Genomic DNA, 57671 nt, shown 5'->3' on the forward strand with positions numbered 1-57671 from the left:
GAGATATGGTCTGGAATGATTTTAGCATAAAATTGCCGCAAATCAATTACAGGTAAAATGGCGATTCAGCAATCCCTACCATTTTTTTCCGGTACCAGCGGTCTCGTTCTGCCCGTGCCGAACAAGCAATTTTACCCGCCGGAATTCCAGGGCAAAAGTCGGCTGACTTATTATGCCTCCATGTTTAACAGCATTGAGATCAACAGTTCATTCTACAAGGTGCCGCTGGCGAGTACTGTGAAGAACTGGGCGACGCAGGTGCCGGAAGATTTCCGGTTTACTTTCAAGCTTTGGCGTGATATTACGCATCAAAAAGGGCTGGTTTTCAATCCCGAAGATGTGAAACGTTTTATAGGAGTTATCAATCAGGCCGGAGATAAGAAGGGCAGCCTGCTCATTCAGTTTCCACCCTCCCTGAAAGCAATCATGCGCCCGCAGCTGGAAAAGCTGGTGTTGACCATTTCGGAGGAAGATCCTGACAAAGAGTGGGATACGGCATTAGAATTTCGCCACGATTCGTGGTACGAGGAAGAAACATTTGAACTGCTCGAACATTTCGGTTTTGGTATCGTCCTGCACGACAAGCCCGGATCGGCGCCGGATGTCGTCGACTCTGACCTCAATTTCAGGTACCTCCGGTTTCACGGCCCCAAAGGTGATTACCGCGGACAATACGAGGACGATTTTCTCTACGAATACGGAGAAAAGATCCAGGATTGGCTGAGCGAGGGCAAAACGGTTTATGCCTATTTCAACAATACGATGGGCGAGGCAATGAAAAACCTGAAATTGCTTAACGCTGTCACCACAGCTTCTCCTCTTTCATAAATCCGGTGGCGGTAAGTACCTGCATGAGGATACTCGTCACCAGCATCGCGCGTACCACGATAAAAAGCGCCCGATAATCCACCTGCGGTTCAAGCACAATCACCAGATAATAAAGGAGAATGTTGGACATCGCCAACACGAGGAATGTAAAAAATTTACTGAACATGTGATTTGGGTTTGTTACACGAAGATAATCACACGACAGCTTTTTGGCATAATTAAATTTTTATTACGTGGCTCAGCCAAGCCGCTTATCTGTAGGCAAATCTTCCACCCTTAATATTCTAACCAGCGAAGCAAAATCCGGAAAATTGGGGTTTATGATAACATTATGCTCAGAGGGAACCACGGCGCTTTTGACTTTGAATGCAACAAAATTTCTTTCTGAAATAATTTTATCGCCCATTTGCCGGAGTTCGAGGTTATCGGGTTCCCGCCAATTATGGGGCAGGTCGGTGATGTTAATCTCTAAAACGGGAGCACTTTCGTTTATTTCAATAACTATGACAATCATGTTGTCTGGCAAATCTTCGAGATCGACATGAACGAGAATTTCGAGTAGCGCAAGTGCCCTCGATTCGCTGGTGTAAACTGCGTGGACGCCCTGACTATTCCACCGGCCGCCCTCATTTGCCGCTCCCTGACCGGACAAATCATTACTCCTGGACTTTTTCTTGACGATGCGATAAACGATCATGAATACACTCCTTCGTCAATTCGCCCAAGGATTTGGTTAACCATTCTGATCCCGGTCGGGGTTTTTAACAAATCAAAAGGACGCTTGCCCCTTAACGCCCTGTTTTCCTTGTGCAGCCAGCGCCTAAACTTGTATTCATCTTCAAAAACCTTGATCCCATGTGCCACCGTATTGGCAATTTCGATGGACTGCGAGGATACTACGCTGTCAAACGGGTCTGACTCGTTTTTTCTCGAAAGCGTTTTATAGGAAAGATTTAGAAGCCCCGCCATGTCTTTCATGGGTATTTCCATAACATCCGCGAGCGAAAGCAAGGCAAGCTTATTGACACCTAAAAGTGAAGCTTCCAGTAGATCAAGACTGGAAGTAGGTTCGGAAGGGATGAATGTTTCAGCACCTAAAATTTGCCACACAAATTTTTCCAGTGAAATATCGCTGCGAACCTCTCCTGCGTCATCATTCCAAACCCGCTTTTGCTGAATAGCTTTCATAGTGGACATTTTTCCAAATATACGATAAAAATGTCCGCTTTTATCTGATACAATATCTTCACTTCACATCCAAATCCAAAATCTGCTGCAAATACTTCCCAGGCAGAATCATGTCCCGCAGCATATTCTGCAACCTGAAAATCCGCAGCAGTTTGTAAGCCGGTAATAGGAATGTCAGAATGGATTTGTCTCCCAGGCGTAGCAGCGAGGTAACCTGGCTCGGGCAGATTTGAGCTTGAACTTGTTTCAATAATGTGTATCTCCCCCAGCCCAAATGTTTTCGGTACTGTTTATAGAGGTCAATGGAGTAGCGGCTTTCGATGAGGTTTTCCTGTAAATGTGCGTCCCGCATTGTTTCCCAGGCTGGAAATGTGACAGGCAGGCCGGAGATGCCCATCCCCGCTCCTACCTGGTGGAAAACTTTGAAAATTTCTTCTTTTTCAAGGTCCGTAAGCTTTCTTTCCAATAGTTCAAATGACCGGATCGAGTAGTCGATGAGCATGAATAATACGTCCCGGTAAGCCCAATCCGGGATCTTTGCGCCGCGCTTGTTTTCTACTTCCCGGTGGATCGCTGCGATCTGCTCGATCGCCCGCATTGCGCCGGTGTAATCTGAAAATACGATTTTCCGGGCATAAGTAACTGTGGAAAATAACCTTCCCAGCGGATCAGCAGGCAATTTTCCTGTGAAGTAAAGCCAGTCGACCGATTTGTTCAATGCAAATTCTGCCGAAGCCCCGGCAAAAATAAAAAGTATCGTATCTGCTTTGCCCCAGATTTCCCGCACAATCGACCCTTCTTCAACAAACCATTTTACTGTCGAAAATTCTTTTTCCAATTCCTGAACCTGAGCTTCCATAATTTTAATATTAAAAAGTACTTTGAGTTGCAAAGTAATCTATTTATCGTTTCTCTGTCAAGCGTATATAAATGTTTGAGTCCAATTTTTCTCCCATACCTCCGGCGCAGTTCAGATCATAATATGTGCAGTTGATCCCGCCGATTTTGCAATGTGGCAATTCAGTCATAGCATAAAAACCTGTCGCGAATGAATTTTGAACCAGCATTTAACAATCAGCCAAAATGAAAAATAAGATGAACAACTTTTCCCACAACAAATTTCTGCGCCAAATTGGTCGCCAGGTCACCAAGCAGGCATTCTTGATCACACTCGCCGCCTCCTGCATTTTTTCCTGCGAAACGAAGGACGACATGCAGCCTGGCGGTGGCGACGGTGCGGGAAAATCGGGTTACCTGGTGGGTAAAGTGACGGATCAAAACGGCCAGGGCGTGGCCGGAGCAACGATTTATACTGCCAATACCGTTTTCAAAGACCGCGGCGCGGAGGTTACTTCTTCTTCAAATGGTGCATACAAAATCGCGATGGTGGAAGGCCTGGGGCAGTGGATTGCGAAGGCGTATACTTTGGCCGAATATAACGGCCGGGTTTATAAAATGCCGCTGCATCCGGAAAATTCGGATTCGTTTACGGCCGAAGAAAAACCGGTGCGAAATTTCGAGTGGCGGATCCAGGGACACATGCCGGACAAAGGCCTGAATCTCTATTATGGTGGCTCGGCCGAGCTTTACCGCGATCTAAATTCGAATCTGTATGATTCAGAAAATGTGGAATTTACATTTACGCCAGTCGGTCCGCTGATTGATGGTTCCGCAGGCAAAACATTAAAACTAAGCGGCGGAAAAAGTGGCTCCAACAACTATAACCGCATCGACGACATTCCCATCGGCCGCTACAAAGTTTCAGCAATTTACAAACCGACCGGGGAAACATTGGGCGTACGGGACGCCTGGAATGATTACGATTATTATACAACAATCACCGTGGATTTCATGGGAACAGAAAACTCCTACCGCGCCAATCAAATGGGCATCGGGTTTACGGACCTTTGACCTCACTTTCGCTGCTGCGCGAAAAGCCAATCCATCAAACCTGGCGTATTTCGCACATCAGACCAGATATCATGGCCGGCCTGGGAAAATTCGGAGTAGCGGGGATTTCCACCGGCCTTTTTGATAGCCGCGATCATATCACGCGTGCCGCTCACCGGCGCCAGCCGGTCGCGGGCGCCATGAAATGCCCATACCGGCATATCGACTAATTTCGAAGCATACTTCACATCGCCGCCTCCGCAAATAGGAATAGCCGCAGCAAACAAGACAAACAATCAGCGGATAACGTTTAGTCGAATCGTAATCAATCGGGGTCACAAACTTGTATCGCAATGTGTCGCCAGAATCGTTAACATAGTTTTTGGCTCCAAATTTCTTTGCCTGCCTGATCGCCTCCGGGGTTAGTCTGAAAGGCGCTATGGCCCTCGCACTTTCACTGGCAAATCCAAAACCAGCCAGTATCAAGGCGAAAATAGCCACCACTTTCAAAAGCTCTCTCAGAACTCGCGGAGGGGCTTGCTGCTGATCGGCCACCAGCCTAGACTCTTCTATTAAATTAATCAAAAAGAAAACCGGTACAAGAATGCTGACCAAACCTGTCGCCCGATGAATATTTTCAAGTACCGACCTCAGCCCGACATCGGCGGTTTTAACAGCCCATATCAATGTAACCAGCAAAACAGGCCCTGCTATCAAAGCGAGCAGGCCGCCACGCTTCAACCAGGGACGTGCGCGTGCAGGAGAAATGACCAGGCTCGCGGCATACAAAATGCCGATGCTGATTGTGATTACCGAAAACGGCACATACATCTTTTGTAAATCTCGATACAGCAGCAAGTTAAATACGAGCACATATTGACAAAAGGTCGCCACCGTTGCCGCCGTGCCCGCAAAAAATGCAAAAATCGATAGCCTTTCCTGAAAAAATAGTGGAGTATCGAAAAAGAAGATATCAGAAAAATGAATGTTAAAACCAATAGCCAGGGATAAAACGAGCCGAAAACTACTCTCTGTCAAGCCCTTACATACATCATCAGTTTATTGCGTATTTAAACGGTTAGCTTCGCTGCCTGGCAACCTTTTAGCGCTAACCGACTGTCTATGTAACCGGATACTTAACGCCCGATCCTGCTATGAAAAATTGGTTTCCCTTACTTCTCTCAATGCTCATTCTTCCGGCAGCCGCGCAGGCGCAGTGGACGAGGCAGATCGGTATCAATGTTGTCCCGCTCATTGCCAGGACTTTGGAAGTGAACAGCGAGTTCAGCGACCATCCCGGATACGGCCTGACTTTAAGTGCAGGGCATACATTCAGAACACCGCATACCGGCCTGATCAATTATGATGTTTACGACGGGATCGACGACCGGAAAACGTCCGGAACATTTGTCAAAGCCGGTATCAAACTCAACCTGAACAGCATTACGGGAACCGTGCAGCGCACCAACTTTTACATTGGCACGGCGCTGATTTTATCACAATACCGCCAAACCGCCATGAAAAGAGAGTTGGACGATGTCGACAGAGTAACTTTTCCTGTTTCGACAAGTGGGGTTACACTTTGCCCGGCCGTTTCCATGGGATTTACAACAAAAATTGGCAAGCATTTAATCTTCGATTGGGGTGTCCAGAAAGCCTTTGTGTACCGGGAAGATGATTTTATAGGCACACGGGCCAGAAATTACCAGCCTGGGGCTGGCGCAGAGCAGGCCACTCCCTTTGTTTCTTACGTTCAGGGAATGTTATCGCTGAGATACCGATTTTGAAATCCGGGTTTCAATTCAATCCCAAAAATTCCAGCACCATCGTCGCCGTCGCCTCGGGCATTTTGCTGCCTTTTGTATATGAAATTTCTTCTCCGATAAACGAGCCGTGCGTGCCGGGAATGACGGCCAGCCGGGCATCGGGGATGAGCTGAGACATCGCGACGACGTGCGGTACCGTAATCACATCTTTATCTGCGACCATCAGCAGCGCCGGTGCTTTTATGGAACGCAGGTCATTGTCGGTCCAATCCTTGAATGCGATGCGCCGCGCCCGGTCTTTTTCAAACATTGCCTGCAATCCTTTCGGATCGGGATTGACGCGCATATAACCGGTTTTTAGCAGCTCGGGCATGCTTTCGATCGTCGCGGTTTCCATAAAATCAAAGAAACCTTCCATCATTCCGGCCCGCGTATAGTTGGAAGAAACAACAACAATTTTATTCAAAATCTCAGGATAACTCATCGCGATTTGCATCGTGGTGCAGCCACCGTCGCTAAAACCCAGAATGTTGGCCTTTTCGACTTTTAAATGCTTCAATAAGGCAACCACATCACTGGCATCTTGCTGGTAGGATTCCGGCGCGGCGCGGTCGCTGGTGCGGCCGTGGGCTTGTAATTCTACTGCAATCAGCTGGCTGTGAGGGGCAAGCAGTGGTATCAGGTTTGCAAAACTCGTTTCGATCGTCGAGCCGCCGCCATGGATGAGTACCAGCGGCACGCTGCCCGATGGTAAATCCGACGCTCCGCTCTCGCCGTGGATTTCGTAGTACATTTTCAGCCCGTTGACCGGGGCGTAGCCGGATGATTTTAATGTGACCATTTTTCTGGATTGTGCATTTGATAAAATGCTGGTTCCAAAGAGCAGCAAGGCCAGCAGGAACCAGTTTTTGAGTTGGAACAACATATTATAAACCCGCTTTCCGGTTTTGCAGATAAGCATCGAGCTTCGCGACATTCTGCTTCAATCCTTCGGCCGCATTGTGAGCCTTCACCACGCCGCGAAGTAGCTCCGCAGATTCGAAAAGCATTTGCCATTTAAGGAAAGTCTGTTCACCAAGCGCCTCAAACTCAACCGTAGCCGTAAAATGCGGATGCGAAATATGGTCGTAAACCAGCTTTTTAAAAGGGATCACTTCCCGAAATACGCTGCGATTGGGATAAACGGTCCCATCCGGACTGAGCATCACCAGATCCCACGCGCCGCCGGCTTCCACATCCATGACCGAAATGTCCGTCGAAAATCCGTTTGGCCCCCACCATTTCGAAATGTGCTCGGGTTGCGTCCACACCTCCCACACCAGCTCGATGGGCGCATTAATGGTCCTGGTAATGAGCAGCTCACGGTCACTCGTACTGCTTTGTTCATTTGCCATACCGCTCTTTTTTTAGTTGTTCCAAATACTTTTCCATTTCGTCCAGCTTGCTTTCCCAATGTTGGCGGTACTGGTCCACCCACACCGACACTTCACTCAGCTGCTGCAACTGCGCCTCACAAACCCGGTCACGCCCCTCCTGCCGCACCCGGATCAAACCGCAATCTGTCAGAATCTTCACGTGCAGTGAAATCGCCTGCCTTGTCACATCAAACTGCTCGGCAATCGCATTTACATTCAGCGGCTTGGTTGAGATCATATTAATGATCGCGCGTCGCGTCGGGTCTGCGATGGCCTGATATACATCACGTCTCATTTCCATAATATGCAAGTAAGTACTTGCGAATTTAAAGGCAAGCATTTACTTGCACAAACATTTCCGAGACTTTATTTTGTGAGCATTACTTGTTTAAAAAGGAATGTTGGATTTTCTGCCTGGCTAATCAACCCGCCGCCTCGTCAGGCTCCTTGATTTTCAGGTTTTTGATAAAAAGAAAAGCTACCAGAGCGCCCAGGAGCCCGAGCGCCGCCGAGATCCGCATGATGATGGCGTAAGCGTGGATAAAAGATTCGTGGTAAGCTGTCCGGATCTCCTTTTTTTGTGAAGTAGAAACTGATTGTGGCACTTTTGCATTACCCAGGTTTTCAGCTTGTTGCAGCATTTCAGTCTGCACATTTGGCGCTACCGGAATGTTTCTGGTCTGCTCTTTTAATTCTCCCGAAAAAAATAAAACCGCCAGCGCACCGAAAATGGCATTGGCAAAAACATTGGCGACCCGGGTCATCGCATTGTTAACCCCCGAAGCCGTTCCCGACAAATGTTCGCTGACCGAACCCATCACAGCCGTAGTCAGCGGCGAAACCGTAAAAGACATTCCTAAACCAAAAACCAGAATGCCCGGAAAAAATGTCGTCCAGTAATCGGCGGGGCCGCTGGTTTGTTTTACAAAAGACAAGATCAGCAGCCCTAGTCCTGCCGTAGCCGGGCCAAAAATCAGAAAAAGCCGGGGGCCGTGCTGATCAGAAAGTCTGCCAGCAAAACGTGCCAGCAAGATCATTAAAATAGTAAAAGGCAAAAAAGTCAGCCCCGATTGCAGCTGACTGTACCCCTGGACCTGAACCAGATTGAGCGAAAGAAAGAGCATACCGCCGCCTAGTCCGGCGTAAAGAAAAAACGTAAGCAAATTGGCGCCGCTGAATGTTGGGTTCTTGAATAACGTCAGCGGCATCATCGGGTGGGCACTTTTATATTCCAGAAAAATAAACGCGATCAGCAACAATACTCCGCCGCCCAGCGCCGCGTAAGTCTGGATATGGTCAAAACCAATGTCGGGTATCCGCAAAAACCCGAGCGTCAATGCTGCGAGTGATAACGCGATGAGAATTGATCCGGCAATGTCCAGCGGCTGGGCAGAAGGCTGCTCCTCAGTCACTTTGGCTTTGAACCACAAAACTAGCAGCGCGGCGATGCCGATCGGCACATTGATGAAAAAGATATAGCGCCACAAACCGGCATCGGCCAGCGCGCCGCCCAGCAAAGGCCCGCCCAAAGTGACGATTGTTGTAAATGAAGACCACGTCCCGATCGCCCGGCCCCGCTCCTTTTCGTGAATCGACGAAGAAATGACGGACAGACTGCCGGGAATCATAAATGCGCCGCCGATCCCCTGCAACAATCTGAAAATGACCAACATGTTCACATTCGCCGCAAATCCACAGGCCACGGAGCCGCAGATAAACAAGGCTATCCCGGCCATAAAAACCTTTTTTCGCCCGAGTTTATCACCCAGCGTCCCGCCGATCAGGATCAGCGCCGCGAGCATGAGCAGGTACGCATTCAAAATCCAGAACAAACCACTGCTGGTGGCGTGAAGGTCCTGCTGCAAGGCCGGGAGGATCACATTCAATGCGGTACCGTCGATAAATGCCATCGCGGATGCCAGGATCGAGGACGTCATGATCCATTTGCCTTCACTACTTCCCAGCGAAACTGTTGGCATATTGTCGGGTGGTTTTTAAGTGTGCATATTACCTTAAAATTAAATATGATCCACATTTACTGTCGGCCTGAGTAAGTCCATGGCTGGGTGTAGCTTATCTTTTAAAATTTGTCCCGACTACCCCCCTAAGATGTCCCTTGCAGGGACGATGCGGCTCGTGGAGACAGGCTACATTTGATCATTCTTTCACATTAACCTTTTAAACACTTTATCCATGCCCAAACTGAACACTTACCTCAACTTCGACGGACAGGCGGAGGAGGCTTTCACTTTTTACAAATCCGTTTTCGGCGGAGAATTCAGGATGATCAATAGAATGTCCGACATGCCGGGCGTCGAGAATCTTCCTGAAAATGAGCGCAACCGGATCATGCACATTTCACTTCCGATCGGAAATGACGTCCTCATGGCGTCGGACATTGTGCCTTCTATGGGCCATGTGCTCAACAAAGGCAACTACGCGTACGTGTCTGTTTTTGTGGAAAGCCGCGAGGAAGCCGACCGTATTTTTGCCGGTTTGTCCGTAGGCGGTGACATTGAAATGCCGATGGAAGATGCGTTTTGGGGAGATTATTTCGGAAGCTTTAAAGATAAATATGGCGTAGGCTGGATGATCAACCTGCCGAATCAGCATTAACATTTGATTTTATCCAAAACAAAAAACGGGCTGTTCCTTCATGAGGGGCAGCCTGTTTTTTATTAGCAATGCCAACTGCTTTTTACGTAAAAGTAATTTGTCAGAGCGTATAGAAGGCAGCGTTCAATTTTCCTGAATTTTTTTTTTCTCAGCTTGGAACCGGGTTTTTTGTGCATTTATACCGCTTTGTAAATCGCTGGTTTAGTTTAGGTTAATCAAAAAATTAAACCGTATATTGCTTTATACTACAATCCTCTATAACCTATGCCCAAAGTTGTTATTCTCGGAGGGGGGGTCGCCGGCATGAGCGCGGCGCATGAATTGATCGAGCGCGGATTTGAAGTGGATGTTTATGAAAAAAAGCCGGTATACCTGGGCGGAAAAGCCCGGAGTGTGGCGGTCCCGGGTTCCAATCTGCAAAGTCCCGACGGTTATCTGCCCGGAGAGCATGGTTTTCGCTTTTTTCCTGGATTTTACCAGCACATTACCGACACCATGAAACGCATTCCGTTCACTGATTCGAAGGGACGGAAGAACAGGAATGGCGTTTTTGATAATCTGGTGGATGTAACCCGCGTGGGGATCTTACGAAATGGTAAAAAACCGATTATTACGATTGTCAGTTTTCCAAAATCGCTGGCCGACATTGAAGCCGCGATCTCGGTGCTGCATACCCATGATACCGGCCTGCTGCCCGGCGAAGCGAAATTCTTTGGTACCAAGGTTTTACAATTGATGACTTCCTGCCAGCGCCGGCGGGATCTGGAATATGAGAAAATCGGCTGGTGGGAATTTATGGATGCCGATAACCACAGCCAGGGTTACCAGCATTTACTCGTCGAAGGTTTGACAAGAACATTGGTAGCGGCTAATGCCAAATTTGCCAGTACCAAAACCGGCGGCGACATTTTTATCCAGCTATTATTTAACATTGCCAACCCCGGCATGCACACCGACCGTGTTTTAAACGGCCCGACCAATGATGTGTGGCTGAAACCCTGGGAAGATTATCTGACAAAAAAAGGCGTGCGGTTTTTCAAAGGTGCACTCGTCGAAAAGCTGATTTGTAATAATAAAAATAATGTTACTGGCGTGCAGATCCAGAATTGGGAAAAATCTACGGACAATAACTATGTACCGTACGATCCACCTGCTGCCGGCGACTACTACCTGCTCGCCACGCCCGTGGAAGTAGCCGCGGTGGTGATACCCGATGAAGTGAAGCAAAATAATGGCAGCCTCGAACACATTACTGAGCTGGCCAAGGATGTGGCGTGGATGAACGGTATCCAGTTTTATCTCAACAAGACGCTCGATGTAGTGCAGGGACATTGCATTTACGTGGACAGCCAGTGGGCGATTACGTCGATTTCTCAGCTGCCTTTCTGGGGAGATTATGATATCCGTACCAAAGGCGACGGGCATGTGAAGGCAATTTTGTCGGTGGATGTGTCGGATTGGGATGAATATTTTCCGCCGCTGGGCGCTGCAGATCCGTCGGGTTTGACGCCGATGAAGGCCAAGGATTGCAAGACTTATGATGAAATAGAGGCGCGGGTGTGGGAGCAGCTCAAACGCAGCCTGAATGTGAACGGTGCCGAAATACTGACAGATGATATGAAGCAGGGCACTTATACCGACAACAGCCAGACATTCAAAGGTTACTACCTCGACCATTCTTTGAACGAAGAAAATACGCCGGCTGCCAAAGATCCCAGTGCGTCTGATCCGGGCAAATCGTCATTTAAGATCGAGTTGGTAGACCACGAGCCGCTGCTGGTGAATACGGTGAACAGCTGGGCCAACCGTCCCGATGCGTTTTTACCCGGCACGTCCAACCTCTTCCTCGCCTCCGATTACGTCCGCACCAACACCGACCTCGCGACGATGGAGGGCGCTAATGAAGCTGCGCGGCGGGCTGTAAACTGCATTATCGACGTTTCAGGCCAGGATGCGCCAGCCTGCAAGATCTGGAATTTGCACGAGCCCGTTTTTTTCGCACCTTTTAAATGGTACGATGCCTGGCGGTACCGGCAGGGAATGCCTTACAAAAAGCCGCCGAAATGGTTTGATAACCTGATGGTGGTCTGGGGCATCATTTACGGCGCCGGATTTTTCCTCTACACAGCCTGGACATTTGTGACCGGCTGGTTTTCCAAAAAATAAAAGCGCCTGAAAAGCCTATGGACAACCCTATACTGAACCTGAAAGATTATACCGTCGCCGAGTTGGTCATATTCGGGGTGGGCTGCTTTCTCTGGATCCTGGTTTATTTCTTTACGCTGAAAAGCATTTACCAACGTCAGTTCATCGAAATCCCGGTTGTGACGGTCTGGGGCAACATTGTTTGGGAATTTTTATGGAGCTTCGTTTTCGTGCCGGATATCGGGAGCCTGTTTACCTGGGGTTACCGGATCTGGTTTTTCATGGATTGTTTTATCGTGATCGGGGCTTTCCGCTACGGTTATAAACAAATGAACCTGCCTGTTTTTGTCAAACATTTTAAATTGCTCAGCGTCTTCGGTATCCTCGCCTGGGCGCCGCTTTTATATTTTTATATCAAGATTTACGATTATCCGCTCAGTAAAATGGGGGCGTTTTCAGGTTACATTTTGAATATCTTGATCTCCGGGCTGTACATTACGATGGCTTTGCGGATGAACCAGTGGAAATCATTTTCGTACCCGGCTGCCTGGTGCAAAGGTGTAGGCACGCTGCTGATCTCCATTTTCTGCTTCCTGCATTTCACCGACGGTTTCCTGCTCACGATGTGCATCATTACCGGACTGCTGGATGCGATTTATATTTATTTGTTCACAAAAGAGCGCAGCAACCCTGCGGCCTTTGTATGAGACGGTTATTGTTTGAAAAAGGGTATTTCTGGAAGCAGCTCGGCTTCGAGGGGCTGGATGACGAGGAGTTTAAAAAGCGTACGACTGCCGTGCAGCTCGCGATTTTTACGGGCGTTTGCGGGGCAATTTATTGCGGGGTGTACATTCTGCTGGGTTTCCCGAATGTGGTTTACGGTGTCAGTACTTATCTGATCGTTTGTGCTGGAAACCTGCTTTATTTACGGTTTACCCATCATTATAATGGTTTCGGGATTATCCAGCTTGCGCTGATTTTCCTTTTTCCGCTCATTTGCCAGCTTGCCATCGGCGGGTTTATTGCATCCAGCGCGGTGATCCTGGCAGCATTTCTGGCACCGGCGGGTGCATTATTGTATGCGAGCAAAAAAGTGGCCCGCATTTCTTTTTACGTTTTTATGGCCGTGATCGCCGGGGCGGCGGTGTGGGAGCATTTTTACGCGCCGCCGGGCGAGGTTTTGCCGAGGGGCATCGTCATTTTCTTTTTTGCTTCCAATACCATCATGATCTGCGCGATCGTGTATTTTTTGCTCGAAAGCTTTCTCAAAAAACAGGAAGAACTTCGCGCCGAGCTTCGCGAATCATTGAATAACCTCCGTACCACGCAAAGTCAACTGATCCAGGCGGAGAAAATGGCAAGTCTTGGCCAGCTTACTGCCGGTATCGCCCACGAAATCCAGAACCCGCTCAATTTTGTCAACAACTTTTCGGAGCTCAATATGGAGCTGACGGAAGAACTCAAAGAGGAACTAAAAAAAGAACACGCTGATCCTGAGCTGCTTGGAGAACTGGTAACAGATTTAATAGAAAACCAAAAAAAGATCGTACACCATGGTGGGCGGGCGGCCAGCATTATCAAAGGTATGCTCGAACATTCGCGGACCGGCAGCGGCCAGCTTGAACTGACGGGCATTAATCAGCTCGCGGAGGAATTTTTGCACCTCGCCTACCACGGCCAGCGAGCCAAAGACAGCACATTCTATGTCCGGCTCCACCAGGATTTTACATTTGGTTTGCCGGAGATCAAAGTCATACCTCAGGATCTGGGCCGGGTGATCCTAAACCTTTTAAACAATGGTTTTTACGCCACCAGGAAAAAGGTTTTGCACAACATTCCCGGCTATGAGCCCACGGTGACGATCTCTACCAGGCAGGTTTCCCAATACATTCACATTATTATCACCGACAATGGCACCGGCATTCCCGACGATGTGAAATCCAACATTTTCCAGCCATTTTTTACCACAAAACCCACCGGCGAAGGTACGGGCCTGGGCCTCTCGCTTTCTTACGACATTATCACCGGCGCCCACGGCGGGACAATTGAGGTGGAAAGTACCCTTGGTGAGGGCTCGAAGTTTGTGATTGTGCTGCCTGTCAGGAGGTAAGCAGAGTGCGCGGTGACTGGCTCAGTTTTTGTACTTCGTTTGAAAAAACATCAACAAACATGAGCACGAAAGACGATAAGTTACCACGGGAAACTGAGGACCCTAACAATGATAGTAAAGTAATTCCGCAAGGATCGAATGCTGTGAAAGACCCGGACGAGTGGACTACCGGCGACGAACCGATGACCGGCGCCCAGCAATCCTATCTCAAAACACTTTCGGACGAAGCAGGTGTGGAATTTGACAGTACATTGTCGAAAGCCGACGCTTCCAAACGCATCGACGAGTTGCAGCATAAAACCGGCAGGGGTTTGCAGAACGGTTAATTTCGCTGCTTCCTCTCACAGCTTTTTATATTTCTTCACATCTGAGGGAACACAGCCGGTAAGGGTCATTTCCTCATTGGCCAAAGCGAACGTCCAGACCTGGCACTGGATGCAGCTTGAAACACAATTAGTATTATCAGGAACTTTCAATGTTCTGGTAATCAAAACAATGGATCCGTTGATATTCAGCGAAGCAGGATGGCAGCACACGCCTTCCTGCTTATAGTCCAATATGACGCCATCATGCCTGATCTCAATGTTATTTAGTGCATCAAAGGGCAGATCCTGCCAGGATTTAATGCCGGCACCCTCAATCTGTATAGCAGTCAGTTTCCACTTACCAACCAAGGGTTTTATCAGCGGGTTTGGCTCAACAGGCTCTTTCTCACAACCCATCACAGCAAGCAGCAGCAGTAAAAATATGGAGGTAAAGCGTCGCATTTTCCTGTTTGTTGATGTGTCGTAACTAGGTAGTTGAATTTTATTCAATATAGCAAAAAGATCAATGTTGTTTACTCCCGGACACAATGATCAAACTATAAAAGATGAGCCGAATAAATGCATTAATCGGCTCAAAAAATACGTATATTTGAGCCGAATAGAGAAATTAATCGGCTCATGCGCTACAACTGGCAACTTCCCGACTGGCCTGATTTTCAATACGATCTGACCGAAACCGACGAGCTTTTACACGCTTTGGCCATTGTGCGCGGACAAATGGAAGGTTTGATGACGGCGGTACCCAAAGATGTGCAGGTAGGAACACTGATCGATACCCTCGTGCAGGAGGCGATCAAAACATCCGAGATTGAAGGCGAGTACCTGAGCCGGCAGGATGTGGCGTCGTCGATCCGCAACAATCTCGGCCTGAACGAAAAGCCCGAAAATGTAAAGGACAAAAAAGCGCAGGGGGCGGCAGAACTGATGGTTGATGCGCGGAATACTTTTGCTGAAAAGCTCACGGAGAAAAAGCTTTTTGAATGGCACAAAATGTTGTTAAAAAACAGCAAGAATATTAATACGGGTGTCTGGCGAAAAAGTAAAGAGCCGATGCAGGTGGTTTCCGGTACGATCGGGAAGGAAAAAGTGCATTTCGAAGCGCCGCCTTCGAGCCGGGTGCAGGAGGAGATGGACCGGTTTATCCGCTGGTTCAATGATAGCGGGCCAGGTGGGAAAAACGAGATTAAAAGACCAGCAGTACGCTCGGCGATTGTGCATTTATATTTTGAATCAATACACCCTTTTGAAGATGGGAATGGTCGTATCGGGCGCGTGCTGGCCGAAAAAGCGTTATCGCAAACGCAGGGGCGGCCGGTGCTGCTAAGTCTCTCACGAAAAATAGAAGCCGCGCGCAAAAACTATTATAAAGAACTGGAACTGGCGCAGCGCAGCAACGAAATTACGCGGTGGGTACATTACTTTGTGTGGGTAATACTGGCGGCGCAAACCGAGGCGAAAAACCTGCTGGATTTCAGTCTGAATAAAGCCCGGTTTTTCGATCAATATAAAGCAGAGATGAACCCGCGCCAGTTGAAAGCGATCAAGAAAATGCTGAAAGATGGGCCGGATAATTTTGAAGGAGGTATGACGGCCCAAAAATATATGTCGATCACCAAAACCTCCAAGGCGACGGCTACCCGTGATTTACAGGAGCTTGTGGAACTAGGTTGTCTCGTCGCCGTTGGTGGCGGCCGCAGCACGCATTATGAAGTAAAGATCCCGCCAGAGTTTTAATTTTTATCCCTAAATTGAACACCTTAATATCAAAAAAATGATGACCAAAAAATTCCAAACCTACCTTCGGGCGTCTTTTGCTTTGGCACTGAGCCTGATAACCGGTCTCGCTTCCATGCAGGCCAACGCTTCAAAACCACTTGCAACTCCTCTGGAAGGACGCTGGGACATTACCGTCGATGTGGACGGCAAGCCGCTTCCCTCCTGGCTGGAAGTGCGGCACTCGGGTTATAGTACGCTGGTAGGCCAGTTTACCGGCTTTTCCGGCAGCGCCCGGCCGATTGCAGAAGTGAAATTCAAAGAGGGCAAATTCAATTTCGCAATTCCGAAACAGTGGGAAAAAGGCGACAAAGAACTGATGGTAGAAGGAACCGTTTCGGGCGAATCCATCACCGGCTCGCTTACTACCCCGGAAGGAAAAACGTACAATTGGAAAGGTGTCCGCGCTCCGGCACTACGCCCTACCGCGCAGCCAGCCTGGGGAGCGCCGATTAAATTAACCGCTGGAAACGAGATTAAAGGATGGCACCCCATGGGCGCTGTCAACCAGTGGATCGCTGAAAATGGCATTTTGAAAAGCCCGAAATCAGGCGCTAACCTGGTAACCGATCAGAAATTCAAAGATTTTAAACTGCACATTGAATTCCGCATTCCGAAAGGCAGCAACAGCGGCGTGTACCTGCGCGGCAGATACGAAGTGCAGGTGACCGACTCAAAAGGTATGGAGCCCGCTTTGGACCAGATGGCTTCTATTTATGGTTTTATCGCGCCAAGCGAAATGGTAGCGAAAGAAGCCGGCGAGTGGAATTCTTACGACATTACGCTGGTGGGCAGGATGTTAACTTTGGTTGCAAACGGTAAAACGGTGATCAGCAACCAGGAAATCCCGGGCATTACCGGCGGCGCGCTGGATAGCAATGAAGGCGAGCCTGGCCCGCTGTACATTCAGGGAGATCACGGCCCGGTAGAATACCAGAATATTGTAATCACCCCGGCGAAGTAATTTTCTTAGTAAAACATTAACATTAAAAATGGCCGCAGTTCACTAAGAGCTGCGGCCATTTTTTTTATGGTATAACTTACTTTTTTAAAGGGATCAATTCACGCAGTTTTTCATCCCGCAAATACAGTCCAGCCCAAACCAGTATCCCGAATACCGCAGCAAAATAAAGCGGCTGTCCGGCACGTACCATGATTGCAATCGCACCGCCCAGGTATCCTGTGATGAGTATCGCGCCCAGGATCGCGGTTCTTGGAATAATGTATAAAATCGTAGAGATAAGTAGTGCGATGCCAATGTTCTGCACCTGATCCACCGGCCAGCCTAGCTGCGCCGAACCTTCGATGGAATGCGATTCCTTGATGACTTTCATGATTGCGTCGAAAAGCAGGAACAGAATGCATAAGCCGCTGATAATCTTGCCTGCAAGTGCAGCTTTGTTTGTGGACTTTTTTTCAGTTGGGTTAACAAATGTGGCTTCCATGATCTTATCTTTTAGGTTAAAGTGTTTATCTGGTTATTTTCTTTTACAAAGCTACTATCAGGAATTTCTGCCGACGCTGTGCAAATACGGCAAATGTGAGGGCCTTTTGCGCCAACTAGTAGAAGGCAGTGCGTACCGGCTTCTTAACTTCTGAAAAAAGCACCTTCAACATGATTTCCAAAATTGCTTCCTGCATATTCTTCACACTTTTTATTTCCTCAATATGCCGCGCGGACGATGGGTACAGGCTCTGGCTGAAATACGATGAAATCAAAGATGCGGTTATTAAAAAGCAATATACCGGACAAACTCGCTTCATCGCACTATCGGGTAGCAGCAAAACATTGGAGGCGGCAGCGGGTGAACTACAAATTGCATTAAAAGGAATGTTGGGCGTGAATGTACCAACTGTGAAAAAGCCGGTAGCAGGCAGCAGCGGCATTATTCTGGAAATATTGCCCGCCTCTAACCAGAGAATCGGGGATGAAGGATATGTGATTTCAAGACAATCGGGAAACATTCACATTGCCGGAAAAACGGACGCCGGGATACTTTACGGCACTTTTGCTTTGTTGCGGCAAATGCAGCAAAACTTACCTTTAACCCACATTTCCATCGAAAGCAGTCCGAAAATTCAGTTGCGGATGCTCAATCACTGGGACAATCCGGAGGGTACCATCGAACGCGGCTATGCGGGCTCATCACTGTGGAAATGGTACGATTTGCCCGAGGGTGTGGATCCGAGGTACCGGGATTATGCCCGCGCCAATGCTTCTATCGGGATCAATGGTACGGTGGTCAATAATGTGAATGCAAGCGCTCGGTTTTTGACTGCCGAATATTTGCACAAAGTCGCGGCGCTGGCAAATGTCTTTCGTGCTTACGGGATCAAAACTTACTTATCCGTCTATTTCGCCGCTCCCAAAACATTGGGCGGACTGAAAACTTCCGACCCGCTCGATCCCCAGGTACAGGCCTGGTGGAATGCAAAAGTGAAGGAGATTTACAGTATTATCCCGGACTTCGGCGGCCTGCTCGTGAAAGCCAATTCAGAGGGTGAGCCAGGCCCGCAGGATTACGGCCGCACTCACGCCGACGGTGCAAATATGCTCGCAGAAGCCTTGAGACCCTATAAAGGTGTTGTGATCTGGCGGGCATTTGTGTACAAAGCCGATCCAAATGCGGACAGGTTCAAAGCTGCTTACGAAGAATTTACGCCGTTGGACGGGAAGTTCGAAAAGAATGTGATCGTGCAGGTTAAAAACGGCCCGATCGATTTTCAGCCCCGCGAGCCATTTTCTCCGCTTTTTGGAAATATGCCCAAAACACCGCTGGGGATGGAGTTTCAAATTACGCAGGAATACCTGGGCTTTGCGACGCACCTGGTTTACGAAGCGCCGATTTTTAAAGAATGTCTGGATTCGGACACTTATGCCAATGGCAAAGGGTCGACGGTGGCGAAAGTCGTGGACGGAAGCCTTCACCAATATCCGATAACCGCCATCGCCGGCGTGGCTAATACTGGCTCCAACCGCAACTGGACAGGAAATCCGATGGCCGCCGCCAACTGGTATGCATTTGGCCGACTGGCCTGGGACCATACATTATCGGCGCAGAATATCGCGAAGGAGTGGGTGAAAATGACATTGACCAGCGAAGAACAATCTTCAAACAGGATCGTAAACCTGATGCTAAAATCGAGGGAAATTTATGTGGATTACAATACGCCGCTCGGTCTTTCAAGACCTTGGTCTGGTGTACATTACGCTCCTGAACCCTGGCAAAACCGCAGCTCCCGCCCCGACTGGACGGCGTTATATTACCACCGCGCCGACTCGGCAGGAATCGGTTTCAATAGGACTATCACCGGCAGCGACGCGCTGAGCCAGTACCGGCCCGAAGTAAGAAAACAATGGGAAAATCCCGAAACCTGCCCCCTGCCCTACCTGCTGTGGTTTCACCATGTTTCGTGGGACAAGAAACTTTCAAACGGAAAATCCCTCTGGCAAGAACTCTGCACCAGATTCTACACCGGCGCCGATTCTGTAAAATGGATGCAAAACGAGTGGTCGGCCGTTAAAAATAACATGGATCCCGAAATGCATGCCGACGTCGCAGCCCGTCTGGAAAAGCAGCAAAGAGAAGCCATCTGGTGGCGTGATGCCTGGGTTTTGTACCTGCAATCGCTTTCGAAGCAGCCTTTACCGGCACCATTTAAGCAACCCGAAATGACATTAGAGGAACTGAAGCAGTCAGTGAATGTCTATTTGATGCGTTGAGAATTCAATCTTTTTTCGGCACAAACTCATCGGTGAAATGCTTCTTTGCCTTCGGCTGGGCGAACTTATCAGCATTGTAGGTCTGCGAATTTCCCCTGGGAATGGAGAGCGATTTCCATTCATTATTAAGCAGCATTTTCCCAATAAAAACGATCTGCCCGATATGATAAGGATAATGCGCCAGCTGCCGGTTAATCGCCTCGGTCACCGTGTGGCCCTGGTTGCGGATATAAATAATGGTATCAATGTTATCTGCATTCACCGAGTCCAGTGCGCCGAAAAGACAAGCCCAGCCCTCGTTCCATTTTGCCATTAATTCCTGCCGGTCGGCGATGTCATTTTCAAATTCCGCCTCCCGGTCCCGCGATGCCTTTTCACCGTCGGTCGTCAAAAAATCCGTCCACCGAGAAAGCATATTTCCCCACAAATGTTTGACAATCATGCCAATACTATTGCTCTCTTCATTAAATTGAAAAAACAGCTGACTATCCGTCAGCTGTTCCATCGTCTTCTCCCCAAGCATTTTACAATATTCAAATTGCTTCCTAACACTTTCGAGATAGTCGCTTTGCATGGTTGACAGGTTTTTGTAAACCATCAATTTAAACACCTTTTAAAACTTATCCCACCAATTCCTTACCGCTTTCGTATTTCCACCCAATTTTGTCACCGCAGTCCTGAAATTATCACCGTTCAGAGAACTTTCCGTCAGCGGGTAACTCATTCTTTTTGAGACGTCTGTGACTTTGGGATCCAGGGAGCCGTCGGCGGGGAGGGCGAAGATCGGCTTGCCGGACGATGGGTCTTTGAAGTCGAGGCGCAGACGTTCGAGCCAACCTTGTATTCCCTGTGTGTACAGTGCGATCCACTTCTGTGAGCCGATGCTGTCTTTCCATTTTGCGGCGACATAAGGCACCTTTTTCAGGTAAGTCGCAATCGCCGCATCATTTAAGCCTGCAAAATGCATGTTGGCCGTGATACCTTCCTTATAGTATTGCTCGGCGGTGCCTGTCAATCCCACATTCAAACCGCGGGCGGCAATTTCAGCAAAGATGAATTTCACTTCCGCCAGATCCATCCAAACCGTAGGTGCCTGTGCGCCAATCGCGTAGCTTGAAGGCAGGCTTACTACCGCGCGGTTTCCGTTGGAACTTCCATTGCCATTTCGCAAACCATACACCTCGCCCACATATTCATTGCTATTCAAAAGTGGCTGCGCAAAAACAGGCAGACGAGGGTCGTGATACATTTTAAGGTAATCGATAAATGGTTTTGACATCGAAAAATCGGCGCGGATCTTGAAACTTTCGTTCATCGGATTGTTATTTGGCGTGGCGGGCAGCCAGTTCAATGCGGCACTTTCCTCCTGAGTACTGATAACGCCTCCACTGGCCGGATCCAGCGATTTTTTGATCGCCTCGGTGGCCTCTGCCGGCTTCACATCCACCATCCTCAAAGCAACGCGCAGCCGCAGCGAATTGGCAAATTTTTTCCAGGCCGCTACATTGCCATGGTATACAATGTCGCCGTTTTCATGCCCGGGTAGGTCAATGTCCAAAATTTTGATTTGCTCATCGAGCGTTTTCAAAATCCCTGCATAAACTTCCTCTCCTAAATCATATTTTGGCGTGACATCATCCGGGTTTAATGCTTCCGAGTAAGGGATCGGACCGTAAATGTCTGTAAGAAAGTGAAATGTGTAGGCTTTGATGATTTCGTCAATTGCAATACGGTTCTCATACCCTTCCTTTTTTTCCAACAATTCCAGCCGCTGCGACTCTTTCAACTGCGCCAGCACGTCGGCGTAAAACGTATCCCACATGTCCTGATTGGAGGGTTCACGGATCTGATAGCGGCTCTCTTCCGAATAATAGGTCGATGACCAATATTGCGCATAATACATACCCATACGCCCATTATTCCACTCGTCGGCAATGTTGACCGAGAAATTATACTGTGCATTGGTCAGCAACTGCGCGGGTGTCGCCTGCTCAGCATTGTTTGGATTTTTGTTTAATTCTTCAAAACCGTCACTGCAAGCCGCCAGCGAAATCAGCAGCAAGCCGGACACGATATTTTTCATCATTTTCATAGCGATCTATCTGATTAAAAGCCAAATGTTACATTCACACCCATCGACCGGATCGACGGAAGTGCGCCGCCTTCCAAACCCTGCCAGTTGGTGATCGAATTGGTAATTGCCGTCGGGTCGACGTGCCTGGAATTTGATTTCATCAACCAGAGATTTCGACCAGTTAATGCCAGTCTCACCCTGCTGAAAGGGGTTTTTGAAACCAGGTCCGAGGGAAGATTATATCCGAAATTGAGCTCGCGCAGATAGATGTAACTGGCGTCGACCACATCTATCGCGTTGATATTGAAGCCGCCGTTTCCGTTGCTGGTAAATTGGTCATGCGCGCTGATCACCACATCATTGGGCGTGCCGTCTTCTTTTACGCCTTCGGCGATGACGCCTTTTTCACGAATGTCACCGGCTGCGGTTTCTTCCAGGATACCGGTTTCACGGCCAAACATTTGCGTCGTCGAGAAGAAGCTGCCACCTTTCTGGAAGTCGATCAGCGCGGAAAGATTGAAACCTTTGTAGCGGAATGCGTTGATCAAACCGCCTGTAAATGAAGGCAATACTGAGCCGAGTACCTTTTGCTCTTCGGAACGCAGGTAGATACCGTCTTCGTCCACAACCTTGCGGCCTTTTGCATCATACACAAAATCGTAACCCACAATCGACCCGAACGACTCGCCTTCACGCGCTTCCAGCTGAACCGAAAATGGCGCGGGCGCGAGTACCATAATTTTCTGATCGGGCATCAGTCTGACGATCTTGTTCTTGTTTTTCGCCCAGTTCAATGTAATGTCCCAGGAGAAATTTTCAGCACTGAAAGGCGTCGCGTTCAGGCTGATTTCCAACCCTTTATTTTGCAAAAGACCTGCATTAATGTACTTGAAGGTCGCTCCCGTGGCCGCTGACTGGCTCAGGGGAATGATCTGGTTTTTAGTTTGTCGATTATAGTATGAGAAATTCAATCCCAGCCTGTTATTCAGCACTTTAAATTCCGTCCCAAACTCGTATTCGGAAGTCAGCTCCGGTTTGAGATTAGGATTGGGCAGCGTACTGGGGTAAGATACTTTCGAATCGGAGCCAAAAGGCTGGCTGAGCTGGTAGGTCAGCATGGTATTGTACGGATCGGTATCATTGCCGACCTGCGCCACGGCTGCCCTGAATTTCAGGAAGTTGATCCAATTGGCATCGATTACGCCGGATGCCACCCAGGACAGCGAACCCGACGGATAGAAATACGAATTGTGCTTGACCGGCAATGTGGACGACCAGTCATTTCGCGCGCCGAGATCCAGGAACAACATATCCTTGTAACCCAGTGAAGCACTTCCAAAAATCGAGTTGATCTGTTTTCGGGTCTTTGTATCGGTAATGTCCGGCCTGCCTACCGACGATCTCAGATTGAAAACATCCGAACTCAGTCCGTCTATGGTTTTGGAGATCAGCGTGGTACCGTTTCGCGTCATGCGGTTCAGGCCCACATTTGCATTCAACGAAAATATTTTGCCGACCGGCTTATTGTATGAAATCAGGCCCTGAAAATTGTTTTCCAGGTGACTGTACTTGCTGAGCCAGTAGAGCGGCGTGATCTGCGAGCCGATCGCAATGCGCTCTTCCTGGTTTTCAAAATAGGTATCGGTCATGAATTTCACATCCGCACTCAGACCATATCCCAGCTTGTAATTCGCTGCCAGGTTTCCAAAAACACGCGTGCGGCCATCATTCTGGTAATTTTTGTACCTCACCCAATACGGATTATTGGAAAATCTTGGCGTCGGGTCGAACCAATCCGTACGGTTCCAGGTGAGCTGTGTACCGTTGGGTAACTGGTACTCTTTCAATTTATTAAAATCGATCTGGCGCTGTCCCCACTGGGTGAATTGCAACATGACATTTGAGCCGTCGTCGGCATATCCTGTACCTGGCCGGCCGGTCGCCGAATGTGTCGAGAAATTTGCTGCGCCAGAAATCGTCAAGTTTTTGATCGCTTCAAAACTGCCGGTAATGCTGGCATTGTGGCGGTTGTATTTGGAGTTGGGCAAAATGTATTTCTGCGCCAGATTGGAATATGAAATCCGGTAAGAACCTTTATCCGCCGCGCCATCCAGCGAAATGTTGTTATTGAATGTGCCGCCTGTCTCAAAAAAGCTTTTAACATTGTTCGGCTGTGCTACCCAGGGCGTAACCTTGCCAAAATCAGGATTACCCAGGTCCTTATCCCAGCTCCAATACGGCCGGTACAATTGTCCCTCAAACTTTGGCCCCCAGGACTCATCGGTGGCATAATCCGGCAGCAAATCGTACGAACCTTTTCCGTCATTATCATCGTAACTTCCCTTCCGATCCTCCGGAAACGCCTCCGGATGATCTTTGTAATACAGCTTGGCAAATTCGTTTCCCCCACCGTATTTGTTCTGATACTTAGGCAGTTTGTAAACTTTATCAACGTTGTATCCAAAAGAATAAGACAGGTTCGGCTTCTTCGATTTTCCACCTTTCTTCGTTGTCACCACAATCACCCCGTTTGAGCCGCGACTGCCATATAATGCCGTCGCCGCTGCGCCTTTTAGCACCGTAACATTCTCAATATCATTGGGATTCAGATCCTGGATCGAGTTCCCATAGTCATACCCGCCTGAGCCGCGCTGCTGCTCCCGGGAGTTGGTATTTCGGTTTTCCATCGGCATGCCGTCGACCACAAAAAGCGGATTGTTATTGCCAAAAATCGTGTTGATGCCACGAATATTGATCTTCGCCGAGCCACCCATCGCGCCCGAATTTCCTGCGATCTGCACGCCCGCCAGCTTTCCCGATAGCGAGTTCACCAGGTTGGTTTCGCGTACATTGCTCAGTTCCTCACCGCCAATTCTTTGTGCCGCATAACCAATCGATTTTTCCTCTCTTTTGATACCCAGCGCCGTCACCACCACCTCGCCTAGCTGACGCGTATCCTCAACCAGCGCCACATTGATTTCGCTCCGATTTCTGACCGCAATCTCCTGCGTCACAAAACCGATGTAGCTCAGGATCAGCACCGTAGTATCGGCAGGGATCTTCATTTTAAACCCGCCCTCGGCGTTGGTTTGCGTACCGGTATTGGTTCCCCTGATCAAAACATTCACCCCGGCAAGCCGCGCGCCATCCTCCCTGGCCGTGACCGTCCCTGTGACGGCGCGCTCTTGTGCAAAAGCATGCAGCGAGGTGAGCAGCAGCAGGCACATTAATGAATAAAGATTTTTCATGCTAATATAGATTTGATTGAAAAATACGCGCACAATGCTCCTGGGAGGCGAAAATCGCTTCCTGAAAACCTACCGGCCGACGATATACTTTTTGGTTAATTTGAGGGCTTTCGGGGAGGAGCCCAGCTTGATTTGCAATAATAAAAGATCAGAAAAAGGAAATAAAGTTGCCCGCCCCAACCGTCGACGAATAACCCGGTTGATCGACAAAGTGCATTCGGGAGGCCTAAATCGGTTTTTCCGGTCGTTCGTCGATATATGTCTTGTGATGAATTCTTGGGTGACAGTTTGGAGTTTGTCGGTTCCAGTGATTTTTAGAAAGTGAGTGTAAGAAACAGTTTGGTACGATTGTTGATTGCCGGATTGTCATTCGAAATTCATATAAATAATTGTTACGATGGCCAGCGAACATCCCGTACACAGAAGATCAAGGAAAAGGAAGATCGGGATATTTTTCATCTCATTCATAGCCCTGATAATTGTTATCAGGCTGATTTTACCTTATGTGGTACTGCATTTTGCGAATAAAAGTCTCGCTAATATGAACGGTTACTACGGTCACATTGAGGACATTGACCTGGCGATTATCCGTGGTGCTTATAAAATTGACAGCATTTATCTGAATAAGTCGGATACGATCACTGGCAAGCAAACACCATTTTTTGCGTCGTCTGAAATTGATTTGTCGGTGGAATGGAAAGCGCTTTTCAAAGGTTCGATTGTTGGCGAATTGAAGCTCGACCGGCCCTTTTTGCTTTTTACAAAAGATAAGGTGGAGCCGAAAGAAGTAGTAAAGGATTCGGCGGATTTCCGGAAGATCCTCGACAAGTTTATGCCGCTGAGTATCAACCGGTGCGAGATCAATAATGGTAAGATCCAGTACAATGATTTCACCTCTAAACCGAAGGTGGATATCGCTATGACAAACCTGCATTTACTGGCCCAAAACCTGCGGAACAGTTATGATTCTACCAGTGTGCTGCCGGCCACGATCAATGCAACTTCCAATATTTATGATGGCACCCTGCGGATGGACGCCAAGCTGAACCCGCTCGCCGATGACCCGACATTTGATATGAGTGCGGAGCTGAAAAATACAAACCTGGTGAAGCTGAACGACTTTTTTCAGGCTTATGCGAAGATCGACGTGAATAAAGGAAAGTTTGGATTGTACACCGAAGTAGCGGCAAAAGACGGGGCATTTGCCGGTTATGTGAAGCCGTTGATCCAGGATCTGGACATTCTCGGCAAGGAAGACCGCAAGGATAATATTTTCCAGAAATTGTGGGAGGCCGTAGCAGGCGGCGTCGGTGAACTGTTTGAAAATCAGCGCAAAGACCAGGTAGCAACCAAAATACCATTCAAAGGCAAGATCGACGAACCCAAGACAAACATTTGGCTGGCGATCACCAACATTCTCCAAAATGCCTTCATCCACGCCCTTCAACCCAGCATCGACAACGAAATCAACATCGCCTCTGTAAAAAATCCAAAAGAAGACAAGAAGACCTTTTTGCAAAAGATCTTTTCGAAGGATGATAAGGGGAAGAAAGACAAGGAGGATAAAAAGGATAAGAAGAAAGAGAAGGATAAGGATAAGGATAAGAAGGATAAAAAGTGATTTTGATCTTAGCTCGCGAAGATCAACTTTGGCTAAATTGATAAGCGGAGCTACATTACTTATATTTGTAAATATGTCCGAATTAGCAGCCATCAGCCAAGCACTTAAACAGCTAAAACCGGAATTGACTGAAAAGTTTCACGTCAGTTCGATCGGTTTGTTTGGCTCAGTCGTGAGGGATGATTTTACAGCCGCCAGCGACGTGGATATTATAGTCGATTTCAGCCAGCCTATCGGAATCGAATTCATCGATCTAGCCGATTATATTGAAGAAAAAATCAGAAAGCACGTCGATCTGGTTTCCAGAAGCGGCATGAAGGATAAGTACTTTCAGGCCATTTCAGGGGAAATTGTTTATGTCTAAAAGAGAACCGCATTTGCTGGTTGGCGATATTATTGAGAGCGGTCTCAAAATACTATCATACACCGAAAGTCTCTCCTTCGAAGATTTCATTCAGTATGGAAAAACCGTGGATGCAGTCATCAGGAACTTTGAAATCATTGGCGAGGCGGCAAACCGGCTTCCGGACGAATTCAAAGATTTGCACCCTGACATTGACTGGCATAGAATCCGAGGCTTCCGCAACCGCATCGTTCACGATTACTTTGGAATGATTACTTGATCGTGTGGATTGTCAAGAACTCATTTCTGCCGGAAATAATTGAGAAATTGAATGACTTGTGATAGTCATTCAATTAAAAACGCTACTCCTTACTAAGTAGCTTCCCAATCAACATCTGGCTTTCGTGAAATTCGTGTGAGCCGCTTTGTCCTAGTTTTTGGTTGAGGTCTTTTAAAACCTTTTTGGAATCTTCGGTATTGATGGCGGCTACGCGCTGGATCGTGTATGGCAAAATTTTCGGGAGTTTTGATTGTTCGGCCATTTGCAGGGCGCGTTTCATGTCCAGTGCGGCGAGCGGTTCGGCTGCGTACCATACCAGCAGCGGCAAGTTGTGATCATCTTTATCTTCATCGTGCTGCATCAAGGCTTCCACTACGTCCCAGCGTTGCGCCGGGTCGATCCGGTTCATGGCGGAGGCAAGGTATAGCCTTACCACTGGCGAACTGTCGGTTTTCGCCATTTCTGCGAATTTTTTCAATATTTCAGGAGAGACTGTTTTGTCTTCCATCATCAACTGGATGGCCCAGCTGCGGAGATATTCGCTTTCGTTCGTCAACAAATCAGCGAGTTCTTTGTCGTCGATGCCTTTGGTAACATGTAATGTCCACAACGCACGCAGCTTTTTCGTTACCTCGGGATTCTTGGCCAGAATCTCTTTCAAAGCTTTGTGTACCTTTTTATTCGGGCCGCGCTCCTGTAAAATTGTTCTTGCCTCACGCACATACCACTCATTATCATTGAGTTGATAATTAACCAAATCCATGTCGGAAGCTTTGGTCAGATCCACCTTCACCCACTTATCATTTTCGTGGGTGATCTTGAAAATCCGGCCCATGGTCTTGTCGTGGACATCCGGATTTGGGCTATGACATTGATTTTTGTCATACCAGTCAATCGCCCAAACCGAGCCGCTGGCGTCGTATTTGAAATTCAGCCACTGCGACCACGAGTCATTCATCGCCATAAAATCGGGACGGTGCGAGGCAATGTAGCCCGAACCACTTTTTTCAAAATGATCTATGTTGAGACGTGCACCATTAATGTTGTTCATGAAAATTTCATTGCGGTACTCTTTCGGCCAGCTGTTCCCGAGATAGATCATCGCACCGGCGTGCGCATGTCCGCCGCCAGCCGCCGCCGAGCGGAAGTTTCCTGCATGCGGTCCGCGTTCGCCGAGCCAGTGCACGTGGTCACCGATGGTTTTGATATCGTCGTAAGTAAACTCGTTAAAATGTTTCCCGGCCTGGCGCTGATACCGCGCGCCCTGGATAATGTGGAACATGTGCGGGATCACGCAAACCGTAATGAAAGGGTGACCATAATCATTGAAATCCAGCCCCCAGGGATTGCTCGAACCCTCGGCAAATACTTCAAACTGCTTGGTAACCGGATGCAAACGCCACACGCCTGCATTTAATTTGGTCCTTTCGGAATCCGGAGCGCCAGGTTTGCCAACATTGGAATGTGTGAAAACGCCATGTGTTCCATAAAGCCAACCGTCTGGTCCCCAGCGGAAACTGTTCAATACCTCGTGTGTATCGTGCAAGCCAAAACCGTCCAGCAATATCTGCGGCGGGCCGGCGGGCTTGTCGGTTTTTGGATCAACCGGGATAAAGATCAGGTTAGGTGCAGAACCCAGCCAAACGCCACCCATACCTATTTCAATTCCGCTGATCAGGTTCAGATTTTCGGTAAAAACCTTTTTACTATCGAGGGTACCGTCACCATTGGTGTCTTCCAGAATCAAAATTCGGTCCCTGCCCTGGCCCTCCGGTGCCCGCACCGGGTAAGTATGTCCTTCCACCACCCACAATCTGCCTTTGGGATCAATCGTAAATGCGATCGGTTTGACGACATCCGGCTCGGAAGCGGCCAGAGTCACTTTAAAACCAGCTGGCGGCGTCATCGCAGCAGCGGCTTTTACGCCTGATAATCCGGCATTCAATACCGGATCGAGCGGCGGCAGGATGATAATATCCTGCTGTTTCAGCTCATTAGGGAACTCGGGGCGGGTCGGGTAAAACAGAAACTCGTCAAAATTGATGTGCGCCCATTTGTCATTCGCAATGTAAGGGATCTGCGAGACACCGGTTTCTTTGTCAATGATCCGGATGAAAATGTCTTTCCCAACATATTTCTGCAAATCGACGACGGCAGGCTGCAAAGTTGCGCGGCCCTGGCCAGTAATGTGGTAGATGACGCTGTCGGTCCCGGCAAGGACCAGCTCAACGCGGGTATCCACCAGCGCGCCACCCGAAACTTTGAATGCTGCAAATGGTTGGGTTACTTTAAATGGCACGGACATGAGCGTTCCGGTCAGTTTATAGTTGACATTTCCGCCACTGCTCAGGAAATACTTTCCGTCAAAGCCAATGTTCATATCCTTCTCATGCAGCGGCGAGGGATCTTCGCTCACCAGCGGATTTGTAAATGCATCGCCGGTCGCAGTCCAGTCTTTTAACGTACCTGTTTCAAAATTCAGGTTAAGTGGCTGGCCGTCCTTCATCGGAATTTGCCCGGCAACCGTTTTTTCCTCAACCGAACCTTCCACCACCTCAAAACTTCCCACCATTCCCGCCGCACGGTGCCCAGGTACGGAGCAGAAGTAAGTGTCACTCTCTTTGGCCACAAAATTGATGCTGGTACTCGACCCTTTTTCCAGGATTACCTTGCTTTTGATGCCCATTTTTTCAAGCGAAATGTCGTGGGTCATCAGCTCGCCGTTTGTAATCTTGATGCGTACCTTATCGCCTTTATTGGCTTTTAATGTTGGATTTCGTGCGCCGTCCTGGGCAAAAAAACCAAGCATGGTAGCTTCCAATGCATATTCACGATCATATTTGGCTGTATCTGATTTTGCGGCAGCTGCTTTGGCCGAGGCTGGTTTGGCTTTTTGCGCTATTACCAGATTTTCATTGGTCGAGACGACGATTAACAGGAAGGCTAAAAATTTGTGCATCCGTGTCATATAGTGGGCATTATGGTTTAGAAATTCAAAGGATAAGAAGAAAAGAGAGGGCAGGAAAAATTATACTTATTTGAAAAAATTCAATTTATTTTTGGAAAATTTTCTATTTTTGAAGACTCAATGTTCAGCAAGATGAAAGGTAACTTATCAGATAAATTCAATGATATCGATATGACCAGCAATTTCGCTATTGTCAAGTCTGCCCGGAAGGGGCTCACTACCAAAGTCTTTTATGATTTTGCGGATGCTATCAAAATGCCAGAAAAGAACCTGGCGTCTATCATTAACTTGTCTTCCCGAACAATCAGCAATTACAAGGACGCGCAAAAAAAGCTGGAACCACTTTATGGAGAGCATCTTTTAAAACTCATCGCGCTCTTTAGAAAAGGGGAAATGCTTTTCGGAAATGTGGATGAGTTCAATTACTGGCTGCAAAAGCCGCTCTGGAATTCCGAAGAAAAAGCATCTGCCTGGCTAACAACCAATGGCGGCGTCGATTTTCTGAGCGACGAGCTGGATAAAATGGCACAAGGATATCCGGTATAACATGCTTGTTTACAGGATTGTGCACAAAAATTTTTCTGACAATTTATTTTCCTCCGGCATGAAAGGCCGGTGGAACAGCGCCGGCAACAAGGTACTTTACACCGCAGAATCGATACCGCTGGCATTTCTGGAAAACATGGTACGGCGGCAGGGTGTCGGATTTAATGATGATTTCAAGATCATGTTTATCCATGTTGAAGAGCCATTTTTGATGGAAACTGTTTCTGTAAGCGATTTGCCTGAAACCTGGCGGGACATTTATGACAATTCCGGCTGCGCCCTGAAGGGGGATCAATGGTATCAGGAAAGGAAGTCGCTGGTACTGAAAGTGCCGTCGGCAGTGATGCCGGAAACGTGCAACCTCGTCATCAACACGCTGCATCCCGATTATAAAAAAGTAACATTGGCAGCCGTGACCAACATGGTACCTGATCCCCGGATTGAAGATATTTTAAAGAAGTACGGCCACAGCTGACCGGCTGCTTCAACTCCCACTTCAATTGAAAACTACTTCTTTTTCTGCCGTGAGTCTTCCAGCTTTACCTTCACAATTTTTTTAATCAAATCAATTGGCATCGGTTTATTCAGTGGAAAATGCACCGAACTTTTCGAGCCTTTATAGCCGGCAAGTTCGTCCTGCAACTTTTCGGCCGCAATCCCAATGATCGGGTACAAGGCAATATGCTTTTTCCAGCCAGCGAAGTAAATCACATAAGACCCATTCATATAAAAGGTAGGCATATCATAAGAAATCCGCTCCTCGGCATCAGGAATCACATCCAGGATCGCCGCCCGAACCTCGCTCAACACCGGCTGGACATCAGCTGGAAACCTTGCAATGTATTCGTCGACGGTGGTTGGTTTTTGGGTTGTCATCGGATAAACAGGATTTTTATTAAAATTAATTTCTAGTGTCAAAATACTCATTCCCAGTTATATAGACAAAAAAAAAGCCCTCAAAATGAGGGCTCCCAAACTTAAAAAACTATCAAGCCCCTACTCCGTCTTTCCATAAGCTGCTGCCAGCTCATTCAGCGCAGCATCCTTCAAATGCTCCGATGCAATCACCAGCCGGTAGCGGAAAGTCGTCGATTCGCCTTTCTTCAATTTAAAATTCAATGTTTCTTTTCCGTCACTTAATGCTTTCATTCCCAAAGGATTTACAGCAAACAAACCATAGCCTCGGGCATGCCAGTAAGCCGGGTAACCAACATTTTTCGGGTGGTCGATCATGGCAATGCTGATGTTTTCATCCTTGATCTTGCCGGTTAAATTACACCAGATGGCTCGCTTACCCCAAACCGCCTCGCCCTCGATACCGTTGCTATTGCGGTAGTTGCCGGTGATACCTTCGTTATTCATCACGGGCACTTTGGTGGCGATACCGCTGGCGTCGGTGAAGATTTCCGGTTTGTTGGAAGGAAGTTCCAGCTCCCGTGCGACACGGATAGCGTACATGCCGTCTTTCACGTCGGGCATGTTCACTTCATCCATCACTGCGGTCAGTGTCGTCGAGCGGTCGATCATGCGGGTATCACCTTTTCCGCTGAACACGTAGGTAGTGGTTTCTTTCAATGTCAACTTGCCGTCTTTATCAACCCAGTCGGCGGTTACTTTCAGTTCACCTTTGTCTTTTCCGCTTTTTACGGAAGTGATGCCAGTGTGAATGATCGTTCCGTAAGCGCGCTTGGCATGGTCGACGGCATTGGAGTTGTTCCAATAATCGTTACCATTTACATCCTCGTAGTTCAGCCAGATACCCACGTGGTGCGGGTGGTCCACGCGCTCGCCCGGACGCGGGTCAAGCGGCCAGCCTCGGGTGATAACAGCGCCTTTTCCGGTCATAACCGGGTACAGCACAGCCTTTTTCAGCACTGACTCTCCTGGATAATAGTAGGCTGTAAAAGGCTTTCCGTCAATTTTGACCTCTACCTTTTTATCCTTGTCATTTTTGATCAGATCTACTTTTTGCGCATTTGCCAGCCCGGCCCACGTCGCGAGGGAAACCGTGGCCAGCATTGCCGCTGTATTTTTTAGATTCACTTTGATCCGTTATTTAAATGTTTTATACCAAAAACGGCCAGCTTAGCTCAGCACAATCTCTCTTTTCTTATTGTCCCAGGTAACTCGTTTGCCAGTATGCAGCGCCTGCGTCGCCATCATGGTCGCTACCGAGTGGTTGAAACCTGCGCGCGCCGGTGCATTCGTTTCCTTGCGGCTGCGGATACAATCCATCCAGTTGCGCATGTGCATCGAGGTCATAGGATCGGCGCCGGTATTGGCGTCAGTCGCGATTTTGTCACCTGCTTTCAGCTCCATCGCTGGCAGCAGATTTGCCTGCATACCCATACCTTTGGCATCCTTCGCCTGCAAACCACCTTCCGGAGATATCTTGTTAGTATCCAGGTTGATCATTCCACCATTGGAGAAATAATATTCCTTCACGCCGCCTGCCTCATTGTTGAAACGAGAAGAATAAATCACCTGAAAACCTTTGCTCGGATCGTCAAACGGACCGTACTCAAATGTTGCACTGAATGTATCGGCATTGGTACGACCGTCTTTCCAGGTATAAACACCACCATTCGCTACCACATTACGCGGCGCGTCGAGTCCTGAGAACCAGTGCACAGTGTCGATCTGGTGCGCCATCCACTGTCCCGGGATACCCGATGAGTATGGATAGAACAAACGGAATTCGAGATAAAAACGTGGATTCCAGGCTACTTTTGGTCGGTTCAGCAGGAAGCGGTCCCAGTCGGTGTCTTCCTTCCTGATCTGCTCCACGAGTTCTTTGCGTCTCCACCGGCCGGGCTGGTTCACATTCCAGGTCATTTCCACCGTCGTAATGTCACCGAATTTACCTGATTTGATATAATCGTAAGCCGCCCAATAGTTCGGCGCACTTCTTCTCTGAGAACCCACCTGCACAATTTGTTTCGAACTTTCCACCGCTTTCAATGCAACTTTCGCATCTTCCAGGCTTTCGGCAAACGGTTTTTCAACATATACATCCCGGCCTGATTTCACAGCCTCGGCACAATGCAATGCATGCTGAAAGTCAGCGGTACTGATAATCACCGCGTCCACGTCTTTTCTTGCCAATAACTCTTCATTGTTACGGGCTTTCGCAAATTCATTGGAAGCGTACGGTTTACCTTTCATAAACGCCTCTGCTTCATCGCGGCGACGGTTCCAAAGATCCGAAACACCCATAAATTCGAAATTCATTTCTTTGGCATGGTCCGAAAAGCTGGGTGCAAGCGAACTGCGGAAACGATCGGAAAATCCGATAACGCCGACACGCACACGATCATTGGCGCCGATGATTTTGCGGTAGCTGGCCGCACTGAAAGCATTAGATCCAACCGCAACACCGGCCGAGGCCAATGCTGCATTTTTTATAAATTCCCTTCTGCTGCTCATGATATTCGGTTATGTATAAATGTTAATTTTTGGACTGTTCAGGGGGATATTCCTCTCGGCAATCAGTTGTAAATAACCAATGCCGGATTATCTACTGGTTTTTTTTATGTTTTTTCCGGGGTTCCGAATCATTTGATTTCACGCACTTTCAGGCTGCGGAACGACACATTATCGCCGTGGTCCTGCAACAGCAAGTAGCCTTGCTGCGACATACCGAAACCCTCAAAACCCTTGAATTTCGACTCTGCGACAAACTCTTTGAACTGAGGCGAGCCGCGCACATACTCCACTACTTTATAACCATTCAGGAAATGCTGGACGGTCCCGTCTGTTTTTACCAGAATCCGTCCCTGGTTCCACTCGCCGATTTTTTTTACGGAATTCTTGGGGCGGTCGGCCGGGATCACATCGTAAAATGAGGCGATGGTACGGTTGCCATTTTTGCCCAGTTTTGCATCAGGATGGCGCTCGTCGTCAAGTACCTGATATTCACAGCCGACACCCGATTTTCCATTTGCATTAAATTTCTGGTCGACAAAATATTTCACGCCGCTGTTGGCGCCTTCGGTCAGTTTAAATTCAAACTCGAACTCAAATGCAGGGCCGTAAAGCTTTCGGGTTACGATGTCGTTGCCGGTTTCCGAGCCGTCGGATTTGGCGATGACAATCACGCCGTCGCTGGTGGACCAGCGTTTTGACGGAAATTCAGTCCCGCCATAAGATCTCCACTGGTCAGCCGATTTCCCATCAAACAACAAGGAAAATCCCTGCGCCTTCTCTGCATCCGTCATGCTGTTAGGGATCAGATTCACAATTGCAATGTTGGCTGGCGGGCTGGGTTTCAGGCCGGTGGTTTTGATCCGGATGTTCTTCCAGCTTACCTGCGTTCCTTCCAGATCTTTGCTGCCGATGGCGTGTACCTGCAAGCAAATAAAACCACTCGGCGTCATATCGTCGATTACGTGCGCCACCGGCACACCATTTAAAAATGTCCGGATCGAGCTGCCGATGGCCTCGATGCGGTACTTATTCCAGGCTTCTTTTTTAAATGCTTTTTTTGCTTCGGGATTCAAATCGAGCGGATAGAGCCAGCCTCTTCTTGCTTCATCATATAACCCCGCAGAGTAAGCGCGGTCACTTGGATCGATCTCAACCTGGTAACCATGCACGCGGCCATTTTGATAATCCGGAGTCGAAAGACTTCTGATCTGAATACCGGAATTGAGCTTATTATCAACCTTCACATCCAGTTCCAGGATAAAATCACCGTAATTTTTCTCAGTTGTCAAAAAGGAATTCGGCGTATCCATCACGGAAGTCCCCACGATCGCGCCATCTTTCACTTCATATTTCGCCTGCCCGTTCAACTGCTTCCAGCCCGTCAGGTCTTTCCCATTAAATAAATTCTCCCAGCCATCTTTCGACTTCTGGGCGTGTAGCTGACAAATGGAGATGAGGATGCCAGCGAGTAATAAGGTGAATTTTTTCATGTGTTGATTTTAATGGATACTTTTTGACTACAACGGATACTTCAATGTTTCCGTAATGTACTTTTTATTGATTTCTGCGCAAATAAGCGGCGATTTCTCAGGATCGGGCACACCGTCGAGTTCTACCACGGCCCAGCCTTTGAATTTGATTTTATCCAAAGATTTGAAAACCGCCGGCACATCCACCCTGCCCTGCCCCAGCTCCACAAATTTGTAGCCACTTTTGGTATCCGCGGGCTTGGTATCCTTTAAATGCAGCGAATGGATGATGTTTTTGTACTTGATAACCGCATCCTGCGGCTCGCCGCCACCCTGCTTGTAATGTGCAATGTCGAGCAGCAATTTAATATAACGCGGGTCCATCGCCTGCACAATCACGTCCACTTCTTCCGGCGTTTCGCCAAGCTGGTTCATGTGGTTATGGTACACTGCCTGCACGCCCAGGTCGGCCGTCTGCTTCCCGATCGCATTCATGACTTCCGCAAGCTTTTTTAATTCCTCCGTCGAAGGTGCGCGGTCTTTCGGGCGAAGACTGTTTGTCAGTTGCAAAGCATTGCCACCCAGCGCTTTGACAAAGCTGGCATGTTCCACGTGGGTATCGATGGTACTTTCCAGTTTCGCCGGATCGATCTCCACATTTCCGCTTGAAAACATGCAGAGTGTGAGGTTATTCTTGACCAGCAGATCCTTCAATTCCGAAACTTTGGTACGATATGGTTGAAATGTATTGGCCCGCAACTGAATGCCTTTAAAGCCCAGACCGGCCAGATCTGTAATTGCCTGCTCGTCCTTTCCGCCCCAGGTGATGGCCGAGTAGCCGATTTTAATCTCCCCTTTTTTATTCAAATGTTCAGCCCAGGCCGGCAATGTTACCGCAGATGCAGCGCCCAGGGCCAATGTTTTCAGGAAATCCCTGCGTTGGTAAATATCCATATCGGGTAGGTGTTAGGAAATGAATTCAGTTGTTGTTCTATCAAGACGACATAAATAAGAAAAGCCCCTAAATCGGGGCTTTTCTACTTACTACACCTGCCTTTATTTAGGAATTTCCGTCAAAGGCGGCACATTGTTCTGGAAACCATTGTAGCCCTTGTTTTGATTGATAATGCCACCCGTATTACCCGAAATCGCAGCTTGCGGTACCGGCCACAGCACGTGGTAAGGGCTCATCAGGTACTCGTCGCCGTGGCGGGTTTTTACGCCTTTGTTATAAAAGTCACTCTTCTCAATGATCCGGTCGAAGAAGTAATTGTTATCCGAAAAATCGCTCAGATTGTACGTTTTACCATTTGGCGCAGGTTTTCCGGTCATGGCAAAAATGTACGCAATGCGGGTCAGCTCGGTTTTGCGCGGCTCCTCAAAATACAGCTCCCTGGCGCGCTCATCCAGCACCGTTCCAATGTTGACCTTCGCTGGTAAAATCGCCGCCGCACCAGCTCTCGCCCGCACCGCATTGATATCCTTTGCTGCATTCGCCAGGTCACCTTTCCAGGTATACGCCTCAGCACGAAGAAGATAAGTTTCTGCCAGACGGAAAACATACCAGTCAGTGTTCCCACCCGTCGGCTGCACTTTCAGAGGGTCCTCGATAAACAATTTGTAATTCGGCCAGTCGAACCAGCAGCGGATCGTGTCGATCGTCAGAATTGCACCGGCTGCATTGCGGAACTGCAGGTTTTTACCGTAATATGGATCAGTGCCTTTGATGGTCGGGTTGTTGTAAACCAGATCTTCCATTCTTGTCCAGTTACCCGGCGCATGGCGCAGATCTTTCGGGTCATCCCAAACGCCTTCCTGCGAATAGTAAGTCGGGCGCACGCGGCCAATCCCACGGCCGTATTTCGTAATCTCATCAATCTCAATGCCGTACGTATCAATTGTCCCGCGGTTTCCGGCAGGGGTATTGATGTTGTTATGCCAAAAAGGAACCGTATTCCGCATCAGCTGGATACCGCCGTCAATGTTACCGTCGATACTCACCCTGTCGATCACCATCATCAAACCTTCGGTATTGGAAGGCAGCGATTTGTTGGCAGGACGGTGCAAATCCCAGATCACATTTCGTGCCGCATTGTTGGCGTCCAGTCCAAACCGCGTTGTCATTAATTTATGCGTTCCGCCATCGATCACATTTGTGGCAGATTTAATCGCATCATCAAACTTGCCCAGCGCCAGGTTTATTTTGGTCAATAAATGACTTACAGAACCTTTATTCACCGTTCCTTTATCTGTCACAGCCGGCACCCACTGCTCTGCAAATTCCAGATCTTCTTTCATTTTTTGTAAAATGACCTCTCTTTTCGTCGATTGAAAATCCAGCTTTGGCCCGATCACCTCGTCCAAAATTAAGGGTACGTCTCCAAATTGCTGCGTCAGACGATAATACCGGCACGCTCTGTGAAAGTAAGCCGCACCCAGGATCGCATTCTTTTCAGCTTCATCTTTATAGTTCGTCGGCTGGTTAATCCTGGAAATCACCACATTGGCATATTTCACACCTTTAAATCCTTCCGACCAATACCAGCCAATTTTGTTGTAATCACCATTATTCAGCTGCGCGTCAGGTGTGATCAGCAGATTCATATTCTGCGCCGGGCCCGATTTGTCGGTAGTACCTTCCACGGCAATGTCGGAGAAAATCGCTTCGGTTACCATCGGAGGCGCGTCACCATACCATTCCAGGCGCATATTTCTTTCGCATGCCACGAGTGCCGAGCGCAGACCGCCCGCTTCGTTAAATGTTTCGTCAGGGTTGTAAAATGATAATGCTTCTGGACTGAGGTAGCTCTCCTTGCAGCTCACAAATGTGGCCAGACCGGCAGTGAGCAGCAGCGACAAAATGCGTTTTGAACTCTTATATGTTGTTTTCATTTCAATTCAGGATTTTAGTTCAGGATTAAAGGGTAATGTCTAATCCAATGGTAAAAATGCGCGGGCTCGGTACCGACACCGACAGGTTGGTGTTGTTGCTGTTGTTCGTCCCGTTTTCAGGGTCCCAGAAATCCCACCCGGAGATGTAACCCAGGTTCCGCACATTGCCGTAAATCCGGAGGTTTTGTATCGCGATCTTCTGAACAAGCTGCTTCGGAAGTGTGTAGGCCAGCGCTATGCTTTCGAAACGCAGGAAAGATTTGCTTTTATAATAAGTATAACCTGTTGCCGAACCTTCGCTGGAATATAATCTCGCCCACTCATTATTCCGGTTTTCCGCCGTCCAGTACGGGAGCACATAGGAGCTGCTGCGATCGGGGAAGCCCTGGCGGTTTTTGGTTTGGTTAAATTCTCCTTTTTGACCTAAATAAGAATACACCATGAACGAAGCGTCCCAATTTTTATAGACTTTAAATTCGTTGCGAAGCGTCAACCTCACACGTGGAGAGGTAAAGCCCTGGAAAACCTTGTCGTCATTGGTATATTTTCCATCATTATTGACGTCCAAAATCTTGTGATCACCAGGTTTTACACCATACTTAGCAGCGGCGTCGGCTTCCTCCGTCTGCCACACACCCAGCACTTTATAGTTCCAGATCTCATCCACCGCATGTCCGATAAACCAGCGGTTGGTAATATCGTCGGCTTCCCGGGTCGTGGTGTTTCCGTTAGCGTCGGTGGTTGTTTGCGTGGTACCGTACAAGTGGACAATCTTGTTCCGGTTCATCTGCATATTCAATGTCGTGCGCCAGGTCAGGTTGTCTTTTTTAATATTGGTCGAATTGAGGCTGAGCTCGATACCTTTATTGTCCACTTGTCCCAGGTTATCAAGTACATAGTCGAAACCCAGTACGTTTGGTAAAGCTCTCCTCACCAGCAGATCGTGGGTGGACGATTTATATAATTCCAGACTTCCGTCGATCAGGCTGTTAAATAATGAGAAGTCAAAACCAAAGTTTAAAGAGTTCGTCCGCTCCCATTTAAGGTTCGGGTTTGCCATACGGTCCACATATAACTGACTGACCTGGTACACTGTACCTGCCGGATTGACGTGCAGGTATTTGCCCGTCGCGAGATTAGATAATGCATCGTAGCGCCCAATGTCGCGGTTACCGTTGCTACCGTACGAGACACGCAGCTTTCCGTAGTTGATAATGTTATTTTTCAAAAACGGCTCATCCGTAAACACCCAGCCCAATGCTGCCGACGAGAATAATGCGCGTGGATTCTTCTGACCAAATGCAGAATAACCATCGCGGCGGGTCGACAAAGTGACCATGTACCGGTCTTTGAATGAATAAAACAGGCGGCCCATCAGGGCGTCGGCCGTGCTCGTTTCGTCGTTGCTCCACATGATCGGCGCGTTACCTGCGCCCATATTGTGGTAGCCCAGGTTATCATTTGGCGCGAAACCTTTGTTGGAAATACTATCGTCCCACATTCTGAAACGCTCGGCATTGATCAGGAAAGTGGCGTCAATGTTGTGGTTTTGGGCGATGGTTTTGTTCCATTTAAAAATGTTGTCCAGCTGCCAGCTCAATGTGCGGGTATCTCTCCGGGAAGCCCTTCCCCCCTCTGCAACCCAGTCCATACTTTTGGAAGATTCGGCATTGTAGCGGTGCGAAAACTCATACCGGGGCGTAAAATTGGCCTGGTAACTGATGCCAAAAGGCAGCGCAATTTTGGCAAAAACCACATTATTGACCGTAATCGACCCTTTGTCACGATCCGTAAAACTTGGCGCATAATTGGGGTGGTTACCTCCACTCGCCTCTTCATTGGGCCGCCATTTGTAGGTTCCATCCGGATTGAACTCCGAACCCCAGGGCGAAAGATTGGCCGCAAAATTATAATCAACCGGCACCTGGCTTTCGTCGCGGCTGGCAAACTGCGTGCTCAAACCGACGGACAAAAATTTATTCACTTTTCCTTCCAGGTTCACCCGCGCCCGCACCGTGCTGTACTTGTCACCCACCACAATACCTTCATTGCTCAGATATCCCAGCGACATATAATAAGTTACCCGGTCGTTTTTACCGGACAAACTCACGGTATGATCCTGCCGAAATGCTTTCTGGAACACTTTACTGTACCAGTCCACACTTTTTCCGGCTTTATAGTTTTGTATTTCAATGGATTGCAAACCCAGACGCTGCAACCAGACCGTTTCGGGATCGCCTGCCGAGCCGTCAAAAGCGAGCCACTGATCGAGGGTAACATCCGAGGGCAGATTGTTGGGATTGGTAAACCGGCTTGGCTGAGCACTTGCGTTAATGTTTCGCATTACTTCCGCACGCCAGGTCAGAAAACCGTCCGGGCTAAGTACCGGCTGATTCTTAGCGACTTCCGAAAAGCCAAAGTTCGTATTTACATTGATGAGCGTCTTGCCTTCTTTTCCCTTTTTGGTTGTAACCAAAATCACCCCGCTCGCAGCTTTCGCACCAAATACCGCCGCCGAACTGGCATCTTTCAAGACATCAACGGTTTCAATATCATTGGGGTTAATATCTTCTAAACCACCATAATAGATTGCGCCATCGAGTACCACCAGCGGACTGCTGCCAGCCGTCAGCGAATTCACACCCCGCACAGCCACGTTGCCACCGCCTTTCGCAGACGCCGAAAACCCGACATTCATACCCGGAATGTTACCACGAAGTACGTCCTGCACAGATTGCGGGTTTTCATTATCGAGCTTCGTCGCATTGATCTGTGAAACTGCACCGGTGAGGTCACGCTTTTTCAAAGTACCGTATCCCACGACAACTACCTCGTCCAGTGTCTTTTGGTCGGTGGCCAATATAATGTCCACCACGCTGGCATTGCCAATTTCTTTTTCCTGGGTGAGAAAGCCCACGGCGGAAAAAACCAGCACCTGGCTGCCGTCCGCCACATTGATTTGGTACTTGCCGTCAATATCGGTCGTGGTCCCGGTGGTAGTTCCTTTTACAATAACTGTTACGCCGGGGACAGGCGTGTTATCATCTTTGGAGAGCACTTTGCCGGTGACCGATTTGTCGGCCCGGGACGGCTCAGGAAGTGTGATTTTGGTGGCGCCGGCAGCGGGATGAATGACTTGGAATAATGCCAGCAAACCACCCAAAGTCACCCTCAAAAGGCACTTTGTAAATCCTTTTTTCATGAACAGGTTTAGTTACGGTGAGGTAAAAGTTTTTATATCAATTTACCAAGACGTAGTAGCATCTTTTCTTCCCCTACATGAAGAACTTCGAGCCACTTCTACAAACCTGCTTTTTGTTACCGTAGGTTATTTGAAAATTTGTACTCCTGGAAGAGCATGAATATTTCCGTAACTCATTATCAAAATGTTGTCAATATCTCCATGGCATTTTAGTGTATCTAAAAAATACTAAAAAAATATCACGGATTGAGGCAATTTCTGCCTCGATCCGTGATATAATGCCAGGAGTTGAAACCCTGGTCTGGCTGTTTTTAATCTGTGATCTTTGCTTTTTTTAACTCTTAATACCCAGGATTTTGCGGGAAGCCTGAGCTGCCGTCAGGACCTTTTTCAGAGCGGTCGATCTGCGTTTGCGGGATCGGACGGAGCAGGTTGGTTTCTTTTACATTGGCCGCTGCATCAACATTGTATTTCTTCACACGTTCCACCAGGTTACCCCAACGTTTCAGGTCCAGCCAGCGGGTTTGCTCGCCCAGCAGCTCACGTCCGCGTTCTTCCATCAGGAATTCGAAAGTCATTTCAGATTCCTTGATTTCCATCGCAGCCTCTTTGCCAGGCCATGCTGCACGGCGACGTACCATGTTGATATTTTTTGTTGCGTCGGCCACTTTTTTCTGCATCAACTGCGCCTCAGCCAACATTAAGTAAGTATCTGCCAAACGGAATGCCAGGAAATCGCGGCTACCTGCTTCGTACGTTTTGTCAGGACGAAGCGGGTCCATGAACTTCACATTGGTCGGGAAGAGCGACAGGTTGTACAAGCTCGGTACCAGCACTTGGTAAGGTTTCTTGGCGCGTTGCTCCAAAGTCCATTCCACACCCGGAACGAAGATCGTTGTATCGCCGGTTTTGAATGTCACCGATTTTTTAGAGTTATCAAAAACGTTGGTAAATGTTCCTCCGGCTGTGTTGCAAAGCCATGTATCGCGGAAAGTTTTCTTGTAGCGCGAATCATTTACGCGGTCTTTAAAAACCACATCCAGCGTATAAGGAGTTGGTTTCAGACGTTTGAAAGGACGACCGTATGCGATATCGCGCTGCATACCTGCCTGCACATCGTACTGCATCCCGAACAAAAGGTGCAGGTTATTTCCCGATCCGTTGGTCAAAGCGTCCGAGGTATATTGCACCGAGAATACCACTTCGTCATTGATTTCGCCCGCGCCCTGTGCAAATACAGATGCAAAATCAGGCAGCAATTTAAAACCGTAATTGTTGATCACATTCTGCGCATAAGTCTCGGCTTTGGAATAATCATCCGCTGCTTTGGACGAAGAAGTAGCTTTTGTCAGATATACTTTGGCCAGCAAATGCTCGGCTGCAGCTTTGGTCACGCGGCCGTAATCCGAAGATCTTGCTTTATTTTCCAATCCCGGTAGCGCAGATTCCAGGTCGGAAATGATTGCTGCATACATTTCATCGCTCGAAGCGCGCGCCGTTTTTTTCGTAGGCAGCACGGTTTCGGTCAGCCTGAGATCCACGCCGCCAAATTGTTGGAATAAAATGAAATAATACTGTGCACGAAGGAATTTTACCTCCGCGATGCGCTGAGTTTTAATCGCATCCGTAACACCGGTGATCGCAGGCGCACGCTCGATGAGGGCATTGCACGTGTTGATCCCTTTGTAAAGCTCGTCCCACAATTCCTGGATAATTACTACTGTACCGATCAGCTGCGAATCGTAAAAGTGAAACCCTTTGTAGCTGCCGTCCGCACCCGCCGAATAAAGGTCCGTTCCGTATTCGGTCATGGACAAACCTCTTTCTGTTCCGTAAAAGTTGCGGAGGGAGGAATAAGCGGCGTTTACGGTAGAGTTAAAACCGGCGGTGCTGTTCAGATAATCATCACCAATACTGGAAATTACCTTTTCATCCAGCAGATCTTTACACGACTGTCCGGCCAGCATCATGGCCGACAAGCACATTACCGTGAGCGATTTTTTTAATTTAATATGTCTCATTTTGATATTTTTAAAAATTTTGGAACAGACCTCTTAAAACTTCACGTTCAGACCGAATGTCGAAACTCTTGTGGCAGGCGTAACATCATTATTGACATTTCCATCAGCGGACTCAGGATCGATACCGTTGTATTTCGAACGATATTTTGAGAAAATAAACGGCTGCTGAATGCTGGCAAACAAGCGAAGCGACTCGATACCCAGTCTCTGCGTGAATTTCTGGGTGAAAGTGTAACCAAAGTTGATGTTACGTACTTTGACAAACGAACCGTCGAAGTAAATAAACGAGGTATTGTAAACCGGAAATTCCTGGTTGAAGTTAGGTCTTGGAAATTCGTTGGTCGGGTTGTTTGGCGTCCAGTAATCCACTTTGATCTGGTTGTAGCGGCCTTGCAGGGTCAAGCTGTTCTGGTGGAACTTGCTGACAATTTTCTGTCCGACGCGGGCAAAAATGAAAAACGACAAGTCAACACCTTTGTAGCTGAAACGGTTGGTAATACCACCCTGCCATTTTGGAATGTCCGAGCCTAGGATCACGCGGTCGTTCGCAGTGATTTTACCATCGCCGTCCGTATCCTGCAACTTCACCTGACCTACGCTGAAACCGTAAGACTTCGCAGCGTCAGCCTCATTGGTTTGCCAGATTCCCAGTTTTTTGTAGTCAAAAAACGAGTTAAGCGGCTTTCCGATAAACCATTTGTTTCCTGTATCGTCGACTTTACCATTATAAAGAGAGACGATCGCCTCGTTGTTTTTGTAAAAAGTAAAATCGGTAGTCCATTTAAATCCACCCTTCGAGCTGATGTTGACAGTCGATACACCAAGCTCGATACCGCGGTTCCTGGTTTCACCCACGTTGCGGGTTACGGCGTTAAAACCGGTAGAAGTTGGCAGCTGGTCAGATAAAAGCAAGTCGGTAGTGTTGGTTTGGTACAATTCAAGAGAACCGGAAACACGGCCCGAGAAGAAGCTGAAATCAATACCTAAGTTTTTCGAAGCCGAAGATTCCCATTTCAAATCAGGGTTACCGATCGTATTCGGGCGATAACCGTATGCTGCGGCAGTTCCGAAAGCGTAAGAAGTACGGGCTACCAATGCCTGTGTCTGGTAAGGCGAAACACCCTGGTTACCAGTCTTTCCATAGCTGGCGCGAATTTTCAACTGGTCGATCCAGGATACGCTTTTCAGGAAATTTTCATTGTTCAAATTCCAGGCAACTGCTACCCCTGGGAATGTACCATATTTGGTATTCTCCCCGAAACGGCTGGAACCATCGCGGCGGGCTGTCACAGTCACCAGGTATTTATCATTGTAATCGTAGTTCAAACGCAGCATGTAGGAGTTCAATGTCCACTGGATCAGGTTACTACCTACACCCAGCACAGTTGCAGCGTTGCCCACGTTCAAAAACTCCTGGTTTTCGACCGGTACGCCTTGCACAGACACGTTATTGTATTCAAAATTGTCGTGTTGAACCGACTGAACCGCCGTAACATTCAGGTTATGAACATTATTGAATGTCTTGGAGTAAGTAAGAATGTTTTCAAGGGTGTAGTTAAATCCAAACTGGCTGTTGGTAGCGGCCGTCGGGTTACCCCCTTTGATATCATTGGTTTGCGCACCTACAAACCGGCCTGCGCGTGAAAGCGAAAAGTCGGGACCGAAGTTCACACGGTATTTCAAGCCGCTCAAAATGTTGACTTCTGCATAAACGCTGTTCAGTATACGATACTTTTTCGTCTCGTCGATCTGCGCACCTTTTACGAGTTCCGCCATCGGGTTTGTCAAAAGCGCATCGCTGGTTTGCGCAAAAATCAGCTTGCCATCGTCGTCGTAAGCCCTTGCTAGCGGGTTCTGGCCCAATGTATAACCGTAAGGGTTCCGGTTTGCTCCGTTGCGAAGACTATACATTGTATAAGAAGAAATACCCACTTTGATCACCTTGTTAATGTTGTGATCAATGTTCACGCGCACCGAAGTTCTTGTAAAATCAAGTCCCGGAATTACACCCTTATCTTTGAAAAACCCACCTGAAATGTAGAATTGCGTCTTTTCATTTCCACCCTGCACCCCAACGGTGTGGTTTTGCTGGAAGCCCTGGCGGATCATCATTTTCTGGTAATCCGTCGTGCGGTTTTTGGCAATACCGTCCAGCTCAATCGGTTCAAACAGTTTCGAATCCGCATATTCATCGATCACGCCCGTCGGCACAGGATTTCCGTTGGCATCTTTATAGGTACCGATCGTTCTTCTGGATTCTCTTTTCAACTCCGCATAACCTGGGCCATCGAGCAATTTCACTTTGTCCAATGCGTCAGTTACACCCACATAAGTATCATAAGTAACCGTTGTTTTTCCTTTTGGAGCACCTCTTTTGGTGGTGATCAAAACCACACCATTCGCACCTCTTGCACCATAAATTGCGGTCGAAGTTGCGTCTTTTAGGATTTCCATGGACGCCACATCATTCGGGTTAAGATCCTCATAACCACCGGATACGAAGTCAAAAGGCCTTGTCGCTGCCAGTTCATTACGGTCACCCGAAAGCGGGATACCGTCAACCACGTACAGCGGGTTATTACCAGCATTAAAAGAGCGACGACCGCGGATGGTAATCTTTGGCGTAGTACCAGGCTTGCTACCCGATTGCGCCACATCCACCCCCGCCACACGACCTTGCATTGCCTGCCCTACGTTGGTAACCGGCATTTCACTGATCATTTTGGAAGAAACAGAAGAAATCGCACCCGTCAGCTGGCTCTTCTTCTGGGTACCGTACCCCACCACCACTACTTCACTCAATGTTTTCAAATCACCCACCAGCACAATATCAATCACACTTTTCGCACCGACGGCCACCTCCTGGGTCACGAAACCCACGGCCGAGAATACGAGTACGGCATTGTTGTCGGGCACATCAATTTTAAATGTTCCGTCCACGTCGGTGTTGGTACCGCTCCGACTGCCTTTCACCACCACGGAAACGCCCGGAATAGACTGATTGTCTTCGGCCGCCGTGATTTTTCCGGTAATCGTTTTGTCAATTGTCACCGCCGCACTTGCACTACCCGCGGTCCCTGCAAAAGTTTGTGCAGAATAACCCGTAACAATTAAACCGACCATGGTCCACCGCAATAAGCAATGTCCAACAGTTGTAAAGTTTTTTTTCATACGCCTAAATAGATTGCCATTAAAAGTTCCTGATTAGTAATTGCTTGACGAACATTGATTTAAATACCCCTACAAATAATAATATCCTTTCTAAATATATTCAAACAGTATTTAGCCGGTTACATCATGACTTGGGTTGGGGTGCTGGGGACGAGGTTTTACAAGATGAATTCCAAAACGCATTATTGAATAATTCCAATAAGTATATTATTTGTACATATAGTGCAATTTGAAAAGATGGTTGAGGATAGGTATTTGCTCAGAGACTTTGAACGATTTGCCTCTTTTTATTTATGCAAACGTTGTCGGGAACGTTGCCACAATATGCCAGAACAAATAAATAATTGTAAAATATTCACAAATATTTAATCAATATTATCCATTTCAAAAATGTTGATCGGACACTTATTGAACTATACCAAGATTAAAATAAAATGATCTTTTACAAGAAACCTTGTTTTCAGGACACCAGGGCACAAGTAACAGCAGCGAAGGCAGCAGAAAATTGTTTAAGAAATTCGGAAGAAATCAGAGACTTGAGAAGATAAAATAGAACATAAACACGAGGAAGGTCAGGGACATGACGATCAGGATGATCCCTTTGACAAAGAAATTATCCGTCCCGGAGCTGGGATTTTTCTTCTTCGCGTCACGGTCGCCCATCATATCCAGCGAATTCCGAATCCTACCCCATAACGAATTGACATCCTGGCTGCTAAGCATATCCGGACGCCAGTCCGATGCCAGCAGCACGAGCTCGCGGGCCTTTTCGACGGTGTCTTTTCGCGAAGGATATTTGAGGATCCAGTTCTCCCAAAAAGAGCGAATGGGTGGGTCGTCAGGAAAACGCACCCATCTAATGAAGAGGTTTTCCATCGCCAACTCCTCAGCCGATAACTCTGAAAACGGTTTCATTTTTAGCACGTTAATTGTTTTCCATAATCAAACCCAACCAGATTATCCGTAAGTCCCTGGTTAAATATTTGTTAAGGCTTTCATATGTAAAAAAGGACTCGGATCACCGATTATACTCACTGTTGACGAATCGGTTTTTGCCATAGAAACCACCCCGCCGGTGAACCGGAAACAGCTGTTAAAATATTTTTTTCTGCCGAGCATATGACATTGCTTTCTCAATTGTCTTGCAGAAAACAGCGTCATCGACCAAACTTCTTCTCACGATTGAAGCATTGAAAAACTTGCGCCGTTTTTCAGTACCCATATATATTTGGCGCTACACACTATACTCACATTGAATTTGCGAAACTATCCAAAGGTCCCCGAGGCCGATCTTCTGACATTACTTGCCGCCAATAACAAGCTGGCTTTCAGGCAACTTTATTCGACTTATTACGGTAGAGTTCATGCTTACGCGCTGAAATTCCTGAGGTCCTCCGAGCTGGCTGACGACATTGTCCAGGATGTGTTCACAAGTGTCTGGGAAAACCGGACAAAACTCGGTTCCGTCAAATGTATCCAGGCATATTTATTCGCAGTCTGCAAAAATAAAACCCTGAATGTCCTCGCCCGCGCTGCGATGGAAACAAGTATTAAGGAGGTCATTTCAAATGATATGCAGCATTTTCACAGAGATGTGGAAGACAAATTCATGAAAGACGACTTCGAATATTTCCTGAATGTGGCCATCAGGAAACTTCCGCCGCAAAGGCAACTCGTTTTCAGATTGTGCAAGATGGACGGAAAATCTTACGAAGAAGTAGCATGCAGAATGGGCATTTCAGTCGGGACAGTCAACGACCACATCGTAAAAGCCCTGCGTTTCCTCCGAAATTGTTTGCTCCAAAGCTGCGAGATTTCCTCGAACCCGCCGGGTTAAGATTAAAAAATGGCTGATTTCACCAAAAAATTTCCGCGCGAGCATATGGTTATGCCTTCCCGATTGTCTTGAGTTTAAAAGTCAAATTTTTCACTTCATCTAAATTTTGGAATCATGAAAACTGGAAATCTTATTGTCGGAATTATGCTTTCGCAAGCCTTGACATTTTCATGTAAAGAAAGGGATCTAAGTCCGGTAGTGGTCATCGCGTGACACTCAGCTCAGCTAATCCATCTGAACTGGATGTCATGCATTTACTTCATCAAACTAAAAACAGCCATGAGATTCATATTTTTCTTAGCATTCACAATGCTATCCTGGCCGCTGTATGCGCAGGAAAAAGTTAGCCTAAGCGGATTTGTACGGGAGGCGGGTAGTAAAGAGCAGTTGCCGGGCGTCAACGTATATATTGCAGGGACCGCAATTGCAGCGGCAACAAACGGTTACGGATTTTATTCATTGACGATCCCCGCATCTGATTCCGTGATAATCACTTTCTCGTATGTCGGTTATGAAAAGGTAGAGCGGCAGATCCGTTTACGACAAGATACCAAGTTGGATATTTTCTTATCCACTGCTAATCAACTAAAAGAAGTTGTCGTCTCCGCCCGCAAACAGGACGATCACGTTAGTCACTCCGCGCAGATGAGTAAGCTGGAAGTTCCGATTCAGCAGTTAAAAAAAATCCCCGCGCTTTTCGGCGAGAAGGATATTATGAAAGTTTTGCAACTGATGCCGGGCGTGCAAAAGGGTACGGAGGGACAAACTGGTTTGTATGTGCGTGGCGGCGGACCGGATCAGAATTTGATCATTTTAGATGAGGCTGTGGTTTATAATGCGAATCACCTTTTTGGATTCTTTTCGGTATTTAATAGTGACGCAATTAAGAGTGTCGAGTTAACAAAAGGCGGATTTCCGGCGCGGTATGGCGGAAGGCTTTCGGCGGTTTTGGATATGCAAATGAAGGAGGGCGCGAAAGACAAACTGCACGGTGAGGGTGGTATCGGATTGATTTCTTCCAGGCTGACACTAGAAGGTCCGCTTGCGAACAAAAAAGCTTCTTTTCTGATCTCTGGGCGCAGGACTTACATTGATTTGCTCGCCAAGCCGCTGATTAAAATGGCGCAGAAAGACAGTGAAAGTCAGACGAAGCCGGGTTATTTCTTTTATGATTTGAATGCCAAGCTGAACTACGACCTTGGCGCGAATGATAAGCTTTACCTCAGCGGCTACTTCGGCCGAGATAAATTCTACTACAAAGAAAATCTGCGGGACTATGTCAGCTCCGCGGCACTTGACTGGGGAAATGCGACCGCCACCATGCGGTGGAACCACGTTCTTAACCAAAGAATGTTTGTCAATACTTCTCTGATTTACAGCAATTTCGATTTTGGAGTAGCGAGTAGATTTCAGGAATACACCAAAGAAAAGCTGACCAATGATTTTGCTTTAAAGTATCAATCCAAAATACAGGACATTGGCATAAAAAGTGATGTTGACTTTTTCCCTTCCGCCAAACATGCAATCCGTTTTGGTATCCAGGCCACCATGCATAAATCGCCCCCCTCGGCGCTATCGACCTCAGGGACCAACATTGAGAGCGCAGCAGCGCCAATCTCGCAAACAAAAAATTCACTAGAAGCAGGGATTTACGCCGAAGATACCTGGCAAGTTTGGAGCGCGTTGAAAATGAATGCGGGTTTTAGATTGAGCACCTTCAAAACGAGTTCAAAAACTTATGTTCGGCCAGAACCCCGGATTTCCGCTGCATTGCGGCTGGGCAAAGACCTTTCCATGAAAGCGTCTTACGCAGAAATGAACCAGTATGTGCACTTGCTTTCAAACACAGGCATAGGTTTGCCGACAGATTTGTGGGTGCCGACAACCGACCGCATCGCGCCGCAGCATTCGAAACAAGCCGCGATTGGTTTTGCAAAAGATGTAGAAAATCCCGAGGTCACCGTGACGCTGGAAGGGTTTTACAAGAAAATGAACCACATTATCAGCTAAAAAGAAGGCTCATCGTTCATGGCGCTGGACGGGACGAATGCTACCGAGCAGAATTTGGAGGACAATGTAGCGACCGGTCGCGGCTGGGCTTATGGGTCGGAATTTCTGATTCAAAGGAAGATTGGCAGACTGTCTGGCTGGGTTGGCTACACTTTATCCTGGACGAAATGGCAGTTTCCGGATCTGAATTTTGGTAAAATCTTTTATCCGCGATACGACCGCCGGCATGATCTGTCCATCGTTGGAATTTTTGAAGCAAATGACCACATTACCCTTTCCGCAACCTGGATTTATGGCACTGGCAATGCATTAACATTGCCGATTTCGCGCTTCACCGGCGTGAAAGAGTATTTCTTTGGCGTGCAAGACCCGAAAGGTTCTAACATGAGCGGCATGCAGGTGACCGAATATGGCGACCGGGGGAATTTCCGAGCCCAGGCTTTTCACCGGCTCGATCTTGCCGTCCAGTTTCGAAAGAAAAAGAAACGCCACGAGCGCACCTGGGAGTTTGGGGTATATAATGCTTACAACCGGCATAACCCGTTTTTCTATGACATTGCCCAAAAGGAATACGGAAACGGCACCAAGACTTCGCTGAAAAAAATATCACTTTTTCCGGTGCTTCCTTCTTTTAGCTACAATTTCAAATTCTAACACACTGATTATGAAACTGCATTTCATCATTTCCATAATTATTGCAATTGGTCTATTCTCCTGCGAATCTTTGATCAATGATATTCCGCCATCGAAGCTTCCGAAAGCTGAATCGAAACTGGTTGTTCACGCTTTTATATCGCCCCAGGCGGAAAACATTAATGTTACCGTGTCGGAGTCGGAGCCATTATTTGGCACTTCACCCGGGCCCAATGGTATATTGCCCGATGCTTTGGTGAAAATCTCTAACGGCTTGAAGGAAGTTGTCATTCCTTACGATAAGTCCGGGAACATTTACAGCATTGAGGCCGCGCACTTCCCGATTATACCCTCCAAAACTTACTATCTGACGGTTTCCCGAGGGAACAAGAAAGTGACCGCTGAATGTGCCGTGCCTGAGAAATCAGTGACGATAAAATCCTTCACATTGGATACCATTGATTTAAAAGACCCGGCATCCGACCAGACAAAATTTGCAACATTGAAAATGAACTGGCAGGACATCGCGGGCGAGGCTAATTTCTATCGCGTGCACGCATCCATGATGCTGGAATACGGCGTGCCGGTAAAAGATGGCAGCAACGAGGGAAAGGAAACGATGGTTACGAGCGGTTTTAATTTTCAGTGGGATGAAAGTTCGGGCAGAGGGGAGTTGCAAACTGACAATGCATTGGACGGATTGATGTTTTCTTCACCTTTGGGAAAAGTCAATCTGGTCACGGTTATGGGCGTAGATAAATTTTCCCTCAACAATCCGAAAATCAAATCGCTGACGATGGAGGTTTTCAATACAGACATCAATTATTATAAATATCACCGCGACATGGATTTGCGGGGCAATGCCGACAATCCCTTCGCAGAACCGTCGATGATACATTCCAACATTGTCGGCGGACTGGGTTGTTTTGGCGCTTACAACGTCGGCCGTCGCGTGGAACTCTATTGATTTTCTTTACCTTTGCGGCTCATTTTACAAAGACTCAGTTCAAAGGATATACAATGACCTCGCATCAAATACGTCAGGCTTTTCTTGATTTTTTTCGCAGTAAACAGCATTTAATCGTACCGTCGGCGCCGCTGGTTGCCAAGAACGACCCTACCCTGATGTTCAATAACTCAGGTATGGCCCAGTTTAAGGATTTCTTCCTCGGAAATGGGACACCGCCGTCGCGCCGGATTGCGGATACACAGAAATGTTTGCGTGTTTCAGGAAAACATAATGATTTAGAGGATGTTGGCTTTGATACATACCACCATACCATGTTCGAGATGCTGGGAAACTGGTCTTTCGGCGATTATTTCAAAAAAGAGGCAATCGAATGGGCATGGGAGCTTTTGACGGAGGTGTATCAGTTACCAAAAGACAGGCTGTATGTGTCTGTATTTGAAGGAAATTCCGGCGACGGTGTGCCTTTCGATCAGGAAGCGTGGGATTTATGGAAGCCGATTGTGGGCGAAGACCGGATTATTCTTGGCAATAAAAAGGATAATTTCTGGGAAATGGGCGACACCGGCCCATGCGGCCCTTGTTCTGAGATCCACATTGATTTGCGTCCGGCTGCTGACGTCGCTGAAATTCCAGGTAAGTCGCTGGTTAACAATGACCATCCGCAGGTTGTGGAGATTTGGAACCTGGTATTTATGCAGTTCGAGCGCAAGGCGGATGGGTCGCTGATACCGCTTCCTGCTACGCATGTGGATACCGGGATGGGCTTCGAGCGGCTTTGTATGGCAGTTCAAGGCAAGACCTCTAATTATGATACCGATGTTTTCCAGAATACTATTCAGGTTTTGGAAACCATGTCGGGCAAAAAATACGGTAACCCCGACGAGCCTTTCGCGGACATCGCGATGCGCGTCATTTCCGACCACATTCGCGCGGTAGCTTTTGCGATTACGGACGGACAGTTGCCTTCGAATAACAAAGCTGGTTATGTAATCCGCCGGATTTTGCGCCGCGCAGTTCGGTACGGATATTCCAATCTGGGATTCCAGGAACCGTTTTTCTATAAGCTGGTACCGGTTTTGGCCGAGCAGTTTAAAGATGTTTTTACCGAATTGAAAGCCCAGGAAGAGTTTGTTACACGGGTGATTTTGGAAGAAGAAAAAAGCTTCCTGCGCACTTTGGAATCTGGCTTGAAGCGACTTGATAATGTTGTGGTTAGTCTGAAAGAAAAAGCCCTCAATACAATTCCCGGTGACGAAGTTTTCGAACTCAGCGATACTTTCGGTTTCCCGGTCGACCTTACCGCGCTGATTGCCAGAGAAAAAGGTTTTCAAATTGATGAAATTGGTTTTCAGGATGCATTAGCGGAGCAGAAAAAGCGCTCCCGCCAGGATGCTGCCAAGGAAGCCACTGACTGGATCGAGTTGCGCGAGGCCGATGGCGTGGAATTTCTGGGTTACGATTTTGAAGAAACCCACAGCCACATTGTCAAATACCGGAAGGTGAAAACCAAAACCGGCGAGGAATATCATATCGTCCTTGATCGCACGCCCTTTTATGCTGAAATGGGTGGTCAGGTTGGTGATACCGGAATATTGATTTTGAATGAAGGGAAAACCGTTTCGATTATAGATACCAAGAAAGAGAACGACCTTTTTGTACATATTTCACGGGATAAAAATCTGGACGAGGCGCTGCAAAATGCCGGTTTGGTCACTGCCCAAATTGACATTGCAAGAAGGGATAGGATCAAAGCTAACCACACGGCGACGCACTTAATGTTATCATCGATGCGGGAAATCCTGGGTACGCACATTGGCCAGAAAGGTTCTTACCTAAATGATGAAGTGCTGCGTTTTGACTTTTCGCATTTTTCGAAAGTTTCGCACGAAGAGTTGCAGCAAATCGAAGACCGCGTCAACCAGAAAATCCGGGAAGACATTGCATTGGATGAAAGAAGGAATGTCCCGATCCAGCAAGCATTGGATGCCGGCGCGACGGCTACATTTGGTGAAAAATACGGTGATTTCGTTCGCCTGATTATTTTCGATCCAACATTCTCATTTGAATTGTGCGGCGGCACCCACGTGCCATCAACCGGTAAAATCGGCATTTTCAAATTCATTTCCGAAGGTTCGGTATCCGCAGGTGTCCGCAGGGTTGAAGCTGTGACGGGTGAAAAAGCATTGGAAATCATGCGCCAGCAGGAAGAAAGGTTGGACAAGATCAAGGATCTGCTAAAAAATCCAACTGATCTTGTGAAAGCAGTTGAAAGCCTGATCGACGAGAAAAACAGCCTGCAAAAGAAAATTGCTGCACTTGAAAATGAGAAGATCCAGGCATTAAAAAGCGGCCTGATTGAAAGCATGGAGACGCATTCAACATTTAATCTGATCGTAGCAAAAGTATCTGTGCCTTCGGCGGAATCCTTGAAACAACTTTCCTACGAGCTGCGCGACCAGGTTGAAAATTTGATTGCAGTTTTTGGAACTGATATAGCTGGCAAGCCACAACTTTCCGTTTTCATCGCTGAAAACATTGTGCAGGAAACCGGGTTGAATGCTGGTAAGATTGTGAAAGACCTTGCGAAGGAAATCCGCGGCGGTGGCGGTGGTCAGCCGTTTTTTGCGACTGCGGGTGGTTCGGATGCGAGCGGGTTAGAGACTGCGCTGGAAAAAGTAAAAGGGTTGTTTTAGAATTGAATTTTGGGCAAAAGTTTCATCTTAACGAAACTTTTGCCTATTTTTATCAATATCACACACTATGAAAAAGCTATTTGAAATCGAATTCCTGGAAGAAGCACTTGATTTTTTGAGTGGGCTTGAAAGAAAGCATTACGAGAAGATCCTTTATAACATTCGTAAATCTCAAATAAAAACTGATCCGGAACTTTTCAAGAAATTGACTGATGACATCTGGGAATTCAGGACGCTTTATCAAGGATTTCAGTATAGACTTCTGGCATTTTGGGATAAAAATTTACCAGCCAAAACATTAGTAATTTCTACGCATGGGTTTGTAAAGAAAAGAAGTAAAGTGCCGGACAACGAGATTCAAAAAGCAATAGATATTCGATCCAAATATTTTTCAGAGAAACAATTAAAGAATAAGGAAAAATGAAAACATACACTTTGGATGAAGTTCAGGATAAGCTTATTGGGAAAATTGGAACGCCGGAGCGGGATATTTTTGAATATGAACTTCAAATGGATTTGATTGGAAAGGCAATTAAAGAGACAAGAAAAGAGAGAAATTTGACGCAAGAAGAATTGGGGAAATTAATTGGCGTTCAAAAAGCACAAATTTCAAGACTCGAAAGCAATGCAAGTAATGCAACAATGGATACTTTATTGAGGGTTTTCACTGCTCTAAAAGCCAAAGTAAAATTGCAGGTTGAACTCCCCAATTTAAATATTAGTATTGGGGAATAGTTTGGCAATTAAAGTTATCCAGCTTTAATTTATCGTCACACTAGCCAGTCTACAAATTGAAAATCTCTCTCTCCCACCTCCCCGACCATAAGCAAGAGAATTAAAAGAAACCAAGGGCGGCGGGTAGCCAGTTTTCCCGACAGTCGTCGGTCTGAGGGAGCAGATTCGATGCGAGAATTTGGAGAAGGTGACGGGGCTGTTCCATAAATCTCAAATTATTATGCACATACTTTTTTGCGACAATCCATTTGAAAATAAGCTGTCGATCGACCAGGACTATGAAGATGAGTTTACAGCAGCCAGGCAAAATGGATTTGGCACCGAACTTTTTAGCTTTGAGAGCTTAGTCAGAGATAATGATGCTGATTTCGCAACCAGAAGAATAAAAAGCAGTGATACACAACGATTAATGATTTATAGAGGGTGGATGCTTAAACCCAGCGCTTATTCTTTACTATATAATGCTCTTTTAGCCAAGAATTATAAGCTCATAAATTCACCGATTGAGTATAAGGTTTGCCATTATTTTCCCGACAGTTACAAATTCATAAGCGACTATACCCCCAAAACAATTTGGGTTACAGTTGAGAATCAAAAAGTAGATTACAGCCAATTGTTTGGTAAAATTCAAGTATTTGGTGATTCACCTTTAATTGTAAAAGATTTCGTAAAATCTCAAAAGCACTATTGGGATACAGCCTGCTTCATACCATCGGCATCGGATAAGGATAAGGTAAAATTGGTAACTGAAAGATTTTTAGAGTTACAAAATACAGATTTAAATGAAGGGCTAGTTTTTCGGGAATTTGTTGAACTCAATGACTTGACGATTCATTCTAAAAGTGGGATGCCTTTAAAACAAGAATATCGCTTGTTCTTTTTATACGGAAAACTGCTAGGTTTTTATGATTACTGGGAGGAAGGTGAATATTCAAAAAAGGCGATCCCACCGCTCGACTTTTTTAAGAACATCGCAAAAATTATTGAAAGTAACTTCTTCTCGATGGATGTTGCAAGGACAAAAAACGGTGAGTGGATCATTATAGAACTGGGGGATGGGCAAGTTGCAGGACTCCCAGAAAAGGTAGATCGGTTTGAATTTTATAGCTTCTTCCGTTAATGGAGAATCTGAACGGATCGGAAGGACCAGATACAGCCAATGGATGACAAGGAAATTCAAGCAGAAACAAGACTTCCGAAGGTAATCCTTGAAAAAGCGATTAGATCAAATAATGAATTTGGCTGGAAACAAATTGATTTCTTACAGGTTGTTGAAACTGCGAGAAAACTAAAAATAGCTACCATTGGCGGCCAAGTCCAATACTTATTTCCAGACGGCACATGTGAATTATATTGGCTAAATTATGATTCGGAAGGAAGACAAACAAATGAAGGATGGATAGAATACTGCAATAGAACGGCGAAAGAATGTACTGATAGATTTAATAGATTGATTTCTACTATTAACATACAAAAGGAAGCCATAACAAGTTTTAGTTTTATAGCAGGCAAAGAAGAGGCCGGTATTAATATAAATGATCACCTATTTTTTATATTATATTTTGATGACAAAGAAACGAACCTGTTTGCCGATCAATAAAGACAACCTTATCCCACACACATGAAAACCTCCCTCTCCCACCTCCCAGATCATAAGCAAGAAGAATTAAAAGAACTCACTGAAATTATTGTCGAAAAAGTACCTGCCGAAATGGTTATCCTTTTCGGAAGTCATGCGCGTGGTGATTGGG

Annotated in this window: 52 protein-coding genes (1 of these 52 only partly in view); 26 read left to right on the forward strand and 26 right to left on the reverse strand. The window is 47.3% G+C overall.

Going from position 1 to position 57671, the window contains the following annotated elements; translation table 11 throughout:
• The first annotated feature begins 57 nt into the window (after positions 1–57).
• Entirely contained in the window at positions 58–828 is a 771-nt protein-coding gene (locus tag FEN17_RS09025; RefSeq protein WP_138364931.1) for a DUF72 domain-containing protein, read from the forward strand.
• Here the strand turns inward: FEN17_RS09025 and FEN17_RS09030 are convergent.
• From FEN17_RS09030 to FEN17_RS09045, 4 genes are all read right to left on the reverse strand, one after another.
• The gene (locus FEN17_RS09030; protein ID WP_138364932.1) at positions 803–994 is read right to left on the reverse strand and encodes a hypothetical protein; all 192 of its coding nucleotides are present in this window, start codon (positions 992–994) and stop codon (positions 803–805) included. The genes FEN17_RS09025 and FEN17_RS09030 overlap by 26 nt on opposite strands.
• Before the next feature lie 72 nt (positions 995–1066).
• Positions 1067–1525, reverse strand: a complete 459-nt coding sequence (locus FEN17_RS09035) for an RES family NAD+ phosphorylase (protein ID WP_138364933.1) — start codon at positions 1523–1525, stop codon at positions 1067–1069.
• Positions 1522–2016 (reverse strand): Xre family toxin-antitoxin system antitoxin, encoded by a 495-nt coding sequence (locus tag FEN17_RS09040; RefSeq protein ID WP_171037877.1) that lies wholly within the window; start codon positions 2014–2016, stop codon positions 1522–1524. Before FEN17_RS09040 ends, FEN17_RS09035 begins: the two co-directional genes overlap by 4 nt.
• 58 nt (positions 2017–2074) lie before the next feature.
• Positions 2075–2875 carry an oxygenase MpaB family protein gene (locus FEN17_RS09045; protein ID WP_138364935.1) on the reverse strand — a complete coding sequence of 267 codons (801 nt, stop codon included), beginning with the start codon at positions 2873–2875 and terminating at the stop codon, positions 2075–2077.
• 224 nt (positions 2876–3099) lie between these two features.
• Between FEN17_RS09045 and FEN17_RS09050 the strand changes: the two genes are divergently transcribed.
• On the forward strand, positions 3100–3927 hold the full coding sequence (locus FEN17_RS09050; protein ID WP_138364936.1) for a carboxypeptidase-like regulatory domain-containing protein: 828 nt from the start codon (positions 3100–3102) through the stop codon (positions 3925–3927).
• A gap of 2 nt (positions 3928–3929) precedes the next feature.
• Here the strand turns inward: FEN17_RS09050 and FEN17_RS09055 are convergent, their stop codons facing one another.
• Both FEN17_RS09055 and FEN17_RS09060 read right to left on the reverse strand, forming a co-directional pair.
• Positions 3930–4127: an alpha/beta hydrolase family protein gene (locus FEN17_RS09055; protein ID WP_138364937.1), complete on the reverse strand. Its 198-nt coding sequence runs from the start codon at positions 4125–4127 to the stop codon at positions 3930–3932.
• On the reverse strand, positions 4066–4737 hold the full coding sequence (locus tag FEN17_RS09060; protein WP_205748113.1) for a hypothetical protein: 672 nt from the start codon (positions 4735–4737) through the stop codon (positions 4066–4068). Before FEN17_RS09060 ends, FEN17_RS09055 begins: the two co-directional genes overlap by 62 nt.
• A 323-nt stretch (positions 4738–5060) precedes the next feature.
• On the opposite strand from FEN17_RS09060, the gene FEN17_RS09065 reads away from it, so the two are divergent.
• Positions 5061–5693 carry a hypothetical protein gene (locus FEN17_RS09065; RefSeq protein WP_138364939.1) on the forward strand — a complete coding sequence of 211 codons (633 nt, stop codon included), beginning with the start codon at positions 5061–5063 and terminating at the stop codon, positions 5691–5693.
• Between the two features lie 10 nt (positions 5694–5703).
• On the opposite strand, the gene FEN17_RS09070 is transcribed toward FEN17_RS09065, so the two are convergent.
• From FEN17_RS09070 to FEN17_RS09085, 4 genes are all read right to left on the reverse strand, one after another.
• Positions 5704–6597, reverse strand: a complete 894-nt coding sequence (locus FEN17_RS09070) for an alpha/beta fold hydrolase (protein WP_229208741.1) — start codon at positions 6595–6597, stop codon at positions 5704–5706.
• A 1-nt stretch (position 6598) separates the two neighbouring features.
• Positions 6599–7066: an SRPBCC family protein gene (locus FEN17_RS09075; protein ID WP_138364940.1), complete on the reverse strand. Its 468-nt coding sequence runs from the start codon at positions 7064–7066 to the stop codon at positions 6599–6601.
• The gene (locus FEN17_RS09080) at positions 7056–7388 is read right to left on the reverse strand and encodes an ArsR/SmtB family transcription factor (RefSeq protein ID WP_138364941.1); all 333 of its coding nucleotides are present in this window, start codon (positions 7386–7388) and stop codon (positions 7056–7058) included. The genes FEN17_RS09075 and FEN17_RS09080 overlap by 11 nt, the downstream gene beginning before the upstream one ends.
• Before the next feature lie 121 nt (positions 7389–7509).
• Positions 7510–9066: an MFS transporter gene (locus FEN17_RS09085; protein WP_138364942.1), complete on the reverse strand. Its 1557-nt coding sequence runs from the start codon at positions 9064–9066 to the stop codon at positions 7510–7512.
• A gap of 214 nt (positions 9067–9280) precedes the next feature.
• Here FEN17_RS09085 and FEN17_RS09090 point away from each other — a divergent pair, with 214 nt between their 5' ends.
• The 5 genes from FEN17_RS09090 to FEN17_RS09110 all read left to right on the forward strand — a co-directional run bounded on the left by FEN17_RS09090 (position 9281) and on the right by FEN17_RS09110 (position 14284).
• Positions 9281–9703, forward strand: coding sequence for a VOC family protein (locus tag FEN17_RS09090; protein ID WP_138364943.1), 423 nt, complete (start codon positions 9281–9283; stop codon positions 9701–9703).
• A gap of 264 nt (positions 9704–9967) precedes the next feature.
• Positions 9968–11869 (forward strand): hydroxysqualene dehydroxylase, encoded by a 1902-nt coding sequence (locus FEN17_RS09095; RefSeq protein WP_138364944.1) that lies wholly within the window; start codon positions 9968–9970, stop codon positions 11867–11869.
• A gap of 17 nt (positions 11870–11886) precedes the next feature.
• Entirely contained in the window at positions 11887–12555 is a 669-nt protein-coding gene (locus FEN17_RS09100) for a transmembrane-type terpene cyclase (RefSeq protein ID WP_138364945.1), read from the forward strand.
• Positions 12552–13958 (forward strand): sensor histidine kinase, encoded by a 1407-nt coding sequence (locus tag FEN17_RS09105; protein WP_229208742.1) that lies wholly within the window; start codon positions 12552–12554, stop codon positions 13956–13958. Before FEN17_RS09100 ends, FEN17_RS09105 begins: the two co-directional genes overlap by 4 nt.
• Before the next feature lie 59 nt (positions 13959–14017).
• Positions 14018–14284 (forward strand): DUF3072 domain-containing protein, encoded by a 267-nt coding sequence (locus FEN17_RS09110; protein ID WP_138364946.1) that lies wholly within the window; start codon positions 14018–14020, stop codon positions 14282–14284.
• A gap of 15 nt (positions 14285–14299) precedes the next feature.
• Here the strand turns inward: FEN17_RS09110 and FEN17_RS09115 are convergent, their stop codons facing one another.
• The gene (locus FEN17_RS09115) at positions 14300–14725 is read right to left on the reverse strand and encodes a hypothetical protein (protein ID WP_138364947.1); all 426 of its coding nucleotides are present in this window, start codon (positions 14723–14725) and stop codon (positions 14300–14302) included.
• Between the two features lie 177 nt (positions 14726–14902).
• Between FEN17_RS09115 and FEN17_RS09120 the strand changes: the two genes are divergently transcribed.
• Both FEN17_RS09120 and FEN17_RS09125 read left to right on the forward strand, forming a co-directional pair.
• Positions 14903–16018, forward strand: a complete 1116-nt coding sequence (locus FEN17_RS09120) for a Fic family protein (protein ID WP_138364948.1) — start codon at positions 14903–14905, stop codon at positions 16016–16018.
• Between the two features lie 37 nt (positions 16019–16055).
• On the forward strand, positions 16056–17021 hold the full coding sequence (locus FEN17_RS09125) for a 3-keto-disaccharide hydrolase (RefSeq protein WP_229208743.1): 966 nt from the start codon (positions 16056–16058) through the stop codon (positions 17019–17021).
• 76 nt (positions 17022–17097) lie between these two features.
• Here FEN17_RS09125 and FEN17_RS09130 read toward each other — a convergent pair whose 3' ends face one another.
• Positions 17098–17502 carry a DoxX family protein gene (locus FEN17_RS09130; RefSeq protein ID WP_138364949.1) on the reverse strand — a complete coding sequence of 135 codons (405 nt, stop codon included), beginning with the start codon at positions 17500–17502 and terminating at the stop codon, positions 17098–17100.
• Between the two features lie 170 nt (positions 17503–17672).
• On the opposite strand from FEN17_RS09130, the gene FEN17_RS09135 reads away from it, so the two are divergent.
• Complete coding sequence (locus FEN17_RS09135; RefSeq protein ID WP_138364950.1) at positions 17673–19781, forward strand: alpha-glucuronidase family glycosyl hydrolase; 2109 nt, start codon at positions 17673–17675, stop codon at positions 19779–19781.
• Between the two features lie 4 nt (positions 19782–19785).
• Here the strand turns inward: FEN17_RS09135 and FEN17_RS09140 are convergent, their stop codons facing one another.
• From FEN17_RS09140 to FEN17_RS09150, 3 genes are read right to left on the reverse strand one after another with little or no spacing between them, the layout of a single operon-like run.
• Complete coding sequence (locus tag FEN17_RS09140; RefSeq protein ID WP_138364951.1) at positions 19786–20355, reverse strand: DUF1572 domain-containing protein; 570 nt, start codon at positions 20353–20355, stop codon at positions 19786–19788.
• Positions 20356–20394: 39 nt separating this feature from the next.
• On the reverse strand, positions 20395–21867 hold the full coding sequence (locus FEN17_RS09145) for a SusD/RagB family nutrient-binding outer membrane lipoprotein (protein WP_171037878.1): 1473 nt from the start codon (positions 21865–21867) through the stop codon (positions 20395–20397).
• Between the two features lie 20 nt (positions 21868–21887).
• Positions 21888–25103: a SusC/RagA family TonB-linked outer membrane protein gene (locus tag FEN17_RS09150; protein WP_138364953.1), complete on the reverse strand. Its 3216-nt coding sequence runs from the start codon at positions 25101–25103 to the stop codon at positions 21888–21890.
• Between the two features lie 541 nt (positions 25104–25644).
• Here FEN17_RS09150 and FEN17_RS09155 point away from each other — a divergent pair.
• The 3 genes from FEN17_RS09155 to FEN17_RS09165 all read left to right on the forward strand — a co-directional run bounded on the left by FEN17_RS09155 (position 25645) and on the right by FEN17_RS09165 (position 27347).
• The gene (locus FEN17_RS09155) at positions 25645–26724 is read left to right on the forward strand and encodes a DUF748 domain-containing protein (protein ID WP_229208744.1); all 1080 of its coding nucleotides are present in this window, start codon (positions 25645–25647) and stop codon (positions 26722–26724) included.
• 73 nt (positions 26725–26797) lie between these two features.
• Positions 26798–27088: a nucleotidyltransferase family protein gene (locus FEN17_RS09160; protein WP_138364955.1), complete on the forward strand. Its 291-nt coding sequence runs from the start codon at positions 26798–26800 to the stop codon at positions 27086–27088.
• Positions 27081–27347 carry a HepT-like ribonuclease domain-containing protein gene (locus FEN17_RS09165; protein ID WP_205748114.1) on the forward strand — a complete coding sequence of 89 codons (267 nt, stop codon included), beginning with the start codon at positions 27081–27083 and terminating at the stop codon, positions 27345–27347. Before FEN17_RS09160 ends, FEN17_RS09165 begins: the two co-directional genes overlap by 8 nt.
• 82 nt (positions 27348–27429) lie before the next feature.
• Here the strand turns inward: FEN17_RS09165 and FEN17_RS09170 are convergent, their stop codons facing one another.
• Entirely contained in the window at positions 27430–30315 is a 2886-nt protein-coding gene (locus FEN17_RS09170) for a PVC-type heme-binding CxxCH protein (protein ID WP_138364956.1), read from the reverse strand.
• Positions 30316–30435: 120 nt separating this feature from the next.
• On the opposite strand from FEN17_RS09170, the gene FEN17_RS09175 reads away from it, so the two are divergent.
• Positions 30436–30861, forward strand: a complete 426-nt coding sequence (locus FEN17_RS09175) for an antitoxin Xre-like helix-turn-helix domain-containing protein (protein ID WP_138364957.1) — start codon at positions 30436–30438, stop codon at positions 30859–30861.
• Between the two features lies 1 nt (position 30862).
• Positions 30863–31336, forward strand: coding sequence for an RES family NAD+ phosphorylase (locus FEN17_RS09180; RefSeq protein ID WP_138364958.1), 474 nt, complete (start codon positions 30863–30865; stop codon positions 31334–31336).
• 32 nt (positions 31337–31368) lie between these two features.
• Here FEN17_RS09180 and FEN17_RS09185 read toward each other — a convergent pair whose 3' ends face one another.
• The 10 genes from FEN17_RS09185 to FEN17_RS09230 form a co-directional block, all read right to left on the reverse strand.
• A complete protein-coding gene (locus tag FEN17_RS09185) occupies positions 31369–31737 on the reverse strand; it encodes an iron chaperone (RefSeq protein WP_138364959.1) in 369 nt (122 codons plus the stop codon).
• Positions 31738–31857: 120 nt separating this feature from the next.
• Complete coding sequence (locus FEN17_RS09190) at positions 31858–32880, reverse strand: DUF6807 domain-containing protein (protein WP_138365320.1); 1023 nt, start codon at positions 32878–32880, stop codon at positions 31858–31860.
• Between the two features lie 66 nt (positions 32881–32946).
• On the reverse strand, positions 32947–34287 hold the full coding sequence (locus tag FEN17_RS09195; RefSeq protein WP_138364960.1) for a Gfo/Idh/MocA family protein: 1341 nt from the start codon (positions 34285–34287) through the stop codon (positions 32947–32949).
• A 128-nt stretch (positions 34288–34415) separates the two neighbouring features.
• Positions 34416–35777 (reverse strand): 3-keto-disaccharide hydrolase, encoded by a 1362-nt coding sequence (locus tag FEN17_RS09200; RefSeq protein WP_138364961.1) that lies wholly within the window; start codon positions 35775–35777, stop codon positions 34416–34418.
• Between the two features lie 27 nt (positions 35778–35804).
• Complete coding sequence (locus tag FEN17_RS09205; RefSeq protein ID WP_138364962.1) at positions 35805–36710, reverse strand: sugar phosphate isomerase/epimerase family protein; 906 nt, start codon at positions 36708–36710, stop codon at positions 35805–35807.
• A gap of 102 nt (positions 36711–36812) precedes the next feature.
• Entirely contained in the window at positions 36813–38648 is a 1836-nt protein-coding gene (locus tag FEN17_RS09210) for a RagB/SusD family nutrient uptake outer membrane protein (protein WP_138364963.1), read from the reverse strand.
• Positions 38649–38673: 25 nt separating this feature from the next.
• On the reverse strand, positions 38674–41850 hold the full coding sequence (locus tag FEN17_RS09215; RefSeq protein ID WP_138364964.1) for a SusC/RagA family TonB-linked outer membrane protein: 3177 nt from the start codon (positions 41848–41850) through the stop codon (positions 38674–38676).
• Positions 41851–42191: 341 nt separating this feature from the next.
• On the reverse strand, positions 42192–43871 hold the full coding sequence (locus tag FEN17_RS09220) for a RagB/SusD family nutrient uptake outer membrane protein (RefSeq protein ID WP_138364965.1): 1680 nt from the start codon (positions 43869–43871) through the stop codon (positions 42192–42194).
• 33 nt (positions 43872–43904) lie between these two features.
• Positions 43905–47042: a SusC/RagA family TonB-linked outer membrane protein gene (locus FEN17_RS09225; protein WP_229208746.1), complete on the reverse strand. Its 3138-nt coding sequence runs from the start codon at positions 47040–47042 to the stop codon at positions 43905–43907.
• Positions 47043–47570: 528 nt separating this feature from the next.
• Positions 47571–47957 (reverse strand): hypothetical protein, encoded by a 387-nt coding sequence (locus FEN17_RS09230; RefSeq protein ID WP_138364966.1) that lies wholly within the window; start codon positions 47955–47957, stop codon positions 47571–47573.
• Between the two features lie 343 nt (positions 47958–48300).
• On the opposite strand from FEN17_RS09230, the gene FEN17_RS09235 reads away from it, so the two are divergent.
• From FEN17_RS09235 to FEN17_RS09275, 10 genes are all read left to right on the forward strand, one after another.
• A complete protein-coding gene (locus FEN17_RS09235; protein WP_171037879.1) occupies positions 48301–48879 on the forward strand; it encodes an RNA polymerase sigma-70 factor in 579 nt (192 codons plus the stop codon).
• 279 nt (positions 48880–49158) lie between these two features.
• The gene (locus tag FEN17_RS09240) at positions 49159–50889 is read left to right on the forward strand and encodes a TonB-dependent receptor (RefSeq protein ID WP_229208747.1); all 1731 of its coding nucleotides are present in this window, start codon (positions 49159–49161) and stop codon (positions 50887–50889) included.
• Positions 50890–50907: 18 nt separating this feature from the next.
• On the forward strand, positions 50908–51543 hold the full coding sequence (locus FEN17_RS27640; RefSeq protein ID WP_229208748.1) for a hypothetical protein: 636 nt from the start codon (positions 50908–50910) through the stop codon (positions 51541–51543).
• Positions 51544–51553: 10 nt separating this feature from the next.
• The gene (locus FEN17_RS09245; protein WP_138364968.1) at positions 51554–52489 is read left to right on the forward strand and encodes a DUF4249 domain-containing protein; all 936 of its coding nucleotides are present in this window, start codon (positions 51554–51556) and stop codon (positions 52487–52489) included.
• Positions 52490–52542: 53 nt separating this feature from the next.
• Positions 52543–55185: an alanine--tRNA ligase gene (gene alaS / locus FEN17_RS09250; RefSeq protein ID WP_138364969.1), complete on the forward strand. Its 2643-nt coding sequence runs from the start codon at positions 52543–52545 to the stop codon at positions 55183–55185.
• Between the two features lie 67 nt (positions 55186–55252).
• Entirely contained in the window at positions 55253–55609 is a 357-nt protein-coding gene (locus tag FEN17_RS09255) for a type II toxin-antitoxin system RelE/ParE family toxin (RefSeq protein WP_138364970.1), read from the forward strand.
• A complete protein-coding gene (locus FEN17_RS09260; RefSeq protein WP_138364971.1) occupies positions 55606–55920 on the forward strand; it encodes a helix-turn-helix domain-containing protein in 315 nt (104 codons plus the stop codon). The genes FEN17_RS09255 and FEN17_RS09260 overlap by 4 nt, the downstream gene beginning before the upstream one ends.
• A gap of 220 nt (positions 55921–56140) precedes the next feature.
• Positions 56141–57040, forward strand: a complete 900-nt coding sequence (locus FEN17_RS09265) for an ATP-grasp domain-containing protein (protein WP_138364972.1) — start codon at positions 56141–56143, stop codon at positions 57038–57040.
• A 39-nt stretch (positions 57041–57079) separates the two neighbouring features.
• The gene (locus FEN17_RS09270) at positions 57080–57520 is read left to right on the forward strand and encodes a hypothetical protein (RefSeq protein WP_138364973.1); all 441 of its coding nucleotides are present in this window, start codon (positions 57080–57082) and stop codon (positions 57518–57520) included.
• A 21-nt stretch (positions 57521–57541) separates the two neighbouring features.
• Positions 57542–57671, forward strand: the start of a protein-coding gene (locus tag FEN17_RS09275) for a HEPN domain-containing protein (RefSeq protein ID WP_138364974.1). It continues 722 nt past the right edge of the window; the window shows 130 of its 852 coding nt (coding positions 1–130); it begins with the start codon at positions 57542–57544; the stop codon falls past the right edge of the window.

This window comes from Dyadobacter luticola, assembly GCF_005860805.1.
In the GTDB taxonomy this organism is placed as follows: Bacteria; Bacteroidota; Bacteroidia; order Cytophagales; family Spirosomataceae; genus Dyadobacter; species Dyadobacter luticola.

Coding starts and splice junctions, on each gene's coding strand:
- FEN17_RS09025 (WP_138364931.1), top strand. CDS start 58: ATGGCGATTCAGCAATCCCTACCATTTTTTTCCGGTACCAGCGGTCTC.
- FEN17_RS09030 (WP_138364932.1), bottom strand. CDS start 994: ATGTTCAGTAAATTTTTTACATTCCTCGTGTTGGCGATGTCCAACATT.
- FEN17_RS09035 (WP_138364933.1), bottom strand. CDS start 1,525: ATGATCGTTTATCGCATCGTCAAGAAAAAGTCCAGGAGTAATGATTTG.
- FEN17_RS09040 (WP_171037877.1), bottom strand. CDS start 2,016: ATGAAAGCTATTCAGCAAAAGCGGGTTTGGAATGATGACGCAGGAGAG.
- FEN17_RS09045 (WP_138364935.1), bottom strand. CDS start 2,875: ATGGAAGCTCAGGTTCAGGAATTGGAAAAAGAATTTTCGACAGTAAAA.
- FEN17_RS09050 (WP_138364936.1), top strand. CDS start 3,100: ATGAAAAATAAGATGAACAACTTTTCCCACAACAAATTTCTGCGCCAA.
- FEN17_RS09055 (WP_138364937.1), bottom strand. CDS start 4,127: ATGCCGGTATGGGCATTTCATGGCGCCCGCGACCGGCTGGCGCCGGTG.
- FEN17_RS09060 (WP_205748113.1), bottom strand. CDS start 4,737: ATGTATGTGCCGTTTTCGGTAATCACAATCAGCATCGGCATTTTGTAT.
- FEN17_RS09065 (WP_138364939.1), top strand. CDS start 5,061: ATGAAAAATTGGTTTCCCTTACTTCTCTCAATGCTCATTCTTCCGGCA.
- FEN17_RS09070 (WP_229208741.1), bottom strand. CDS start 6,597: ATGTTGTTCCAACTCAAAAACTGGTTCCTGCTGGCCTTGCTGCTCTTT.
- FEN17_RS09075 (WP_138364940.1), bottom strand. CDS start 7,066: ATGGCAAATGAACAAAGCAGTACGAGTGACCGTGAGCTGCTCATTACC.
- FEN17_RS09080 (WP_138364941.1), bottom strand. CDS start 7,388: ATGGAAATGAGACGTGATGTATATCAGGCCATCGCAGACCCGACGCGA.
- FEN17_RS09085 (WP_138364942.1), bottom strand. CDS start 9,066: ATGCCAACAGTTTCGCTGGGAAGTAGTGAAGGCAAATGGATCATGACG.
- FEN17_RS09090 (WP_138364943.1), top strand. CDS start 9,281: ATGCCCAAACTGAACACTTACCTCAACTTCGACGGACAGGCGGAGGAG.
- FEN17_RS09095 (WP_138364944.1), top strand. CDS start 9,968: ATGCCCAAAGTTGTTATTCTCGGAGGGGGGGTCGCCGGCATGAGCGCG.
- FEN17_RS09100 (WP_138364945.1), top strand. CDS start 11,887: ATGGACAACCCTATACTGAACCTGAAAGATTATACCGTCGCCGAGTTG.
- FEN17_RS09105 (WP_229208742.1), top strand. CDS start 12,552: ATGAGACGGTTATTGTTTGAAAAAGGGTATTTCTGGAAGCAGCTCGGC.
- FEN17_RS09110 (WP_138364946.1), top strand. CDS start 14,018: ATGAGCACGAAAGACGATAAGTTACCACGGGAAACTGAGGACCCTAAC.
- FEN17_RS09115 (WP_138364947.1), bottom strand. CDS start 14,725: ATGCGACGCTTTACCTCCATATTTTTACTGCTGCTGCTTGCTGTGATG.
- FEN17_RS09120 (WP_138364948.1), top strand. CDS start 14,903: ATGCGCTACAACTGGCAACTTCCCGACTGGCCTGATTTTCAATACGAT.
- FEN17_RS09125 (WP_229208743.1), top strand. CDS start 16,056: ATGATGACCAAAAAATTCCAAACCTACCTTCGGGCGTCTTTTGCTTTG.
- FEN17_RS09130 (WP_138364949.1), bottom strand. CDS start 17,502: ATGGAAGCCACATTTGTTAACCCAACTGAAAAAAAGTCCACAAACAAA.
- FEN17_RS09135 (WP_138364950.1), top strand. CDS start 17,673: ATGATTTCCAAAATTGCTTCCTGCATATTCTTCACACTTTTTATTTCC.
- FEN17_RS09140 (WP_138364951.1), bottom strand. CDS start 20,355: ATGCAAAGCGACTATCTCGAAAGTGTTAGGAAGCAATTTGAATATTGT.
- FEN17_RS09145 (WP_171037878.1), bottom strand. CDS start 21,867: ATGATGAAAAATATCGTGTCCGGCTTGCTGCTGATTTCGCTGGCGGCT.
- FEN17_RS09150 (WP_138364953.1), bottom strand. CDS start 25,103: ATGAAAAATCTTTATTCATTAATGTGCCTGCTGCTGCTCACCTCGCTG.
- FEN17_RS09155 (WP_229208744.1), top strand. CDS start 25,645: ATGAACGGTTACTACGGTCACATTGAGGACATTGACCTGGCGATTATC.
- FEN17_RS09160 (WP_138364955.1), top strand. CDS start 26,798: ATGTCCGAATTAGCAGCCATCAGCCAAGCACTTAAACAGCTAAAACCG.
- FEN17_RS09165 (WP_205748114.1), top strand. CDS start 27,081: ATGTCTAAAAGAGAACCGCATTTGCTGGTTGGCGATATTATTGAGAGC.
- FEN17_RS09170 (WP_138364956.1), bottom strand. CDS start 30,315: ATGACACGGATGCACAAATTTTTAGCCTTCCTGTTAATCGTCGTCTCG.
- FEN17_RS09175 (WP_138364957.1), top strand. CDS start 30,436: ATGTTCAGCAAGATGAAAGGTAACTTATCAGATAAATTCAATGATATC.
- FEN17_RS09180 (WP_138364958.1), top strand. CDS start 30,863: ATGCTTGTTTACAGGATTGTGCACAAAAATTTTTCTGACAATTTATTT.
- FEN17_RS09185 (WP_138364959.1), bottom strand. CDS start 31,737: ATGACAACCCAAAAACCAACCACCGTCGACGAATACATTGCAAGGTTT.
- FEN17_RS09190 (WP_138365320.1), bottom strand. CDS start 32,880: ATGCTGGCCACGGTTTCCCTCGCGACGTGGGCCGGGCTGGCAAATGCG.
- FEN17_RS09195 (WP_138364960.1), bottom strand. CDS start 34,287: ATGAGCAGCAGAAGGGAATTTATAAAAAATGCAGCATTGGCCTCGGCC.
- FEN17_RS09200 (WP_138364961.1), bottom strand. CDS start 35,777: ATGAAAAAATTCACCTTATTACTCGCTGGCATCCTCATCTCCATTTGT.
- FEN17_RS09205 (WP_138364962.1), bottom strand. CDS start 36,710: ATGGATATTTACCAACGCAGGGATTTCCTGAAAACATTGGCCCTGGGC.
- FEN17_RS09210 (WP_138364963.1), bottom strand. CDS start 38,648: ATGAAAACAACATATAAGAGTTCAAAACGCATTTTGTCGCTGCTGCTC.
- FEN17_RS09215 (WP_138364964.1), bottom strand. CDS start 41,850: ATGAAAAAAGGATTTACAAAGTGCCTTTTGAGGGTGACTTTGGGTGGT.
- FEN17_RS09220 (WP_138364965.1), bottom strand. CDS start 43,871: ATGAGACATATTAAATTAAAAAAATCGCTCACGGTAATGTGCTTGTCG.
- FEN17_RS09225 (WP_229208746.1), bottom strand. CDS start 47,042: ATGAAAAAAAACTTTACAACTGTTGGACATTGCTTATTGCGGTGGACC.
- FEN17_RS09230 (WP_138364966.1), bottom strand. CDS start 47,957: ATGAAACCGTTTTCAGAGTTATCGGCTGAGGAGTTGGCGATGGAAAAC.
- FEN17_RS09240 (WP_229208747.1), top strand. CDS start 49,159: ATGAGATTCATATTTTTCTTAGCATTCACAATGCTATCCTGGCCGCTG.
- FEN17_RS27640 (WP_229208748.1), top strand. CDS start 50,908: ATGGCGCTGGACGGGACGAATGCTACCGAGCAGAATTTGGAGGACAAT.
- FEN17_RS09245 (WP_138364968.1), top strand. CDS start 51,554: ATGAAACTGCATTTCATCATTTCCATAATTATTGCAATTGGTCTATTC.
- alaS (WP_138364969.1), top strand. CDS start 52,543: ATGACCTCGCATCAAATACGTCAGGCTTTTCTTGATTTTTTTCGCAGT.
- FEN17_RS09255 (WP_138364970.1), top strand. CDS start 55,253: ATGAAAAAGCTATTTGAAATCGAATTCCTGGAAGAAGCACTTGATTTT.
- FEN17_RS09260 (WP_138364971.1), top strand. CDS start 55,606: ATGAAAACATACACTTTGGATGAAGTTCAGGATAAGCTTATTGGGAAA.
- FEN17_RS09265 (WP_138364972.1), top strand. CDS start 56,141: ATGCACATACTTTTTTGCGACAATCCATTTGAAAATAAGCTGTCGATC.
- FEN17_RS09270 (WP_138364973.1), top strand. CDS start 57,080: ATGGATGACAAGGAAATTCAAGCAGAAACAAGACTTCCGAAGGTAATC.